Source organism: Exiguobacterium sp. s127, assembly GCF_018618695.1.
GTDB classification, from domain to species: Bacteria; Bacillota; Bacilli; order Exiguobacteriales; family Exiguobacteriaceae; genus Exiguobacterium_A; species Exiguobacterium_A oxidotolerans.
Genome location: NZ_JACSMO010000012.1, coordinates 1 through 56676 on the forward strand (window position 1 = coordinate 1; position 56676 = coordinate 56676).

Below are 56676 nucleotides of genomic sequence, written 5' to 3' on the forward strand. Positions count from 1 at the left end.
TTGAATAGATACAGTATATCGATATCTCTGAACACAAAAAACCCCGAATGGGGTCTTTTATCAAGTGTCCACCATTTAGGGTTCAGTTCTATTCTTATAGAACCGGTGTTTTTTTATAAGGGTGATAACGAAAATTGCGATTAACTGTTGTGAGGTAGCTTTATATTTCTAATGCTTACGACGAAGGGTACGAAGCATACGAAGCGTGATAAAATCAGAAAAAGTCTAATACTTCTAATCTAAAATCTATAAAAAAATCGGGAGGGCTTTATGAAATTTAAGTCATAAAAGATGGATTCATTTTGAAAACTTTAAAAATTCAATAAGCTCCCAAGACTAACTGAATTTTGACGTTACTCTTATTTGCTTTACTCTTTATCAAAACGTTGGCTTTTAATGGATGTAACAATCAGATAGCATACTTTCTCGAGATAGTTTAATTAGGTAAAGACTCAATGTACTAGAGTTGACGGTAATAAAGTACTTACGATAAATAAAAGATTCTTTGTTTAATAGCAAACTAACTTATTCTGAAAAGAGGAGCTATCTAATGAATTTAGAGTATCAAATGACTTTCGAAGACTTTATGGCCTTACAAAAGGACTCTCTAAAGCGAATTCATTATCACCAAGCAAGATACAATATTACTTTTGTAGCGCTCTCCATGATTGTATTTTTACTAGGTATGATTGTTTTCACTTTACTGGTGCGGATTTTTCTCGACTTTCTCTCAGAAAATGTAAGGGACATTCTTAAAATCTGCTTGTCTTTTATTCCAGTTATATTATTAAGACCAATTTTAACAAAATACTATGAATTCGTTACAATTCGACAGTTAAGGTCTTCACTTAAAAATGATAAGCGATGGCCGAGAAATGTTTCATTAAACTTTCATACAGCTGGTATTCAAGTAAATTCATCTTATAACGGTATAAATAAAAATACAGACATAGCATGGAAAGAAATTAAAAATGTTGGTGAAGATGATGACCGTTTCTTTTTATACTATGAAAATACGGAAGCGATTATATTACCAAAAAAGAATTCAACATTAACTGAGTCTGAAAGAACGAAACTTGGTGAATTGATGAAGCAGCACTTGAATTATGAATTTAAACTGGAATAAAAATATTAATTTATTTCTGCTTCTCATTAAGTCATAAGAACTCACATATAGTTCTTGTATAGAAAGATGTATATAAATCTATAAAATAAAATAAAATAAAGCCACCAAGTGCGAAGGAACTTCGCTCGGTGGCCATTTTTTGTACAAATGTAATTTATACTCTGTATTTAATACATGTCATTTCGATTGTATTTTGCAATAGGTTTGTGGTTCTTACGCAATGTTAGTGAGGTGATGTTTTCAATACTATGGGAATAGAGTTGAAAAGGACTGATTCCTATGTACGAAATTGAAAAACTGGGTCTGCGTATTCGCATAATAACGATGGAGAAGAACGATCATGAGACTCACCTGATGGTGCATCTTGTTTCGTATTCTCGAACGTAACAGTTTCAAACTTCTTTTCGTGTGCTGCCATTAAAATACGGTAGCGTGTCAAATTGTTTTCATTCTCGATACGATTAAGAATTAAATCACGCATGAGGTGAGAAATTGTGATGTTCTTTGCTTCTGTGTATGTTTGGACCATATGTAGATCCTCTCATTGTGTGCAGAACATAATTGCATAAAGTGTGAACTGTGAGGAGGATATCTGATGACACGTTTCTTTGCTCGAGCTACTCCCAATTGATTTGTTGTTCGTAAGGGCTGACTGATTGTGTAAAAGCAAGGCAAGGTTCGTCTCCGTATAAAATCGAGACGAGCTGTTTGGTATGAAGGAAGTAGAAACTTTTATATGTCTTGAGACAACCGAATCATGTCTGTGCACCGGATACCGTTTTCTACAATCTCCTCTTCGTAGTGCCTCAAGAAGAAATTCAAGTCGACTCCGACGATCCGAAATCCACATTTTTGATAAAGCGCCAACTGACCGATGCTTGAATTTCCTGTTCCGATTTCGATGGTTGTATAGTCCATCGCTTGTGCAGTTTGGATGGCATGTCTTAAAAGACGTTTTCCTATGCCGTTACCTTGATGTCTCGCCTCTACTGCAAGATTTACAATTTCAATCGTTTGCGGTCTTGTCGGGAGAAGCACATACACGCCAATCCGTTGATTCCTAGATTCAGCTATGAAACATCGACCTCTCTTCAAGTATTCATCAACTATTTTCTGAGAAGGGTCTGCTGATAACAAAAGTTCCATCGGAGGGTTCTCATGAACGGACAGTTGACGGATGTTCATATTCATAGACGGATACTCCTCGCGGACTAATTTTGACGTGCTTCCTTTTTTAATTCCTTTAAATTCACTGAGCTGACATGAATCGGTTCGGTTTTTTCTGCCGGATTGAATCTTTCGGCAAGTGTATAGATTCTGCATCGCAGTTCGTCTTCTCCTTCTACTTGGACGGAAGTCAGGTCGAGTCGCCTCTTGCAATCAGCGAGAGGTCTATTTTAACGAAACGGACTAGGATTAGCCTGCTGTTTACAGTAAAATGGAAATAGTAGAAGGGGGAGGTATCGATGGCACAACGCGCGACCGTATTACTCGTCGGGACCGTTCATTTGGACTGTCCTGATAACGGAGACTTGTTTCGTCCGCGCATCTTCGATGTGTTTTCAGACGAACGGCAGCGGGAAATTCAACAGGTCGCCGAAGTCCTGCAAACATTTCGTCCGACAGAAGTCGCGCTAGAGACTTTGCCTGAGCAGGCGAGTGCACTGAATGCCGACTATTCCGCTTACCTCAAGCAAAGCTTTACGCTGACGGCGAATGAACGCCATCAACTCGGGTTTCGAGTAGCGCGCTTGGCAGGTCTGGCCGGTCTGCAGGCTGTGGACTGGAATCAGACGGTAGAAGGTGTCCCGAATCTTGCGGAACTTGAACAGCTCGACTCGGTCGCGTTTGACCGCTTGATGCGTGCCGAACAACAAAAATCCGAGTCACTCGAAGCGGGATTACTTGGGCAGACCTACCTCTCGTTCCTTGAACAACTAAATGACAAACAGGCGGTCGAAGCAAGTCACCGGACGTACCGGCAACTCGCCCGGCTAGATCCGGCGACGCACGTCGGGGCGAGGTGGGTCATCCAGTACTGGTACTACCGCAATCTGTTAATCGCGAACCGGATTCTTGATTTGGCGGAGCCGGGGGAACGGATTCTCGTCCTCTATGGTGCCGCTCATTTACCGTTAATACAACAATTTTTAGACGACAGTGGGGGCGTCGATGTGATGACGTTCCCTGAACTAATTGCGAAGGGGAGTAACGCCGATGTTGTTTCATTATCATCTTTGGACGCCGAACGTTGAGGCGACGGAGCAGTTTTATGAAAAATTAGGGTTTGCGGTCACGCAACGGATTGGAAAAACCGACGGCGCGTTTACCGCGTTTGATCCGCCATTGATATGGGATGACTTTCGGGACGACGGGATTCGCTTTCGAATCATCGAGATGAAACGCGGCGCCATCAACGTCACGTTCGGTCACAGGAAAGCCGTTCGCTTCGACCATCTCGGTTTTCTCGTGACACCCGAACAACGGACACTGCTTCTCGAACGTGCACAACAGATGGGCTGGACCATCCAAGCGAATGACCGGCGGACGTTCATCCAGACCCCGTACGCCTGTCGGATTGAACTGCAGACGCATCACGATGCGATTTTATCGAACGGTCCTCATCTGAAACGGCTTGAACTGGCGACGAAACAAGTCGGCTTTGAACAGGAGTTGAAGCGGTTGTTCGGCCATGCAATCGATGAAGTGACGACGGTGCCTGGTGATCATACCGTCTTACAGCAAGTCGTCTTTACGGGGGAAAACATCGAAGCCGTCGATCCGAACGGCGTGTCTGTCAGACAAACACGGTCACCAGTCGTAGCTGACAAACACTTTTAACGGTTTTGCACCTGCCTGTAAAGCCTCGAAACATGGAATCAAGTCCGACCAATCGACCGACTGCTCAAACAGCTTGAACAAGGCAGGCGTCTTTCGGGCGACCGGCAAAAACCAGTCCGCATGGGCGCGGTAATCGAGCCCGTCACTCGATCCGACGATCCGTAACTCTTTTGCATAGAAGCTTGGGCAGAGCGACAAGACGTCGTAATTGCCGTCAGAGAGAATGCAGAGCTGACCATGGGGGACGAGTGCCTCCTGAAGATGCGCAAACGCGGTTTGCCGTCCCGAACATTCGAGGGCAGCGGCATAGGTATTCAGCTCGAGGTCGTTTCCGGACGTAACCGTGCGGGTTGCCCCGAGCTGTTTTGCGAGTGCATGTCGCATTTCGTCCGGGTCGACGGCGTCAATGCGCGAGAGACCGAAGTAGTGACGTAGGTAAAAGACGGTCAATAACCCGATCGTCCCGAGCCCGGTCACGGCGACGGCATCCGACGGACGGGGATTAAGTTTATGGACGCCTTTTGCGGCGTCACACGATAAAATCGTCAACAAGGCGAGTTGCGGCGGCAGGTCGCGCGGGACGGGAATGACTTTTGCTGCGCGGACGGTGGCGATGTCGTGATGACCGTAAAAAGCGACGACGCGGTCACCGACACGGATGTCTGAGACATCCTCTCCGATTGCCAGCACTTCCCCGTAACTCTCGTATCCCGTTTCCTTCGGATAGGTCGGGGCGAGGTCTGACCGGTCAGTCGCCATGACTTGCGGCAATTCCGCGCCGATGCTGATTGCTCCATGTAATGTCTGGATGAGTAGTTCATCTGCTTGCAAGGGCGCTAGGGGTTGCTCGACCCACTGGAGCGTCCGGGGGGCCGTCAATTGCAGTCTGTGTGGCATGCGTTCAGTTCCTCCGTTTTCTTAACATGAATATCCTGATAATGGAATTATAACATGAAGGTAAATCAGTATATGACAATTTTGTAAGGTTGAAAGAAACATCGATTGCCCGATTTTCAAAGTGTTTTCTGCTATGCTGAAAAGGTAGAGCGGAGCTCACGAGTATCTAAAAAGGAAGTGGCGAACATCGAGCAGATTGAGATGTCGATCCATCGTGGATTAGTGGAATTAAAAATGTTAGATAAACGGATTAAAAAAGGTCAGCTTGGTCACTTTATCGGATTGCATACGGGAGACAAACCGCCTGTCGGTTTTCCGAACGTCGAACAGTTCGCGACGGAAGCGGCGGCAAATCTCCAGTCGATTCGCGCATTGATTGAGCGTCGAAATCAAATCAAAGCAGCGATTACCGCATCGAATGCCGTGACGCGTGTCCGAATCGCCGGGACCGAGATGACGGTCGCGGAAGCGATTGATCGTCGCGATACGGGTCTTGACTACGATCGCCAATTGTTACAAACGCTCAAAACACAACTGCATGAAGTGGAGCAGACGATTGAACAGGAACGTATCGAGATCGAGCGGCGTGCAGAAAATCATATCGAAGCGACATACGGTGCGCGTGAAAAAGGGGACGCGGAAGAAATTGAAAAAACGCGTCGTCTGTTCATCCAACGATTAGAACCGAAATTGATTGACCCCTCCGGTCTTCGGCAAGTCATTCAACAGTTAGACGAGTCAATCGACGCATTTGATGCCGAAGTCGATTTCAGTCTATCTGAAAGTAATACACTTACGAAAATATTAATCTAAACCTACCGTCCTGTTTGTCTGATGATTTCATAACCGAACACGCGTCGTCCGTGCGATAACGGACATCTTCTAATCGGTTGACCGATTAGCATCCAAGATGGTCCTTGCGACCGTCCGGTCAAAGCTGAATGTTCAACGATCAATGGACAACGCTGACGCTTCAACACTCAGACAGATTACTGTTCAAACATCAACGGTCACCGTTCGATTAAATCCATGAGAAAACGGGAAAAGAGAGGGGATGTTCGTTGCCTCTGAAGTCACCGCATGGCTGGGCAGACAGGACGTTTCATCGTTTTGCATGACGCCCCTTCTTTCTTCAGAAAAAGAAGGGGCATTTTTTTAAATCAAATCGAGAAAGGATGATTTAAATGGAATCCCTCACAAAACGAAGAATCGGAGCGGCTGTCGTTAACTTGATGGTGAACGCTGTCATTGTAAATGTCCTTGAAGAAACAGTTCTCAAACGGGTCAAACGTCCCGTCATCCGTGGCATCGTCACCCAGTCCGTCGTCGATGTCGTCATGGAAACGGTTCAATTACGCTTGACGGATGGCCGAACGGTCGGCAGTCGTGTTATGGGACTTCGTGTCGTCAGTCAAGACGACCAACCGTTGAAAACGACACAAATCCTTAAACGGATTGCTTACCGTGAAGTATTCACAGCAGGGAAATTCTTTAAGGACCGTCAGCGTTATCTAGAGGATGCCTCCGTTTTACCGGAAGATGAGTTTGCGAAAACACGTGTCATTCGTGAAGGACGGTAAAATCGCTTGTTTCATTGATCCATGTACGCTATAACCCGTATCGCGCTTAGTCTGTTGAAGCGATGCGGGATTTGTTCGTGTCTTGAGCAGACTGTAGAGATCACAAGAACGCAGAGGAGGTGAATGGCCAATGAATCCTTTCATGACGATCGAAGACATTAATGACGCGAATCTGGCCGCGGTTCTCGGATTAAAAGTCGCAGCCGCGCAGCGCGCATATATCGAAACGAACGCGCAGTCGCTTCAGGAAGCGATGAACGATCACGACCACGGTTGGCGTTGTTATGCCTTATGCGAAAACAGGCAGCCGGTCGGGTTCATGATGATTGGTGCGGAAAACCGGACGGACAAGTACATCTGGCTTGACCGGTTCATGATCGGTCAGCAGTATCAAGGACAAGGGCTAGGAACGCAGTTTTTAAAACGAGCAATCGGTTTCATCGAAGACCATTTCGAAGTCGATGAAATCGTGTTGAGCTTACACACAGAAAATACGCATGCCAAGTATTTTTACGGGCAAGCGGGCTTTACTGATATCAAACGGATCGATGAAACGAACGGCGAAGAAATTTGGGTCTATCGTCTGACGTGATATCCGCGATTCGTTCATCTGTATGGTGTAAGCCTTGGGCATCTGTCGAACCTTCTCGCTGTCCGCGCGGCAACCGTCCCTGCTACACTAGAAAAAACGACCAAAAAGGTGAGGTGGAGTGGTGTGGCAGTCATTGAATTTAAGGATGTCCAGTACAAATCGATACTCAAAGGGATCTCCGGGACGTTTCGGGAAGGAAAAATCACGACGCTCGTCGGACCGAGCGGTGCCGGGAAAACGACGTGTCTGAAACAAATCAACGGATTACTTTCCCCGGACGCCGGGACGATTTATTTTAAGGGGACCGATTTAAAAGACATCGATATGATGGAGCTTCGAAAAAAGATTGGCATGGCCTTTCAAAGTGCCCCGATGATTGCGGGGACCGTGTACGACAATTTGAATCTTCCGAAAGCGATCTTCAATCAGACATTGGAACAGGAAGAGGCAAAACGTCTGTTGGAGCGGGTCGACTTGAAAGAGGTCCCGTTGACACAAAACGTCAAGGAACTGTCGGGTGGCGAAAAAAGCCGCATCGCGATCGCGCGGACACTCGTCAACCGACCGGATATCCTGCTGCTCGACGAGATCACGGCCAGTCTCGATTACCGGATGGTCAAGGAAATCGAGGCGCTCGTCCAAAAGGTTCAACGGGAATTCAACGTGACGGTGATCTGGATTACGCATGATCTCGAACAGGCGCGCCGTGTCAGTGATGACATGTGGTTCTTAAAAGACGGGCAATTGATTGAACAGGGAACGATTGAATTGATTGAGGGCTCGGATAATCCCGCCATCGAAGCGTTCGTCAAGGGGGTCGACCAATGAGTTACGTGCAACTCGCTTCCGCCTTAGTCTTTATCTTGATTCCGTTAGTGCTGACATATACGTTAAAGCTTGGACTTGGCAACGATATTTTGATAGCGACGGTCCGGTCGATCGTCCAGTTGTTGGTTGTCGGCTACATCTTGACGTTCGTTTTCGAAAGTGACAGTAAAATTTACATCGGGTTGATGATTCTGTTGATGATTGTCGCGGCAACGCTCAACATCATCAAAAAAGGTGACGGAATTCCCGGGATTACGGGCATTATTTTACTGACGTTAGTCAGTGTCGAAGTCTTGACGATGGGCATCATGCTCGGTCTTCAAATCATTCCGTTCGAAGCGCAGGAAGTCATTCCGATCAGCGGGATGGTGATCGGCAACTGTATGATTTTGTCGCTCCTGTTCCTGAATAAGTTCAAGGATGAGGTCGAGCGGGGCGATGAAGTCATCGAGCTGATTTTAGCGCTCGGGGGTACTCCGAAAACAGCGATCGACCGAAGTTTGAAAAGCGCCATCAAGACGAGTATGATTCCGACGATCGAGGCGCAGAAAACGATGGGACTCGTCCAGCTTCCCGGCATGATGAGCGGTTTGATCATCGGTGGGGCCGATCCGATGAAAGCTGTCATGTACCAGTTATTAATCCTGTTCCTGATTTTGACGAATGCTGCCGTGTCTTCCGTCATGGTCGGCTACCTGTCCTACCGGAAACTGTTTAATCAAAAAGCCCAGTTCCTTGGGTTGACCAATCGAAACGACTGAGCTACCCTAGAAAAATACGTCATGACGCTAACAGATTTCGGGAGTTTCCGAAGTCTGTTTTTGTTTACTAACATAAAGAAGCATCAAACTGAAAATGAAACAGCGACGTGCTCCTAAAAGGGATGTGAAGAAGAAGTGATGACGATTGAACAAGTAATGGCGATGTTACCGGTTGAGGAAGAAGAAATACGATTGACAGATGTCGATGGATTGCCACGTTATGCATGTGTTCATCCGGTTGATCTGTTTGAGGAATCACAAGCGATTTTTCGGAGTATCATTGAAGTCGAACACCATCAAGCGGATCGATTAAAATCATGGTACATTATCGGATACGAAGACATGGATGGGGACCTGTTATGTGTGGATCTCGTAACGAGCGAAGTGATGGTCGTCGGTCATGAAACACTGGAACGCGAAGAAGTCGTCGCTCCGTCCTTGACTCAATTTTTGCAAGGATGACGTCTGATTCGTATGCAACATAAGAAAACGAAAAAGGTCACCGGACGTCATCGTCCAGTGACCTTTTCGTTCGCCGACTAACGGATTATGCCATTATTGACGGATAAAGCCACCTTCCGAATGCAGAACTTGCCCGGTGATCCAGGCACCTTCGTCACTAACGAGAAATGAAATCAAGCGGGCGACGTCGTTTGGTGCCCCGATGCGGCCAAAGGGAAATTTCGGTAGCAGGGCGGAGCGGATCTCATCCGTCATCCAAGTCGAGTCGGTCGGACCGGGGTTGATGGCGTTGACCGTCACGCCGAACGGGGCAACTTCCTGCGCGAGCGTCTGCGTAAAAGCAGAAATCGCACCTTTCGTCGCGACATAAGCAAGTTCACCCGGCATCGGTCCGCGTTCCTGGCCGGATGTCATGTTGATGATCCGTCCTGAGGATAACGGTGACGCTTGCAGGTGGCGGGCGAACTCGACCGATAACAGTAACGTCGACCGGATATTGACCGCATAGTGGGCGTCGAGCGCTACGGCGTCAAGTGACAAGTAGTCAGTTTGCGTCGAGTGAGCGGCGTTGTTGATTAAAATCGACGGTTGGCCGAGCGTCCCAACGACGGTTTGATGGACAGTTGCCGCCGCCGCCGGATTGGCTAAGTCAATCCGGAATCCTCTTGCCCGGACACCGAATGTTGCTAACTCCGCTTCAAATGATGGGATCCAGTCGGCTTCCGCTTGCCAGGCGGTGAAAAAAATCTCGATGCCTCGTGCGGCAAGCGTCCGACAGATCGCTGCCCCGATATCCCGTTCGTGACTGGCACCGGTCACGAGTGCGATTTGTCGTTGTTCAGTCATGCTGCATCTCCTCCTTGAATTCCATCCATTAACATATTTTAACTCATTTAGATAATCCTTACTATCGTAATCGTGCTAGTGTACACTAAAACCAGGATTAACGAGCGGGTATTAAAAGGAGGCAAGAATGACGATGGGTGAAATGTTGTTATTGTATGGATTATTGACGATTGGAATGGTCATCCGCTTCCTCTTAACCGGCATGTTCAGTTGGCTGGAATTTGGTCTGATTTCGCTGCTTCTGCTCGCAGCACTTGGTGGCGCGCTTCTCGATTACTGGCAAATCAGACGCGACATGCGGTACGTGGGACGCGCGAAGACGATAGCGACACGTTGCGTCGAACGGACGACACGGCGACCGAAATACGTGCTGGAAGGTGCACAGCAGATTGGATCCTATCGACGGAGCTATCCAAAAGGATGGCAATTTTTGTTTGTTCAGCTCTCGGCAAAGCTGCGGGGGTGGTTCTTGAATCTGAACTTCAGTTTTTCCGACCGTACGTTTTCTTACGTCGAACAACGGAGTTCTCTTCTAGCGCGGAATCAAAAGTGGCTCGTCTACGAAAACGGTGAAGTCGTAGGCACGGTCCGGACCGACGCGTCACTGAAACGGATGAGTACGTTTAAAGAAGTCATGCTCCTGTCCTATCAAGACGTCGAGTACGAAGTCACGTCCTCGACGTTATCCTCGAAGATTAAAGTCTGGCGAGGGACTGAGGTGATTGCGACGAGTAAAGCGAACTTGCGGTCCGACGTAACGTTTAAAGTCAAGGAGCAGCAAAATCAGTCCCTGATCTTGTCGGTGCTCGTATTGTTCCATTATCATTTTCAATCGTAAGTCGAAAGAAATGAGTGTTCATGAAGCGCGTAATCATTCATTGGTGTATGATTTAGGAACACTTCAGTGAAAGACGGGAGGCATCGAGATGGATAAAACAGATGGCTGGATCATCGTCAGCGTATTGGTCGGATTGTATTTCGGGTTATTCGCTAAACCGAAACGCGTGACTGGAAAAAAAGCAAAGTGACAAAAAACCATGGAGGTCGTCCTCCATGGTTTTTTGTCAGGTGCACATCAGGGCTCACGTTGCTACGTTCTTTTTATATAGCAGAGGTCCATTATCGTGCTTTTTTTGAAACACTGCCGTCCACAGTCCAGTACGACCGAAAGTCGTCGCGGACGCCGGCATCATCGGCATCGGTCTGATTTCAATCACGTCGAAGTCAGCAAAAATCAACCGTAACTTCTCTTCCGTGAATCCTAATCCACCGTTTAAGCTGCGTGTCCGGTACACTTCCCAGTCGGAGATGTCGGATCCGCCGAGCTCACCGCCTTCGATAAAACAAGTCAGGGCGAAATGTCCGCCATGCTTTAAGGAATCGGTGACGAGCGTAAGATAATCGCGTCGGCGGTGCGGAGCGATATGGTGGAAGCAACCGGAATCGTAAACGATGTCATACGCCTCTTTAGCAAGGGGGAAATCAAAGATGTTCCGTTCGATGAAGTCGACGTCGAGCTGCTCCTCCTGCGCCCGTTCGCGCGCCCAGGCAAGCGACTGACGTGATAAATCGACAGCGGTCACGGTACATCCCTGTCTTGCAAAATACAGCGCGTTACGCCCCGGGCCGCAACCGAGCTCCAAAACGTGACCCGGTGCGATGATACCGCGTTCAAAATAACGGACGAGATTTTCGTCCGGCTTGTTGACGAAAAAAGGAATCCGTTTGTCACGGTCGGCGTAAAAATCATTCCAAAATGCGGTCGGTTCACGCAGTAAATCGTCAAGCATGTCAAGTAAATCATCGTGCGTTTGAATCATTTCTTTCATCTGTCGACCTACTTTCAAACAGGGTATGAATTGCTTTTCATCTATCCTGATTATACCAAAAAATGTATGACGAAAACGGATGAATTCTCCTGTTTCAGTAGTCGAGTTATGAAGTGAATCAGGAAAAACGTTACCGTATTTCATCGTTCATAAGATACGTTACCGCTTCATCTATCTGCGTCACCCGGTATTACGGTGTGACTCGAACATCCGGCGTTTATAAATATCGGCGACTGTGTTCAGAAAAGCCTCCGGCAGCTTTTTCGGAAAATACGATTTGCAATAAAAGTAATCATACCCGCGCTTTAAGTCGTCCCACTGTGAGCACGGTTCTGTCTGACGGAACCGTGCGACGTCGATGATCCGTGTCCCGTCTTTCGTCAGCATGATGTTGCGCAAGTGGATGTCGGACGGGTTTAAGCCGACGGAGCGTGCGTCCGCTAAAGCTTGATCGACAGAGCGGATGACGTCCCGGGGAATCAACGTCCCGTTGACGAGACAGTCGAACAACGTCTGTCCCTCGATGTATTCGATGACGAGGTAATCCGCCCCGTAGGCGTATTGTTTGGCGTACGTCGAAAACGACGACAATTGCTCATAAATCGCTCCTTCAAGGACGGCAAGATGACGATGGCTAGGGAAAAATTTTTTGATGACGCGGTCCGTTCCTTGAATCCGAAAGACGAAGGCACTTCGTCCCGTACCAATCCAGTCTAACTCAGGTGGTTGACCGGTAATCAGTTGCGTTTGTCCGTTTGACTCGATGGTGATGGCTGTCGCCAGTTCTTGATCTGTTTTCACGTGTGGTCCATCCTTTCTCCGTTACATTGATTATATAATTTATACGTTCAAATGACCACAAAGGTTTCAGGAGATGTTCCTGTATGAATGTTTTGAACATTTTGTGATATGCTAAAAAACGTAGACCATTACATATTTTAAGGGGGATTTTAGAATGAATACGTTACAACAGTGGCGCGACCATTTCGACGCACTTGGTGCCTATGAGGAAGCAGTCGCTTTACTCTACTGGGACATGCGGACATACATGCCGGAACAATCAGCGCCGAACCGCTCGAAATCACTCGGTTTCTTATCGACGGAAAGTTTCCGTCGCCGGACAGGGGAACAGTACCAGTCCTTGTTAGGCGCGATGGGGCAAGAATCGTTGACGGGACTCGATGCGATCTCGTATGAGAAAGCGAAACAGGCATTTGATCGGGACTCAAAAATTCCGGAAGCGGAATATCAAGCCTTTGTGACATTGATTTCGGAAGCGGAAAGTGTTTGGGAAAAAGCGAAGGATGCGAATGACTGGGCGATGTTCGAACCATTCTTAGAAAAAATCGTCGCGACAGAACGTAAATTCGTCGAGTACTGGGGATACGAAAATCACCCATACGACGCATTGCTCCATGACTATGAGCCAGGAATGACGGTCGCTCAGCTCGATCCATTGTTCGCGGAGCTCCGTCAAGCAATCATCACGTTGCTCACCGATCTTGATGGGAAAACATTCCCGAAACTCGATTGGTCAGCAGACCGGGAGACACAAATTAAGCTCAATCACGAGTGGTTGAACGATATCGGTTATGATTTTACAGCCGGTCGCTTGGACGAGACGGTTCATCCGTTCCAAACGACAATCAATCGCAAAGATGCCCGTGTCACGACGAAATATGATGAAGCGGATTACCGGAACTCTGTTTTCGGGACGATGCACGAAGCCGGTCACGCGACGTACGAACAAGGCATCGATCCGGAACTCGACTCCCTTGGTCTCGGTGAAGGGGCATCGATGGGGATTCATGAATCACAATCATTGTTTTTTGAGAACTTCATCGGACGCAACCGTGGTTTCCTCGAAGCACGTTATACAGGGTTGCAAGCTGCGATTCCTTCATTGACGGACGTTCCATTCGAAACATTTTATGCTGCCGTTAACGAAGTCAAACCATCGTTGATCCGGATTGAGGCGGATGAACTGACATACGCGATGCATATCATTATCCGCTACGAACTTGAAAAACGTCTCATCACGGGTGAACTCGAAGTCAAGGCACTGCCAAAGGAATGGAACCGCCTTTATAAAGAATACCTTGGAGTCGATGTCCCATCGAACGCACAAGGTGTCTTACAAGACGTTCACTGGTCAGGTGGTTCGTTCGGTTACTTCCCGAGCTATGCGCTCGGACTCGTCTACAGTGCCCAGTTGAACGAAGCGATGCGTCGGGATGTTAAAGACATCGACGAACTGATTGCAAGCGGTTCGTTTACACCGATCAAAAATTGGTTAAAGGAAAATATCCACCAACACGGAAAAGCGAAGACGCCGGCCGAATTGATTGAAGCAGCGACCGGGCAATCGATTACGGTCCAACCGTTGATTGATTACTTGACGAAGAAATATACACGCGTCGTCGAAACGCTGTGATGCAATGGTTTGCCCACCGCGGCGCAAGTGACGCGTTTCCGGAAAATACGCTCGAGGCGTTCAAAGCAGCCTTACCGGACGTCGATGGCATCGAATTCGATGTCCATTTCTCAAAAGACGGCGTCGGAATCGTCATTCATGACGAAACGGTCGACCGGACGACGGACGGAACAGGGCGTGTCGTTGATCTTACGCTTGCAGAACTCAAACAATTGAATGCGGGAGCGCGCTTTAAAGGTACGGGACCGCAGCGTGCGATGATTCCGACACTTGACGAAGTCTTAGAGCTCGTGGCGCCAACGCAAATCGTCCTCAACATCGAACTGAAGACGGATACAATCCGTTATGAAGGTCTCGAGGCCTACGTCGTCGAACGGTGCCGTGCCCATCAGCTTGCACCAAATCGATTAATCTTCAGTTCCTTCAATCATTACTCGATTGATACGATTCGTCAGCTTGATCCGTCGCTCGAGACAGCACTGCTCTATCCGTATCCCTTGTTTCACCCGGAGCAACAAGCGAAGCAGCTCGGGGCGAAGGGCATTCATCCGGATTATCGTCGCGTGACGGCAGAAGACGTCGCACTGGCTCACGCAGCAGGAATCTCCGTCCGCGTCTATACTCCGAAATCGGCAGAGGATGTCGAACAGATGGAGGCAATCGGCATTGATGCCGTCATCGTCAATGATCCAAAAGGATTCAAAGCGCGCCTGTCGATCGACTAAGGAGGAAGCGTCATGCGGAAGGGGTATGTGTTGACTATCATAGCTTCACTGATTGCGCTTGGCATCGGTCTCGAGATTGGTTTTCAAAAAATACCACAACCGCAACCGAAACAAGTTGCACAGTCAGCGACACGACCGGATGACTTCCAAGCAGGACTTCAAGACGCAAAAACCGAATTAGAGACCGTACAACGTTTTTCTTTAAAAAGTACGATTGAACATGACCTGAAAAGCGAGACGTGGATTTATGCGACACCGACACCGGAACGTATTGCCGTCGACTGGTACTACGTCGCAAGCTATCCGGAACAACGTGTCCAGATGACCCGAAATGATGTCGCGCGCATCATTGAATACGATCGGTATCTCGTCGTCATCCGTTCGATTTACGGGATCGTCGACGATAGCGAACTCGAACAATTCGCGCTGCGTGTTTCGGGGTATTTCATGACTAGGCAACAACAAAAGGAGGATGACGATGTCAGGTAAAATCATTCTATTGATTGGTGGATCGGGCAGCGGGAAGTCGTCCTTAATCAAACGATTACGACACGAGTATGAACATGTCCGGTTCATTCCCTCCGTGACGACACGACCGAAACGCCCGACCGAACAAGATGGGGAAAGTTATCATTTCGTCGACGTAAAAACGTTCCAACAATTGATTCAAGAGACGGGGTTCATCGAGTACGCCCATGTCCACCGGGCGTGGTACGGAACACCCCGACAAGCGTATGAGGACGTCCTGACGACGAACGGCATCGTCATCAAAGACATCGATCCGAAAGGTGCGGCAGCATTCAAGGAATTGTTCGAAGACCGTGTCATCACGATTTTCGTGTCCGTTCCACCTGATCTGATGAAAGAACGTCTGTTGATGCGCGGGGATACACCGGAGTTCGAAGCACGGCTCATCGATTACTCGGAAGCTTGGAAAGACCGGGACCACTATGATTATATGATTGAAAACATTGATTTTGAACAGGCCTACGCGGAGTTACTCGGGATCATCTCGGAGTATATCCCAGGACAGCCATCATCGTAAAAAAGCAGGGAGGCACGGGCTTCCCTGCTTTTGTTTTGAGGTAAAGATAAAAGTGTCAACACCAAAATTAATAGACGAGCGATGGATTGGATTAACCATCTACATCGATCGTCTTTTTTGTGTCACTATTTTACAGTTGGTGGAAATTAGTGATTCCCGTGAAAAGCGAAGGGGAGCACGTAAGATGAATCGAGAAGCGCTTGAATCAGTTGACGCGATGCGCTAGCCGGAACAGATGCTGTTGAAGAAACCCGTCGAACGGAAACCGTCCCTCGGTCACGTGTTTAATCAAGTCCGTCAAGGCAGCTTCCGCTTGTTCAATCAGTCGGGCAGGATAGGCGAACGTCCGTTGATTGACGAGGAACTCGTCTCGGTCGACGACCTGCCAGGTACCTGCTTGATTGCGGACATAATCGAGGTCGAGGTCGACGAAGGAAAGGGTATCCCCGTCGAGCCGTGGGGGCAGGCAGACGTTGCAGTGATAGGAGGCACCGTGTGCATCGAAGTCGATATTGACCGTAAACGGCGCATTCAGGGGATAAAACTCAAGCGACTGTGTCGCGTAGGTAAAGGTCTGTCCCCGTGTGTGATGGACCAGTCTTCTGCCTGCTTGTCCATGGACGAGCACGTAGTCGTCTGTTTTTATCAGCATGTTGCCAGTCCACTCGTAATGGGGGCGGTCGGGATACTTATAGGCAATGATCGTCAGGACTGACGGTTGTGCCTCTGCTGGTCGTTTCATGAACAAGCTCCTTTCGCGCTAAAAGAGGAAGAGAAGGAATCATTGAACGGTTAAGTGGGCAGTCGGTTACGTCTTTGAGACGTCATGTAAATGGTCGCGGTAATAACGGAGGGCTTGTCTGTAAGTATGGACGTCGGAGTCCGGCGTCATCGTCGTGATGACGTCAAGTAACTGTTGCATCGCTTCCTCATGCTGCTTGAGATTAAACAGCGTCAAGGCTAAAAACGTTTTCAGTCCCGTGCTGTCGGGGAAACGAGCTAAGCCTTCCGTAAAGGTGTCATGCGCAGCAGCGTATTGTCCGAGCGCCCGGTATGTACTGCCGAGCCCGATGAAGGCGTCCGTCAAAAACCGTGTGTCGAGGCCGTTTGCGATCGCAAACTCATAATGCGGAACGGCAGCCTGCTCCTCGCCGAGGTTATCGAAGCACCAGGCCATCTGGAAATGGTAGTAAGGGTTCGTACGATCGGTCTCTAACAGCTCGCGCATCATCTGTTTTGCTTGCTCGTACTGTTTCGACTGACGGAGCGTCGTCACCTGCTCTAAAGTAGCATGCGTCATCTCATCATCCTCCAATTCGGTTGCTAGTACAAAAACCCCTCCAGCTCGGTCAGCTAGAGGGGGAAATGTTAATCCTGTTGCTCGAGTTTCGTCAAGAGTGTCCGGAACGTATCAAGTTCTGCATCTGAAAACGCGGAGAAAACGTCCGACAGGTACTCCATCTTCATTGCTTCAAGTTTCCCGTACAGTTCAATTCCGTCCGGTGTTGCCCGGAGCTCGACGACACGGCGGTCGAGTTCACTGCGTTCGCGTGAAATCAAGCCTTTTTTTGTCAATTCGTCAGCAAGTGCAGTAATCATACTTGCAGAGAACTGGAATTCATTCGACAGGGCGGATGCGATTTGTGGACTTTGCCCGCAAAGCGACTTCAAAATGAAGAATTCATTCCGTGTCAAATAGGTCGTGAACATGCTGCGAACATCTTTTTTGATGGCGCGGTAGTTCATGCGGAGTCCTTTTTCTGTATCGACGATCAATTGATCGCGTTGTGCTACTTCGATTGTCGTTGCCATGTTTAGCTTCACTCTTTCCATACGATAGTTTCGTTACCCGCCATTTAGTATAGTGAAAAATTTTAGTTTAATCAATATTTTTCTCTTGAATCATCTCATCATGCGACGGCTGAACTTTTGTAATGATTTCCGTGACGTTCCGAAGTTCCGGATAGAAACGACGGAAAAAGTAATCGATCCGGTGCGTGTCGTTCCCGGCGATCGTCACGGCCATACAGATGTAGGCGATACCGATGCCTTGGCGCGGCAAAAAAGGATTCGGCATGACTTGAGCGCATTTTAAGGCGAGTGTGCTATGACTCGAGACGGCATCGATTAGTTCACCGTAATTGCGGATGTCGACGTAATGGAACATCCGGATCAACTCATTAATCAGTTGCTGGTCGGAATCGAGCATCATTTGTGACGTGACAAGTCGCTTGTCGAGCTCGCTGATGACAGGGGAGTGGTCAATGAAATAGTTTAAGTTATCGGACGTGATCCGGACTTTATACGGGTCCGATAAGATCTGTTGGACGGTCTCACCCTCGAATTGTTTGAGTTGCTTTTTGATGTTGACGAATTCTTGATCGGCGATCTCAAGCAGTCCGGCGACGCGGCTGAAACTGCGCCGGACTTCTGCCGGGACGCTGTTCGGATTTTTATACCCTAAGTCATGTTCAATCTCTGCCCAGGCGTGTTGCAAAATCGAACGGATTTGAATTTCTGCCGTATGTGACTTGAAGCGACCGTATTCACTTAAGGCCAGGCGTTGTTCACTCAGGGCGGCGACAAAGTGGACAGACAAGTAGCCGAACTCCGTCGTATCGAGCAACGTCGATTTATCGACCGATTGATCGCGGTCGATCGAAAATTCATTTTCAATGATACGGGCAGCTTCCCGGACGTCGTCGTGGAAATAGGTGACGATCCGGATTCCCGTCAAATCGTGGACGTCCTTGAGCGATCGGTATTTGTTCGGTTGCCGTAAGACTTTTTGGTAGAGGCTTTCCGAATCCTTCGTCCGTGAGACGATCGAATGGTATTTGATTCCGGCCGCGTCGAGCAGCTCGGATAATAAAATTTTTAGTTTATCTGCGAACGCGTCATAATCTTCCTTATCATTGACGTATTCGAGCATCATCGTATTCAAGTCTTGTGCGTGCAAGCGAATCACCTTCCCCATCGTGGTATTATCTAGCTGTATTGTATCATTCGTATTCCGTAGACGCACGAAATGACCTTGTTTCAAGCGGGACCAATCGTGGGAAAAGAACAGTAGAACATGCTTAGGAGGGGTGCACAAGATGGAAATACTAGACGCGCGTGCGTTACCAGCGGATCACTCGGACATACTTCATGTCACGCCATCTTCGATTTACTTCAGACGAAAAGTCAATGCCGAACAGTACCATATCAGCCGGTTCGACCTCGAGGATCAAGAACAAGTTGATTTGTCGCAAGACGTTTTGACGGATCACGGACCGACCCGTCCGTTCGTCAAACACCAGAAAGTCTATTGCTTGAACGAACACGACCGGGCGAACGGGGGAGCGACGGAGTTATTGACGATTGATCTCTTATCCGGGAAGACGGAACAGGTCGCGACGTTCAACGTCCCGGGTGATTTGTCACTGTACTGGGTCCTCAATGAACGCTACATGGTACTGCTCCACGTCGACCGTGTGACGTCTGCCTTTTTATATGACACGAAGACGAAGCAACAACACTTGATCCATGACAAGCGGCTGTACGGGATGACGGAAAATTACCGGGAACTGTACTTTTTCCTCGTCACACTCCAAGACGTCGATTATATCGTCTGCAACACGCGCCTCGACGAATTTTCCTTTTATGATGCCCTCGAAAGCGGCTTGATTTCTCCGGAAGATCCAATTGATCACTCGGAAGGGTTATTAATCGCTTCACTTGAGACGATCGTTTCGGAAATCGAACTAGGGACAGAAGTCCTGTCCTTCAAGACACTCTTACGCCTTGACGGGGAAGGGGATACGGTGCAGTACCTCGGGGAACAAGCCGGATTTTTGATTTTCAGTGCCTATACGGACCGTTTGAACGAAGAAGTGTTTTATCAAATCCGTGACGAAACGGACGTGACGGAGCTTGAACGGATCCGCTGGAGTGATTATGAAGCATTTGATTTTACGTATGATGACGTCGAATCGACGATCTTTATCGTCAACGACCGGTCGGAGCAACACCATGAAGTGATTAATTTACGAACGGGAGCCCGTTTTTTAGACCGGGATCCGTTCGAACGCGTCTTGCGTGATCGCTTTTATGTACATGAAACGATCGGAGAAGATGCCGAGCCGATGGTGACGATTTTTGACGCCGAGCGGTATGTCCGGCACCGGTTCGATGATGCCTATTACATGATCGTCTCCGGCGAGTTGGTCATTTTATCCGTCAACCAACTGTAAAGCGAACAAACGAAGAAAACACACTGTTAATAGAAGTGTGTTTTCTAAAATAACGGACTATTTATTTCATTTACCGCAATTAATTATTAAATTTTTAACGCAAAAGACACACGGTACCTCAAAATACATCGCATTGACAATAAAAAAATACCCCTTTCTAGTAGATATCACTAGAAAAGGGCAGACAATGTTATGCTTATGCTGCGTCAGTCGTACGTGTGAAAACATCGACTTGGATGTTTCCAGCTGTCGCGCGTGAGTAAGGGCAAACTGTGTGTGCGATTTTTGCAAGTTCGGCAGCTTGTTCTTCCGATACACCACGGACGAGAACATCAAGTTCAACAGATAAAGCGAATCCGTCTGCTGCTTCGTTCAACGTAACGTGTGCCGTTACTTCGCTTCCATCATGTTTGATGCCTTGTTTACGTGCAACAAGATTTAATGCAGAATCAAAGCAAGCAGAGTATCCAGCAGCAAACAATTGCTCCGGATTCGTCGCTGATTTTTTAGATCCTGGGACTGGCATGGCGAGAGCGACGTCTAAAACGCCATCTTCTGAAACGACGCGTCCGTCGCGTCCTCCGACTGCTGTAGCTGATGATGTGAACATTGGTTTCATAATCAATAACTCCCTTTCGTTGATTCCTTATTATTAAGTAGCTTACAATTAGATTGTATACAATTTAAAAAAGAAAGCAAGTACTTTGCTCCCGAGGAGGACTATCATGTCAAACCCATTATCGTTAGATGAACAACTTTGTTTTCCCTTTTATTCGATTTCGCGGGAAATCACGAGACGTTATCGTCCGTTGCTCGAACCACTTGGACTGACGTATCCGCAATATTTAGTCATGCTCGTTTTATGGGAAGAAGATCAACAATCCTTGAAAGCCGTCGGTGAACGATTGCATTTGGATTCAGGGACGCTAACCCCGTTATTGAAAAAGCTCGAAGCGTCAGAGTTAATTCGACGCGTCCGCAATAAGAAAGATGAACGACATATCCAAATCACGTTGACAGACAAAGGGCATATGTTGCGCGAGCAAGCGGAACAAGTTCCGCTCGCCTTAAAAGAGACACTCGGCGTGTCGGAGGAGGATTTAGAACGTGTCAAACAAACGTTAAATCAATTGGTTATAAAAATGAACGGAACTGAATGATTCAGTTCCGTTCATGTTCGTTATTTACGGCGGAAACCTTCTTCTTCAAGATAGTTTGCCGCTTCTTTGTATGAATTGAAGGCACCATCGAGCAGGTCGCCTGCATAGACGAGCCATGTATCGAGGTCTTCATTCAAAAGTGTGAGTTCGAACTGGTTATCGTTGACCCACGTTTCTTCGAGCGTCTCGACCGTCTCGACCGTCGATAACGATTTGATTGCATCTTCAAGCAAAAGAATCAAGGCAGGAGCAGAAAACTCACGGATGTTGACGAGTCCTTTGTTATCGACTTCGTAGCCCGGTAATCCGGCGGCATAGACGAATCCGTTCCCGTTCGGATGAAGGTGATAGACGACGATTTTTTTCTCAAACTGACTTTCAGGAAAGTGGAAATTGACACGGTTCAGTGAAACATCTTTTCGGACGAGTTGTGGAAACGACTCAATGATGTTTAATTTTTCTTCAAATGTTAGCATGGTACCTCCTAGAATTACATTTCTACTCTTCTATATATGCGATGATTTCGGGTCAAATGTCAATGTTCGATTTAAGCCGAGTGAAACTTATTGACGATGGACTCCGTAGTTTTAAGAGAAAGGAAGTGGGAACAGATGCAATCTTCAACCTTAGAAAGTGGCTGGCAACGGTTATCACTCGACTCCGTCAAAGTCGAACGGCAATATGTGGCGATACGGTTTAGTTTGTATGCGCTTTTGATTGCCGTCATGACAACCGTCCAAATTGTGTGGCTCGACTTATCTCCGTGGTGGATGTGGATCGTGACAGGACTCGTGGCCGCGTTATTCATCTTAAAGTTTTATTACATACCGCGTCTGCGTTACAACTATTTCCGTTATCAGGTCGATGAAGAATTTTTAGGCGTCAAATCAGGCGTCATCTTCCGTAAAATCGAAATCATACCACTCGTCAAAGTTCAGTTCATCGATACATCGACCGGTCCCTTGTTACGTCGCGCCGGCTTGATGAACATCAAAGTCAATACGGCATCCGGATTTGCGGAAATCCAGCGTCTCGAGGAACGACGCACACTCGAATTAAGACGCCATATCGAACGCTTCGCGAAACTCGAGGAGCAAGAGGAGGAATCCTTATGACACGTCGCGTCCACCCGTTATTCATCTTGATGTCGACGCTGACGCATCTCCGGTCGACGGTCATCCCGCTCGCTTTTTTATTGTTCAATGATTTAAAGAACGATGGATTCGGTTGGTATACAATCATCGGCTTTAGTGTTTTTTGTCTCGTTCTTCTCATTTCTGGAATAACTTCTTGGTATTTTTATACGTTTACGATTGATGACCAAGCGATTCGTGTCAACAAAGGCGTCTTCCGTAAAAGTGAACGGACGACACAACGGCGGCGGATTGAATCCGTCGGCATCAACCAAAACCTGCTCGAGCGTCTGCTCGGTTTAGCGACGCTGTCCGTCGAAACGTCTTCTGAAGGCGGTGAACCGGAAGTCGAATTAAAAGGTGTCCGGCTCGCGTTCGCTACTTCCTTGAAGTCGACGATTAAAGAAGAGGACGAACAGATAGAACAAATAGAAACGACGGACTCGTTTCGTGTCAGCTTGTCCGACCTGTTTTTTGCCGGCGCCTTGTCCGGTCGTCTCGGACTGGCGCTAGTCGGTTTCTTTGCAGGGTATCAACTGATTGATCAATATATCGAAAAGTATGTTGATCGTGTCTTTAATGAATTGGCGCATTTATCACTCATCCTCCTGATTGGAATCGGGTTGCTTGTCTTGCTCCTCGCCTACATCGGATCGATTGTCGTCTACGTCGTTCGTTACGGTTCGTTCGAAGCGACACTTAAAGATGAACGGCTGACCATCCGTTACGGATTACTGAACCGGACGGAAGTCATCTTTCACCAGGATAAGGTCCAAGCCTTATTCATCGAGGAAAACTGGATCAAACGACGGTTCAAGCGTGCCCACCTGTCACTCAACGTCATATCGGCGAACGGGAAGGAAGAGCAGATGTTGTTCCACCCCTTCATCCGGGAATCGGAAATCGACGCCTTCCTCGACCGGTTTCTGCCGCGCTTCAAACGTGTAAAACCGATGCATCATGCGACCGACCGCGGATTCTTCTATGTCATCCGTTGGCCGCTCGTCCGGTGTATTGTCTTGTTTTCAGCAGTCAATGCCGGACTCGTCTATTTTTTGACGAGCCCGCTTAAATGGATCGGCATGCTGGTGTACCTGGTTTTACCGCTCTATTACGTTGTTGCCCGGACGGGGTACCGCAATACGTGTTACGGGTTCGAACAGGAGTTGTTCGTCTTACGTCGCCAACTCGTCAACCGGGAAACGATTTATGCACCGCGTTTAAAAATCGAGGCTTTGTCGGGACACGTCTCCCGTTTTCTCGAACAAAAGGACTTGCTGAAGTTTGAAATCAATCTGCGTGGTAAAGGACATTTGAACGCAGGTTATTTTACACATAAGCAATTTGAGGACGTCCGGACCTGGTACCAACGCTCTTTTCTGAAAACAGACCGTGCAGAAGCAGGGGACATACGGTATGATAACGAATAACGCGTTATATAGGAAAAGAGAGGAGTTCATGTTGTGCGAAAAGGACTAGCAATCGTACTCGCGATACTACTCGTATTCATCGGATTAATCAGTTTTGATGGATACCGCATTCAAAAAACATTAGTCGGCGAGTCGGAAGCGTCACCGATTCTTGCGGGTAAACCGGCTGATGAATCAAGTGACGCCGTGACCAAGGCAACTGAATGGTCTGCTGCCCAACCGTTCGAACAGAAGACGTTCGAGACGGATGGACGCGTTCATCATGCAGACTATCTACCTGCAACAGAATCAACAAACAAATCGGTCATTCTCGTCCCGGACGAGGAACAAGCGACGCCGGACGGAGTTGCACCACTCGTGCAGCTGTATCATGAACAATTCGGCTACAATGTCTTAGTCGTCGAACGACGGGGGCAGCCTGAAAACGGTGGGAAAAAGAATTACGGCTGGCTCGATCGGCTTGATTTGATTGAATGGACGAAACGACTTCTCGAAGAAACAGGGGACGAGAGTCACATCGCCTATCACGGGCTTGGTGTCGGCGGGTCGACCGCATTACTCGCAGCTGGAGAAGAAATGTTACCGACACAAGTCAAAGTCGTCATCTCTGAAGGTGCCTACGCCCGATTTGATGACTGGCTCAATCATTTAGCGGATCAACAGATCAGTTATCCCGCAGGACCGTCACTCGCGATGGCGAGCACGTTCAATAAATTCGAACAGGATTTCTTTTACGGTGACGTGTCGGTGACACGACAAACGAGCAAAATCATGATTCCGACACTGTTCATCCATGGGACGGACGATCAACTCATGCCATCGCGGATGGTTTATGAACTGTATCAAGCAAAACCTGGATTGAAGCAGTTGTATCCGGTCCGAGGAGCGGGTCATGGTCAAACGTATCTCGAAGATCAAGTCAACTATCAAAAACGCTTAAAATTATTCATCCAGCCATTCATGACAACGAATTAAGCCGCATCCCTCACGTCACTACAGCCGTAGTCGAAGTGAGGGGCTTTTTTTTGGATTAACGAAAGGGAAAATGTTCCAAATGACAGCAGGTGTGGTATTCTCGATAGAACAGACAGAATAGGGGGAGTCAGGCATGTTTAGCTGGGTCGGAAGTGAAGAAGCGTATGTCGATCAAATCGACATACGGCAGGTGGGTCCGGTCGTTCTCGGACGGTTCGGTGGCTGCTCGACGGCGGGTCAAACAAAAAACGAAGATGGTTGTCTCGTCATGACGGGGACGGACTGGGAGTTGACCGTCTTACTCGATGCCCATAATTCGGCAGAAAGTGCCGAACTCGTGGCGGAGCAATTTTTGACGTATCAAGAGCGGTTGCATCAGCAACTCGAACAAGCAGCCGAGTCAGTCCTTCCGACGTTCGAACACATCATCCTCGAACTGTTGACGGAAGACACATTTCGCGCACGATGCGAGACGTGTCGGGGGGAGACGGCTTGTTTAGTCGTCGTCCGGAAAGGAAACTATGTTTTTTGGTTGTCGGTTGGAGATTGCATCGCGCATCTGTTCCATCCGGAGCTTGCCGGGTTAGGTCAACACAGTCTCAATCAACGGCAATTCTTTGAATGGATCGGACAAGTCAATACGTTTGCGTTACCTGTCCCGTGTTATACCCGCGGCATCCGTGAACTGCGTCAGGGACACAACCGGCTCTTTTTGACGACGGACGGACTCGTCGAATGTCCCGGTGAACCGTTCAGCGATGCGACGGACATCGGTCGCGCGTTTCGTGGTACGGAGGCGCAGGATGCCGTTTTGACCTTGTTGACGACAATCAAGCACCATGCTGTCCGGGACAGTACGACGATCTTGACGTGGTCGATTGATGTTACAGATGACGTGACACAACCGAGTAATGCTTAGGCATGAACAATTACGTTCGAAAGGAATGAATACAAATGGGTTTTTACATCATGTTGCTGTCATTCATACTAGGAATCTACTTGACAATTTTCAGCATTTCGCGCAGGAAACGGAAGCGTTCCTACATATTGTTTCTCGTCCCGGGGATCCTCCTGGTCATCTTTGCCGTGTATCTCGCAAGACCGCATTAAAAAAAGGGAGATGGATTTCCGGGGCGAACACCGGAGAACCGTCTTCCTTGTTTTTTGTTAATCGAGAGACGTGCTCCCGTTTGAGTCAACACCGCTTAGGGGGTTTGCTCATCAAGCGGTTCGATTTGTTCCGTTTCGACAGGTGGATCCAGTTCATCTGCTTCGTTCGTCAAAGGAAACGCGATCCCGGCACTGGTCAATAGCGTGATGAGTGCGGCATTCGTTAGTGTTTGGCGCATCGTTGCTCACTCCTTCTTTTGTTATCCTACGAAATTGAAAAAAGAAAAGTTACACTTTTTGATTATTCTGAACATTTAAGTGGGATTCGTCAAGTAATCGTCATCTTCACCTAAGTATTTTTCCCGATAAACCGTTATACTTAAACATGGAAAAGAGGGATGTCGCTTGAAATTAACGAAAGCTAACACACGCATTTTTGAATCATTGTTACCCCGTTTGAACGTTAACGCGGAAGAACCGGAGCGAACGGACATCGAACGTCAACTGCAGGCTGATTTGTATGAAGCGCAGCGGCAACAACGACCGTTCGAAGAAGTCCATGGGCAAACACCGGAAGCGCGACTCGACACGATGATCGCAGCGATTCCGGAACAGCGTCGTGCTGAGACACAAAAACGCTGGACACGGAACTATGTCTCAAGCATCTTGATGTATATTTTCATCGAGGGAATCGATGGCGTCTTTCAGTTCGCACTCGCCGACTATTTGTTGTTCTCGATCATCGCCTTGTTCTTGATTGACGCGATGTCGATCTTAATCACGTCACCGAAAATACGTGACGTCAAAGGACGTATCTGGGGACAGTTCATCATCAGTTTCGTTTTATTTGCAACGTATAAAGCGGTCTTGATTACATTCGTCCCGAATCCCGATGTCATCTTCCAAGTCAGCGGGACACCCTCTTACATCATCGGAGTCGGTGGTCTGATTGCGTTATACCTCTACTGGTCGAAGAACCCGCTACGAAAACGCGCCTAAACGAATCGAGAGAGGAGTGGACGGATCATGGAATTTACGCACTGGAAAAGACGCTTACAGGATCACTTCGAACGAATGGGCTTTAACTTACGGATTGAACGCCTGGCCATGCAAGACATCATTAAGCTCGAGGCGACTCACGGAGCCTTTTTGTTCTTCCCCGTGACGATCAACTTATATGAACGGATGGGCTGGAAAATGATTGCGATTGAATCGCACCATCCGGATACGGTCGAGGATGCGTTCGCCGAAGCACAAATCGAATCGTTGTTCCAACTGACGATGGTGACATTCGAAGAAGAAGAGCGTGAGTTTTTACTCGGCTTCTATAGCAATACCGGTCGTTATTTGACAGACCGTCAATCTCCGACGGGGCAGTTGCTCGCGGCAATCGAACGGGAGTGGTATGACGGAGAAACGATCCGGATTGAAACGTTCGAGGAATTTCCTGGACTGTTCGTGGCACCACCGTTCGCACACCAAGCGTACGCATTCGCCGCAGCGGAAGGCAAATGGCACATGTTCGTCGGGCGGACGGGACGCCCGGCGAACGATTACCGGTTCGATGGAGCAGTCCTGATGCCGCACCGGATTGCCGATAATGAACTGTTCACGATGACGCCGCTTGCGGTTGCGATTGATGATACGGCAGGATTGCGCGACCAATTGCATGAGGAACGGTCAGAAATCAAACGATTCCACACACAAGCGATGGAGACGATTCGTGACTACGATCCGTCGTTCGGCTTCGCTTGGCGCGGGACGGTCACATTCTTTCATGGCATTCCCGTCGACCCTTTTGCACAGCGGTTATGGCTGGAAGACGGACAAAAACGGTTCCGGATCATGCAAAAAGCATCCCAACGGATTTTAGCACTCGGCGACACGTGTACCGAAGCGATTCATGCGCTTGACGAGGCCGTCAGCGCCGGTGAAACGGACGGGACACCCGTCAGTGCTGTCGGACAACTCATCCTCGGGATTTGGCAACAGTTTGAGTCCGATGAACGGACCTACTTGACAGAGGTCGTCTGTACCGGGATTTCACGGACACAGGCGGAGAACCGGATCCGGCATGGCTTAGCGCGCCAAGAGGCAGTCAATTGGATTGAACGTGCACAAAACGGACGTGACCACTTCCAGTTCGCAGGACTATCCATTACATTACCGCACCGCCCACCCGGAACGATCGAGATTAGACGAGAAGAGGAACAACGATGAACGTCAGCTACACTCGCGAAACTGTCTGATACGACTTCACGCATCAGACAGTTGACGGACCACTTCGATGTCTGGTGTATTCGTCAGCAGGAACAAACGTTGGTAGAAAACAAGTAAATTCTATTGAATGAGGATCGAACCCCCGATGTCTTCGCCCTGCGAAAAAACGTCGGGGGTTTTTTCGCATAAGTTAACAGTTCAATCGATTCTGGCGCCTGTCAAGGCGAAAAAGTTCGTAAAAAATAACGGAGATAACAGGAGAAACAAATGGAGTCATACCGATTTGATCAGATTTGTGTATTGTTTGATTTAGGCGAACGGACAGAAGACCCACGCCCCCTTTCCGGCGGTTTCATCCATGACATGTATGGACTGAGGACGACAAAAGGACATTATGCTGTAAAATGCTTGAATCCGCAGATTATGAGACGACCTGACGCGTTTGCGAACTTCAAAAACGCGGAAGATTTTGCATTGCTTGTAGGTCGGCACCTTTCCGCTCTTCCGGCAAAACGGATACGGGGGGAAGCGGTGCAACAGATAGCTGACGAGTACTTTCTTATTTTTGACTGGGTCGACGGCAACCTGCTTTCCTTGAAGGAGATCCAGCCATCCCATTGTAATACCATCGGGACCTATCTCGCAGGCTTACACCAACTTGATGCTGGCATGGTCCCCGCAGTGGTTGGAACGATTAGCCACGAATGGACAACTCATCTCATAAGAGGCCAAGCAATCGACGCCGAGTGGAGTGTTGCCCTAAGCGAAATCACCGAGGCGTTAAAAGTGTGGAACGAGCGAGCAGTGCGAGCAGAAGCGTTCCTATCCAACGCTTGGGTCATGAGTCACCGCGACTTGGATCCTAAAAATGTCTTATGGACGAAAAACGACCTGGTCGTCATTGACTGGGAATCGGCGGGTCCGATTCATCCTGTCCTTGATGTCCTTGAGACGGCGCTTTACTGGTCAGAGGATGAGACGGGGCATCTGAACAAGCAGAAGTTTCAAGCATTTTTTAGTGGTTACACAACGAAAAATAACCTAGGGGATGCGAAATGGTCGGCTGTAATCGCCTGTAGCTATTCGAGCAAACTTGATTGGCTCGCTTATAATATCAGCCGGACATTCAGTGCGGATAAAACGGAGCGACGAATCGGTACAGAACAGGTGAAACAGACGATTCTCGACTTAAAACGCCACACGGACCGGATGGAGACGCTGAAAGGCTGGCTGACTTAAACGTCGCAACAACATCCATCTGGGATAGGACTCTTACGTCTGAACAAAGTACCGGACATCCCGTCCAACATCCATCACAGGACCGATGATCCCGCTTTTTTCACGGAATCATCGGTCCTTTTTAACTTTAAAGACCAAGCGAGGCAATCAGCTTTCGAATCCGTTCTTCCGATTGTTTCGGCGTCAGAATCAGGAGTTGATCGCCACCAATCAATCGTGTCTGACCGCGGGGGGTAATGATGGCATCGTCACGAATGACGGCGACGACGAGCAGATCCTGCGGCATCTCAATCTCTTGCAATGTTTTCCCGTCAATCCGACAGAACGACGGGACACTGACCTCGACGATTTCAGCATTCGGATTTGCGACTGTCATGAATTGAATCAACGGCTCAATCCCGATCGTTGGTTTCACTTCGAGCTTCATGACACGGACAATCCACGGTAAGGCCGTTCCCTGCAGTAAAGCCGATGTCATGACAGTGAAGAAGACGATGTTGAACAAGAGATAGGAGTTCGCAAGTCCGCTCGAAAGCGGATAGGTCGCAAGGATGATTGGTACGGCGCCGCGTAGTCCGGCAGCCGTGATGACACTTTGCTCCCGGTAATTGTAGTGAAAGGGAAGAAGTGAGATGAAAACAGCGAGTGGTCGTGCGACGAGAATCAGCGTCACGACGATGATGCCTGAAATGAGCAGCATCTGCGGATCGAGCAGTTGGCGCGGGAAGACGAGCAGTCCGAGCATGATGAACATCCCGACTTCTGCCAGATGCGACAAGCTGCCGCTGAAACGAATCAAGATGTCGCGGTAAATCATGTCGTGGTTACTGATCCAAATGCCTGTCACGTAGACGGCGAGGAAGCCACTCGCATGGATACTCGTCGCGATCCCGTAAGACAGTAAGGCGCCGCTGATCAAGAGTGTCGGATACAGGGCCGATGCTTGAAGCTGAATCCGGTTCATCAATTGTGTCAAGAACCAGCCGATACAGAGACCGACGAGTAAACCGATTCCCATTTCGTAGAATAAAGACAGGACGCCACTGATAATCGAGAAACTTTCCGGATCGAGCGCAAGTTCTGTAAAGAGAATCGTCAAAAAGACAGCCATCGGATCATTTGTTCCGGACTCCGCTTCCAGTGTATGTTTGACCTTCTCATCGACAGGACGTCCGCTCAGTAAGGAAAAGACAGCCGCTGCATCGGTCGAGCCGACGAGGGCGCCGACGAGTAACGCCATCGGCCAGCTGAAATCAAGAATGAAGTGGGCGACGAGTGCAATCAAGCCAGTCGTGATGACGACGCCGACCGTCGCAAGCGAAAGGGCAGCAGGGAGGACTTGCCTGAAATCGCCCCATTTCGTGTTGAGACCGCCATCGAACAAAATGATGACGAGGGCGATTGTTCCGAATAGACGCGCTTGTTCAAAGTCAGAAAAAGCAATCCATCCTGCGACATCCGTTCCTGCAAGAATGCCGACGAACACGAATAAAATCAAGGTCGGGACGTTGAGACGAAAGGAGAACTTGGTCGTGATGATTGCGAGTAGTAACAAAATACCGGCAAGTAGTAAGACGGTTCCTTCATGCACATGCATACCTCCTCGAATCGGGGCAGGGTTCTCTTCTGTTACGTTTAGTATACGCTATTCACCTCTTTTGCAGGCGGAGAAGTCTTTTTTTGAAATGATGTGTATAAATCGACGGAAAAAGGAAAACACTCAATATATATGCATGTAAACGAAGAAAGCGTAATTAGAGGAGGAAAATGGAAATGAACATATGTATCGTGACAGGCGCAAACTCGGGGATGGGAATGGTGACAATCCAAGCGTTGCTTGAACGGGGGGACCGCGTCATTGCGACCGTCCGCTCAGAGAAGAAAGCAACACTGCTCGTCCAAATGTTACGTGAACATGGGGTGTCGCATACGAATCTTGAAATCGAAATCGTTCAACTTGACCGACTGGAATCCGTCCGCCGGTTTGCAGACCACTTGTTTGAGCAGATTGGTCGCATCGATCGCCTGATTTTAAATGCCGGGGTCATGGTCCCGCCGTATCATTTGACGAAAGACGGCTTCGAATCCCAGTTCCAAGTCAACTACCTGAGTCACTTCTATTTGATTGAACGCTTGCTGCCGCTCCTTCAACACGGAAACGATCCACGGGTCATCTCGATTTCATCGCTCGCCGGGGAAGGTGGACTCGTCCGAACAGATATCGAACTGGAATCGATTGCCCATGTTAAAAAAGAACAATACAACCCGATGCGGTCGTACCGCGAATCGAAATTGCTACAGATGGTCCACATGCGTGAACTCGCGGACAAGTATGGGGACGATGTGACATTCGTCAGCGTCCATCCCGGCATCGTCAATACCGACTTGTTCTATCGTGGCAAGTACGGCAAAGCGATGAAGGTGCTTTTAAAGCCGATCGCTCAAATCGGTTACTGGACCGGGAAACTGTATACGCCGGAGTACGGGGCGAAAACCGCACTGTACCTCGCGACGACGAATGACCGGCTCGACAATGGCGGCTATTACGCCGATTCCGCACCACGTCTCAGTAACCCGGTCGTCGAGGATACGCGCTACCGTGAAGATGCGCGCCGTCTATCGAAAAAATGGGTCGGACTCGACTGAAGACAAAAAAAGGCCTACCGGCTCGTGGGAAGCCGGTAGATCCACGTTGTGAAGACTGGGGGTCTGATCACACTTTTAGAATACGATATTTAAAAATAAAATTGTAGAATATGAAAAAAATCACAAAATGATGCGTTTTTATGATTTTTTTTTAGCGATGCGAGCAAAACGGTTTTCTTCTGGTGCAGTTTTCGTTAGGATAAAGAAGAATTTTTGCTTACAGGAGGTACAACATGATACGACTAGCTACATCACAAGACGTTCGAAACATCGCAACACTACTCGAGCACAAGGCGCTCGCACTCCAAGCGACGGGCAGCACACAGTGGTCTGCTTACCTTGAACAAGACATCGAAACACTCGTCCAAGAGGATCTTGATGCCGGAAGACTGTTTGTTTTTGAAGAAAACGACCAGTTGCTCGGTTCCGTTGCCCTGCTTCCTTCGATGGAATGGGATCGCTCGTTATGGGCAGATACAGAAGGTCTTTATATCCACCGGATTGTCGTCAGTGATTTGGCGAAAGGACGCCGCGTCGGAAAACAACTTCTTGATTATGTAATCGAGTTGACGGATTACGAAGGGGAAACACTTCGCCTCGACTGCGTGGCGTCAAATGCATTTTTAAACGACTATTATACGTCGGTCGGTTTTACGTACCAAGGAACATATGACGGATTTTCGACATATGAGTACGAACGAATCGAAGCGACGGCATAATCGGTCATTTGTTCAAGACAAGTCGTAGCCGCTTTGTTAAGGTAAAAGAAAAGTAATTGCGAGGAGTGATAGGATGCGACTTCAGATTGGCTTCATCGGCTTCGGTAAGAGCACGACCCGTTATCATCTGCCTTATGTCATGATTGATCCCCATTTCGAGGTGACGTGGATTTATAATCGGACGGCAAAACCGGAGTTAGAGGAAAAATATATGGACAAGCTTCCCGCAGTCCAGTTCACGACGGACCTCGACAAGATGTTGTCGGACGAGAAGCTTCAAGTCGTCGTCATCAACACACCGCCTGCGACGCATTTTGCCTATGCCTTGAAGGCGTTGCAACAGCAGAAGCACGTCCTCGTCGAAAAACCTTTTACCGTCACAGAACAAGAAGCGGTGCAACTGTTTGAGGAAGCACGTAAGCAAGGCGTCAAGCTACTCGCCTATCAAAATCGGCGTTTCGATAGCGACTTTCAAGCCGTCGCCCAAGTCATTGCGTCCGGAAAGCTCGGTCGCATCGTCGAAGTCGTCTCGCATTTCGACTTGTATCGCCCGGATGCGAAGCCGGCGAATACGGCGAATGAGAACGGTGCGCTCTATAGTCTCGGCGTCCATACGATTGATCAAATCATTGCCTTGTTCGGAAGACCGAACCAAGTCGCTTATGACATCCGAACCGTCCGGGGTACTGCGATTCCGGACGATACGTTTGCGCTTGATTTTTATTATGACGATTTCAAGGCGAGTGTCCGAACGAGTCATGTCGCACTGGCACCCGCTCCGCGCTGGATGATTCATGGGACGAACGGGACGTTCATCAAACAGCATGTCGATCGGCAAGAGCTTGACTTAAAAGCAGACTACTTCCCAGGGGAAGAAGGATTCGGGGAAGATTCGGAAGATGATTTCGGTCGGTTACTCTATCATGATAACCACAATCATCTTCAAAATGTCCGGATTCCGAGTCCGATTGGTGACTACGGTAAATTATATCGGGCATTTTACCGGAGTATCGTTGAAGATGCCCCTCTTCCAGTGACGGAAGAAGAGACGACGTTCGTCGCCCATGTGCTCGAGCAGGCGTTCACTCAACCGTCACCGTTTATCGTCAATATTAAAAATTGAATTTCATTTAAAAAGCTACAGGGTCGCGACCGATTACTTTTCGTGCTTTAAAAGCGATTCAAGACGGATTGCGCTTTAAAACGTCTCCATGCCCGGCTTTTTGGTCACGGTATTAGCTAAAAAGCGTCATATTTCGTTGACTCCTACGGGAAAAAGTGCGTTTTTAACGCACGTTCAGAGGCAGGCAAGACCCTGCTCGTTGTCCGTAAGGACCAAGGAGCAACGGCTTGCGCCTCGCCCGAGGAACGCAACGAACAAAGACGCTTGATCTCCCGATAGAACTTTGTCTACAGTCTGAATCTTCTTGTTGTGCATATACAACAGGAGGATTTTTTTTGTTACAAAGAATGAAGATATTTCTATTTTTTCAGAATTTTCTTTTGAAATCATGATTATTATTTCAATAACTTGGGAAAAATGGTGTATATCATCGTATTGTCATTCTGTTAAGGGGGTCTATCATGAAGAAGTTTTTTTCAAGTGTCATCGTCGCTGGTGTTCTGTTTGGCGTATTCAGTCCGTCGCTCGTCGCACATGCCGCCACGAAGCTGACCATCACGACCGCAGTCTTACGTGTCCGTGAAAAGCCGACGACCTCAAGCAAGATTCTCGGGAATGTCGTCAAAGGAAACGTCTATACGTTAAAAGGAACATCGGGAAGTTGGTACAAAATCACCTATAAATCACGGACGGGGTACATACACAAAGATTATGTGAAGACATCGACGACGTCCTCGAAATACACATCGACCGGCACGAAGTATACGACGGTCGGGACGTTAAACGTCAGAACGGGCCCGAGCACAAAATACAAATCCGTCACCCAGCTCGGTAAAGGGGTCAAAGTCGCAACGTATGGCACGTCAGGGAGCTTTACACGTATTTTGTATAGCGGGAGCTACCGCTATGTCTCGACACAGTACTTAACGAAAACGAAGCCAACGAGCAGTACGACTAAAAAATTAAATGTCCCGTACTACAATCAATACACGTTAGGCTACCCGTCAGGTTGCGAGTTCGTCTCGTTGAAGATGGCGCTCGCCTACAAGAAAAAGTCTGTTTCGGCTGCGTCGCTCTATAAACAACTACCGAAAAGCATCAGCAATGCGACCTACAAAAATGGGAAATACTACTGGGCCGATCCAGAAAAAATGTTTACGGGTGATCCGGCCGGGACGCTCTCTTACTACAAAAACTGGGGCGTCTATCCAAAAGGCATTCTCCCGCTCGCTAAAAAATACCGGAGTGGCGCCGTCGATATCTCCAAACAAGGTGTCAGTAAGATTGAACGTGAAATCCGGAGCGGGAATCCCGTCATCGTCTGGGCGACCGTTGATTTCAAAAATCCATATGGCTACTTCTCTTGGATCAAGCCGGACGGCAAAACGTTCACCGGGTACCGGAACTATCACGTCATGCTCGTGACGGGTGTTTCAAGCAGTTCGTTCTACGTGTCTGATCCGTACCGTGGGAAATACGCCGTCAGTCGCGCACAGTTCACATCTGTTTATAACACGACGGGACAATATGCGTTATCCGTTCGTTAACCGGTCTCCTGACAAACGACTTTCACCTTTTCCAAAAGGGCGGAAGTCGTTTTTTTTCGTTGAATCGTCACCTAACGTTTCCTTATTTTTGAAAAAATAAGAAAAAGGCAGAAGAAACAGGTACACTAGTACCATCTAAAATAAAGAAAGGGTGGAATGATGGAAGAACAACGAATCACCCAACTGGAACAGGAACTCGAGGCGTTGAAGTTACGTGTCGCGCAACTCGAACAGCTGCATCCTGTTCCGCATCCAACGTCGACTCCGGAGCAAAGTACGGTCGCGACACCGAAAAAAAGACCCGCCTTCGTCAAAAAAGACGACACGTTTTCACCAAAAATCAAACAAATCCGGACGCGCGATGAGTGGGAACACATGATTGCGACCATCTGGTTACCGCGCATCGCCGCAATTTTTGCCGCGATTGGGGCAATTTTCTTATTTTCTTACGCCTCGATCTCCGGCTGGGTCAATCCAGCGGTCCGAGTCGGCAGCGGAGTGCTCATCGGATTGCTCTTAATCGGAGTAGGCGAGTATCAGTATGAGAAAAAGCGACGAGAACTCGGCGTCGGGCTCGTCGCGACGGGGACCATCGTTTCTTTAGCCGCCTTGTTCGCTGGCATGGCGTTGTATCAATTCTATTCGCCGGGTCTTGCCTTCTCGCTCGAACTCGTCATTTTATTCATTACGTTCGGATTAATGTTATGGATGGCGTCACGTGTCCTCCTGATTCTCGTCTCAATCACCGGATTTTTACTCCCGTTTCTGCAACTGGCGGACGAAGCGAACGTTTCGTTGTTTTTACTGTATGAAGTGATATTGTTCGCCGCCTTGTTCTATGCCGCGGTTCGCTTAAAAACGATTCTCGGTTTCGTCGTCAGCTGGGGATTCCTGACGATCGCTCTTGTTACAGCGATGAGCATGGTCGGCTTTTCACCACCGTCCACGTCTGACGAAATCTCACTGCTTGCTGCGTCGCTCGTCAGCTACATCGGGACCGCCTTCACTGGGCAACGTCTCCGGATGAAGTGGAATTATCCGAGTTACGGGGCCGGTCTTATTGTGATTGCGAGTCTAGCCGTCATCGATTGGCAGTGGGGGACACTGATTGCCCTCGCGCTGGCAGGGCTTGCCTATAGCATCGCTAACTACTCAAAAGATGCCTGGCACAATGCAGTCGGTCACGCGACGGTGTTCTACGCGATCACGCAAATTCCCTATGACATACTCCGACTGAGCGAGCAGTTCGAAACCCTGTTGTTCGCCTGCATCCTGATCGGCCTTTGGTTCGTCAAACGCCAGCACATGCCGTACCAACGGATGATCGCTCTCGCTTTGTATGTCTACTTCATCTTCGACCAGATTACGCAGTCGGGTATGTACGCGGCAATGAACGACTCGTTTCGTCTTTCGGTCGTCGCCTTAGTACTTGCGACGAGTGGTTTAATTTATTTACTCGTGCAACAACACCGCGCGATGGTCGAGGACGGGACGTTCCAGATCAGTCTAGTTGTCGCAGCCGTCGGCGTCCTGACGACGTATACGTTACTCGTCATGGAACTGCCGTTTTATGACGGACTCGACGAAACGAATCGCAGTACGACATTATCGGTTGCCTACATTTTACTTGCCTTGCTTCTCGTCACGATTGGTCGGATCCGTAATTTGTCCGTCTGGCGATTATCCGGTCTGCTGCTACTTAGCGTCAGTGCGATTAAGCTGTTAGTGTTTGATTTATCGTTCTTGACGCTCGTCCAAAAAGCGTTTGTCTTTATCGGGTTTGCAATCGTAGCGTTCATCATTTCACGGACGTATTTTAAAAAGCGAAAAAACAACTAAATGAGCAAAAACCCGTCCTGATGACGCTCGTCAGGACGGGTTTTTCATGTTAGCTCTAAATTTATATTGATAACGATTATCATTATCGTCTATACTAACAACTGAACTTACTTAACGATTTGGGGGAAATGAATCATGTCACATAAGAAAATCCTTACGGCGAGCGTCTTGTCACTCGCGACCTTGTTAGCTGCTTGCGGGGAACAAGAAACAACGACAAAAGCGACACCGAAAACAGCGGACGGCCAATTCGATCAGGTCGTCGCCGATTACCGCGATTATGCGATCAATGAACTCGATGCCTTCACGAATAAAACAGAAGCCTTCACGACGGCCGTCAAGGAAGGGGACCTTGAAAAAGCGAAAGCGCTCTATGCACCGGCGCGGATGCACTATGAACGGGCGGAACCGATCGCGGAAGTTTTCGGTGACCTCGATCCGAAAATCGATGCCCGTGCAGGTGACGTCAAGGAATCCGAGTGGGGCGGTTATCACCGGATCGAACAAGGCTTGTTCGAAAAGGGAACAACAAAAGGGTATGAGCAATACGCGGAGCAATTGATGCAGGACGTCCACCTCTTGCGTGCAAAAGTCGAAACAGTCGACGTGACACCGGAGCTTCTCGTGACGGGGGCAACGGATTTATTGAATGAAGTCTCGACTTCGAAAGTGACAGGCGAAGAAGACCGCTATTCACATACCGATCTTTATGATTTTGCAGCGAACGTCCAAGGGGCGGAAAAAATTTATCAGTTATTGAACCCGAGCCTGATGAAACAAGACGACGCATTGTCAAAAGAGATCGCAGCGCGCTTTGAAGACGTCAATGCCTTGTTAGAAGCGAAGAAAACGGAAAAGGGGTACGTCCTCTATACGGACTTATCAAAAACCGACGTTAAACAGTTGAGTCAAGCCATTAACGAACTGGCAGAACCGCTGTCGAAGATGGGCATCGTACTGGAGGGATAATCATGACACGACCAACATTAGAGGCTGGCATGACGCGGCGTGATGTCTTAAAAGTCGCCGGCCTGACCGGTCTCGGTGCAGCTTTTTATGCAAGTGGTGTCGAACGCTTCTTACCGCGCGCCTTGACGGCTAAGGCGTCCGATCAAGTCCCGTTTTACGGCACCTATCAAGCGGGCATCATGACGCCGGCCCAAAATCATGTCCAACTCGTCGCTTTTGACGTCAAGACGGATCGCCGCGACGAGCTGATTGATTTATTGAAGCGCTGGACGCGGGCTTGCGCGCGCTTATCAGCAGGACTATCGCTCGGCGAAACAGATAGTGCCTACATCCCACCGGACGACACCGGTGAAGCAGAGGGGTTATCTGCAAGTCACTTGACGTTCACGTTCGGTTGCGGAATTAGTTTATTTGAAGGGGATCGTTTCGGCATCGGCCATAAACGCCCGGCACTCTTACGAGATTTACCGACATTTGATTTGGACCAGCTCGATGAGAAATGGTCCGGCGGGGACTTGATTGTCCAAATTTGTGCGGACGACCAGCAAGTCGTCTTCCACGCGTTACGCAACTTGACCCGAATCGGACGGGGTGTCGTCAAGATTCGTTGGACGCAAGCCGGTTTCCAGCGGTCGAAAGTGGCAGATGCGACAGGCGGGACACCGCGGAACTTGTTCGGATTCAAAGATGGGACAGGCAATCCTGACGTGACGAAAGCAGCGACGCGGGAGAATACGCTGTTTTATCAATGGCGTGATGGTTCACCTTGGCTGACGAACGGGACGTTTCTCGTCGTTCGCCGGATTCAGATGCACCTTGAAGTCTGGGACCGGACGATTTTGAAGGAGCAGGAGCGGACATTCGGGCGTGAACGGGCGTCCGGGGCACCACTCGGTTCAAAAGATGAGTTCGCGTCCGTTACACCGACGAAACGGATCGCACGGGGGGAAGCAGAACTACCGGCAGACTCGCATACAGCAGTCGCGCATGGTGAAGGAAAGGTGCAACTGCTCCGACGCTCCTACTCCTACCAGGATGGCGTTGATGAGACGACAGGCGCATTAGACGCCGGTCTGTTGTTCCTCTCGTATCAGCGATCGCCGGAGCAGTTCATCACGATCCAAGAACGGCTCGCAACTTCTGACCGGATGAATGAATACATTACTCATCGTGGAAGCGCGCTGTTCGCGTGTTTCGGCGGCATTCAAAAAGGAGGTTACATCGGTGATGCGCTCTTTGCTTAAAGCTGCCTTACTCGTGTTCCTTATATGTAGCACGCTCATCCCCCATGCGGGTGCAGAGGCGAAAACCGATGCACTTTACGTGTCGATTGGTCAAGCCATCTCAGCCGTGAAGGCGGAAGATCGCGATGCACTTTCAAAACGAATCGCGACGTTAGCTAAACAATCAAAGGAACTGGCTGACTCAGATGAAAAAGCCGTCATCTTAAAGCGTTTATCGACGCTGAAACAACATCAGGATGCGTCGTTCGCGACGATCAGTGCGGACTTGACGGCACTGTCGACGGCCGTCCGGACGCTCGAAGACACAATGCGTCCCGCGCAGGATGCGACGGCCCGGACCCGTCTGCTTGATTTGCATGAAGTGACCAAGCAAATGCGGCAAGCGGATGCGGGTGAGCGAAAGAAACTCGAACAGACCTTGTTAAAGGAATGGACGGCCCGTGAGAGCGTCGTCCGGGAAGAAAGCATCGGTCACTACGGAAAAGTCGAGATGGCGTTATCTGCGATTCGCATCGCACAAGCGCGCCAGACATTCGACCAGACGGAATGGAACGAGGCCCTCGACCAGTTTGATACAAGCATCGACTCATTCGTCGAAGGGGACATCGTCAAGACGGCATCAGTCGAATTGACCGATTTGATCCGTTTACTCGATCAGGCGTCGGATGCGCTCGTTGCAAAAGACCTCGACGGGGCGCGGTCGACTTTGACGACGTTCATCGCCCAGTGGCCGAGCGGAGAAGGGGCGGTCCGGACACGAGACAGTGCTTTATATACGCAAGTCGAGACGGACGTCCCCTTATTGCTCGCCCGCTTAAACGGGGAGACGCGGAACGCGACAATCACTTCGTTACAGGAATTAAGCGCATCGCTCGGACAACTGACCGACCAGACGAGCTATACGTTCGTCGACGCGATGCTCGTCATGGTCCGGGAAGGACTTGAAGCGTTGCTGATTATCAGTGCGCTCGTCGCCTTAACACGTAAAGCGAATTTACGGGGGGAACGGCACATCTGGTTCGGAGCCGTCCTCGGGCTTTTAGCGAGTGGTCTGCTTGCGCTAATCATTCAATTTTTCTTCTCGACCGCGCTCGCAAGTGTCGGACGAGAGCAAATTGAAGGATGGACCGGCTTGTTCGCCGTTCTCGTGATGTTACTGGTCGGAAATTGGTTACATTCGAAAACGGCCATTACTTCCCGTCAGACGCAACTCGTGTCCGACCTATCGCGGACTTCACTCTTCATCGTCAGTTTCTTGACGATTTTCCGGGAAGGTGCGGAGACATTACTCTTTTACGTCGGGATGGCACCGGCGATGACGCCACTCGCCTTAGGTGGAGGCATTTTGGCAGCTGTTCTCTTGATCGGACTCGTGTCAATTGCAGTCATCTATTTCGGTGTCCGTTTGCCGATTCGCCGTCTATTCTTAGGCGCGACCATCTTAATCTATATGATGGCCTTTAAGATACTCGGTGTAAGTCTACATGCGCTCCAACTGACAGGTGTATTGCCTGTCCATCCACTTGCGCTGCCGCCCGTCGCCTGGATCGGATTTTATCCGACGATTGAAACCGTGGTGCCGCAAGTGCTGGTAGGTCTCATCATCATCCTGACCGTACTTCGTAAACAACGACGCGGCACGTCACTAAAGAAAGTTTCATAAGCAGTTTTTGAAATCCATGTTTTATTCATTATGTTTCGGGAATAACTTTATATTGAGACAGCCAACTGAGGCTTAGTATGAAGGAGATGAACGAACATGATTGAAACACGTATTGTCCGTGACATGACTGGCGTCGATGCAGAAATAACGAGTTTAAAGTCAGGCGGGTATTCAAATAAACAAATTTATATTTTTGCAAAAGACGAGGAACTGGCAGAACGGATTGCGAACGATACACAGACGCTTGCTTACCGCGTTACGAAAAAATCTTTTTTTGAAACATTGATGGCGACCGTCCGTAGTAATCGAAAAGATCGTATCGCCCAACTATCTGAACTTGGCATGACGAAAGATGTTGCAGAAAGTTTGGAAGATGAAGTCCGCCATGGCCATATCGTCATTGTCGGATCAAAGTCAGACTTAATCAACCCGGCCTATGCCGCATCTTACGTCGCAGATGAATCGAAAGATTATGGAGCGGGTGTCCCGAAGCTTGAAGAAGAGGAAACGACGACAACCTTGCCTGCCGACCAAAATGTGAAGCTCAAAAACGACTAAACAGTCAAAAGACGCATTTGCGATTGCAAATGCGTCTTTTTTTGTCCTATACGACTTAACGAGAAGGCTCGATCGGATTTAAGGGAGTGGAGTGAGAATCAAGTCGTGGTCGCACGACCCGTATTTCTTCATCCGTTTGAAATAGCTGTTCTAGTAAAACGATATGGTTGCGTGTCTTAAGTCGTTTCCACTTGCGTTCATTGCGTTTTTTCGACTGTAACATCTATCGCCACCTCCGATTAGTCTGACTACAGAATGGAACTAATCAAAAGATTCCCTTACATAACTTTCCTTAAACGTACGCTTTTGACATTTTTTCTCGGAACGCATCAATCTCTGCAAGGGCGACCGTATCGCGTTCGACGTCCCCCGGTGCATTCCCTTCCGCGAGGATCGCCGTTTCAAGATGGGCTCCTAAAAAGGTCGCGATATGCTCGAACTGTGTCACAAGGGCGCGTCCTTTTTCTTTCGGATCATCGCCGCCGACAGCAATCAGGTGGAATCGCTTGCCTTGCATCCGCTCACGGAAACGTAAGTCTTCATCACGCAACGATTCACTGAAGCGGTCGATGAAGAGCTTCATCTTCGTGGACATCGAATACCAGTAGATCGGCGTAATGAACACGATGTCGTCATGCTCGAGCATTTCTTCCACGATCCGCCGGTAATCATCGCCAATCGGTAAGAACCCACCATGATGCCGCCGGTCTTCCACAGGTTGAATCATCGTGTTGGCTAAATCGACCGACACATGAGGAATGCCCTCGAATGCGCGGACACCGAGCCATTCACTGTTCCCTTTTCTAGAACTGCCGTAAATCGTATACATCTTCGTTTCATCTCCTTTATTAATCGCTATTTGTCCATTGTAAGACAAAGGAAACGTTGAAATAAACTGATTTGCTTCTAAGAATGGTTTTGAAAACCGGGATTGCGGAAAAAGACTATCAGCACACCAGGAAAAGAGGAGGATACGTCTGATGGAAAGAAGTATTTTGATTGCTTTAGAAAAACACCTTTATGTGATGCACCATGATTTAGACGGTCTCGCTCGTCTCATCACGAAAAAGTTCGTTCATCTCAGTCAAGTCGCAGCGTCCGTCGAACATTTTCGTCGGATGAGCTTTGATATCTATAAATCACGGGAATCGTTGGCTCAAATTTCGCCGCAAGTCCTCTATGAGACGGCACTTGATTATGAGGACTGGCTTGAAGAGGAGTTTGATCAAATCCCACCGAGCTGGATGCTCAGCCGTGATGAGGAACTAGCACTTGATCAACTTTGGTGGTTTGAATTTTTCCGGATTCAAGCTGAACTCGAGGAATGGCTCAGCCTGTACTTAATTCGTCGAATCCGTGAAGACATTCGGTATGTACCCCCTGTCATTGAAAAGAACGCCTATGCATTATCGGACGACGCCCGTCATGTCTTTTGGCGTTTGTTGCAACGGTCCGTTGCCAAACCTTCGTCGAAAATCAAAGCGAATCAACTGTCCTGTCGAATGGGCATCGCAGAAATCGCCCGCTGTGCCCGCTTGAACGAAGAACGGACGGAGCAGGCGATCGACGAATTGACGGCCCGGGGAATCATCTCGATTGTCGAGGAAAATGAAAAAATGAAGCTACATGTTCGTTTACAGGTGATTTAATGTGATGAAGCGTTCAATCATTCGTTCATCTCGTCGTGCTGAAGGACCAATCCAAATCAAATGACCCGGACTTTTCGATTCGATGAACTGGGCATGGGGGATCAGACACTGCGTATAGCGGGCATGCTCGAACGGGACAGCGCGATCGGCTTGTGAATGGACGATTAGGACTGGGCAGCTGACCGTTTCGAGTGTCTGTCGCTCAAGCTGCTGAGTGATGTCGAACAAGACGCCGCGCCCGGGACCGTTCTGTAGTCCGACGGCATACAATAAGCGTTCATCCTCATGCGTCAAGAGTGACCGAATGTCACTACGTTGCAACAGGCTCGTCATTTCGACCATCCGGACGGACGCCTCTTCAGGAAATTTTTTTAACTTATCTTTAACATATGTCCATAATACCCACTGAATGAAGTGGAGTGGACGTTGCAAGAGCGGTTGAATCAATACGTTCTGGTATGGAAGTGAAATTTGATGAGACATCGCACACGCTAAAACGAGTGAGCAAGCAGCATCGTTTTGGCTCGCTAGGGCGATTGCTGTCGGACCGCCTGCTGAGATACCGTAGATGGTATAGCGCGTAAAACCGCGTGCTTGCATCCAACCTTTATAAAACGCAGCTAGCTCGACAGGAGACTCCGCTAACCGCAGCGGGGTTTTTCCGTATCCGGGACGTGACGGGACAATCACGCGGTACCCGGCTTGAATTAATTTTTCGACATGATAGATTTCCCGGTAATCGGACTGTGTACCGTGGATTAACAGAATGATGGGACCTGTTCCGCTATCCCGGTAATCAAATTGTTGTTCCTTCCATTCACCAATCAAATGCATCCAAATTCTCCTAACGATATAAATTTTACCAATTTATTGTTAATATTATTATTTATTTACGGTATACTCGAAGTATAATCAAATACCGTAACGATAGGAAATGAGGATGTACCGTGCCTACTGAAAAATTATCAAACCGTGATCGCTTACTGGCTGTTCGGGATATTTTTGAAAAATACTCGGACGAAGAGGAGACCTTGACGTTAGAAGACTTGAGTATCGCTTTATCAAAACGAGGATTGATTGAAAAATTATCAAGAAAATCGCTGAAGGACGATATTGAGGCCCTCGCGAAAGCAGGGTTTGATGTCGTCAAAGAAGAGACGAAAAATGGACTGGCGACGCCATATCATCTCGTCAGCCGGCGGTTTGAGCATCACCAGTTGCGTTTACTCGTCGACGCGATTGCAAGTGCGAAATTCATTTCGGAAAGTGAGACGAAGGCGCTTGTTCGAACGATTCAATCATTGACGAGCGAGCGGTTGGCGAAGACGTTGAACCCCGTCATCCATACGGTAAAAAAACCAAAAGGAATGATTCCGTTCTCGATCGATACGATTCAAAAGGCGATTACGGAACAAGAAATCATCAGCTTTCAGTACCAAGGGAAGTTTAATGAACGGACGCGGAAGTTCGAGCTCCGCCGAGATGGTGATTTTTATCTCGTCACACCAGCGCACCTAATTGTCGATAACGGGAACTATTACTTAATCGGTCGTGATGAACGTGTCCAGCAGATTCGGACATATCGTGTCGACCGGATCGTCCAGTGCAGTGTATTCGAACCTGCAGAGACTCCGGTCGAGGTGGATCCTTCCTACTTGAGTAACATGTTCAACATGTACGGAGGGGAAGATGAGCAACTGACGTTAAAATTTCACGAAAGCGTCATGCCGACGGTCGTCGATCGATTCGGGACGGATATCCGCTGTCGACGAATCGACGAGGAATGGTTCGAGGTTAAAGTCAGTGCCCTCTTCTCGGAAGGCTTCATGATATGGTTGATTCAATTTGCTAACCAAGCTGAAATCATCGAACCGAGCATCCGTCGTGAAACCTTTAAAGAGAAGGTCCTTCAGTTGGCGCGAATCTATCAGGAAAGTTCTGTTGTAAACTAATGCTGCGAAAAGTGTCCTTGCAAGTGAAAGGACACTTTTTGTCGTTTTTTGTCGTATATTCATATTTGAATATTTTCGCGTATCTTTTCCGTCTACTATTAAGGGTATCTGATACTTATGTAGGAGGAACGTCATGCAACAGATGGAAAATCGCCGTACACGGGGCTGGATGGATGGACTATTGTATCTATTCTTCGTCTGTCTATCCTATACTTCCTGGTACCTATTGTTTATTTTCGCTTTTAACTTACTTTTTGCGGAAGAACTATTAGAAACGATGGATATCGTCATTTTTGGTTTTAGTCCACTCTTTGCACTAGCCATTACAGTCTTTTCGATTCGTCTCTTTAAACGTCGTGGTCAACTCAAACATATCCCGGTAATTCTTGTCGTCTATTCGCTTGCAACGAGTATTTTACTGTATTATTCAATCGCTTATTCGGTCTTACCACGGCTGTAACGAGACTTGCATCATCCCGTTATTTGGAATATGCTACGCTTATAGCTCATGCCAATAAGGGGGGATACCATGAACACACAGTATATCCTCGACTGGATGCCGTTAGTGCTTCCTGTCGGTGCAATCGTCTTTATCGTCGTCATCGCACGTAAAGCATCGAAAATTGATTCAACTAAATGAAAAATCTCCATTCTCTGTTACAGAGATGGAGATTTTTTTTATTGTTCAATACGTTCCCGAACCTGACGACGGAAAACTTGTAAATCATAGGCGGGTTCACTTTGACTAAACTCGATTCCGTCGATCAAGCGGGCATTGCGTTCGACTTCCGGGAAGGTGATTCGCTCAAGCCATTCGTATGTCGTCTCATCGCGTTTGCGTGGAAAGGCTTGCTCCAATTGCGAGGCGAGTTGGAGCAACGGATGCTGACTGTGCTTTTTCGCGACCTTCGTCCGCTTTTTGGCGGTTGGTCGGACGATCTCGTCCTGCTCCACCGTGACGACGCGTCGTTTACGGAGGAAATAGAACATCAGTCCGACGACGAGGAGAGCCAGTCCGAGGGCGGCATAATTAAACACCTGGACCGTCGCGACGTTCATTGCCCCTTGTTTGATGGGTTCGACCGCTTCCATATTGCCGAGGCTTGCACCAGTCTGCATTTTTTCATCGACCTTTTCCGAAAGCGGAATCGTCCACGTAAAGAGTGAACCGAATATCTCGAAGGCGGGGCGCATTAAATTTGCGACGGATCCGAACAATGCTTCCTTCATCAGGCGAAGAAGGAAAACGAGCAAAAAGCTAAGTCCGAAGGCGAGCGTGACGCTCGTCAAAATCCGGCGCCACTCGACGAAATGTCGCTTTAAGAATGGCGTCAGGACGAGTAGACCAAGCAAGACATAGGCGAGGAGCGGTGGTGTCAGTCCGGGGTACAAGAAACAAATCCCGACGAAGACAGCACCTGTCAAAGCAAAGCGGTACTCGAGTTCGATCGTCTCGAGGAAGGCACCGATCGCAGTCGCTAACAATAAGAAGATGCTGATCAATGGTGATACATAAAACAGGGCGAGCGCAGCAATCACTTGCAGAAGAATCCGGACTTTCCGAACGGGTAGGACGGCAAGCAGCGCAAAGGCAAGCAACGGGAGTGCCATCGTCTGTAAGAGACTGATGATGAGTAACCACCAGAGCAACATCATGCGCTCACCTCCTTTTGCCGATGACCGAGGTGGATCGCGGCAGTCGTCGACGGGACGGCCCGTTGGAGACGTTTCATGAAGTAGCGGCGCTCAAGCGGTAAGTCGTACTCTGACAGGCGCGCCAAACACTCCATCGTCCGTAAAAACTGTTCCTTTCCTTTTCCGGACGGAACATGATACCACTGACCATCCCGATTGACCATCGAAATCCAAAGACTGTAAGAGGCACCTTGTTTTTCAAGTTCCCGGATGATTGTCGCACCACGGGACAGCAGTTTTTCAAAGTCACTCCGTAAGGACAATCCGTCACCGGACAGACCGTCGATGATGACGGCATAATCATGATTCCGGACACGGTCGTATTGATAGGAATAGAGTTCGCTCGTCTTCGCATATGCTGACCAGTAAATTGTCTTGGCGTCTCCCGCATAAGGGACGACGGAATGAAAGCTCGATCGGTCCGTGAACGGGCTCGACCGATCAACCGTCTCACCGGGGATTTGCCGTTCGTTCCATTCGACGGAAGCAGGGGCGAAGTCCGGGAAGACATGCCCGAGTTGTTGAATCGGTAATGTCAAGTAGACCGTCATCGTATGGAACGGATCTGAAATCATCACATCGAACGACTGAATCCGAATCGTTCCGCGATGTGCGGCGATGACGTCAATTTCGAACGGAACGATTTGATTTTTACCGACGAACAGATGATGCCGCCAAAATTGACTGCCTGCACCATCGATTCGGACCTGATCCCCGAGCAAGCCGGATACAGTGACTTTACCGAGCGGAAACCTTGCCCGGTTTTCTAAAGCAAACGGGATGGCGAGTTCATCGTCACGAAAGGCACGTGTCGTTTCGACCAGTCGGACGTCGATCTGATTAGCTAAGTATTCGAGACACTTCGGCATATACCAGCCGTAGAGGACATAGGCGACGAATAGACTGGCGAGGACGAGTGAACCATATAGGGCGCAAAAGACACCACTTACCCCGACTAGAAATAAGAAGATGGGATGGAATGCTTTAGGTGTAATCAATTGCATGGTTACACCTCAGTCGGTACAGTCAAAGATTCAAGGGTTTGTTTGACGAGTCGTTCATTCGTCATCTTTAACGTCGCTTCAAGGGTCAAGACGAGACGGTGGGCGAGCAAGGGGGTGGCCAAGCTCTTGATATCTTCCGGCGTCACGTAATTCCGCTCATGCATCCAGGCGCGTGCTTTTGCCGCTTTCAGCAAGGCGAGCGTCGCCCGCGGACTTGGACCGATTTCGATGTCACGGTGCGCTCGTAGGGCGTCACATACATCAAGGAGGTAGTCCTCGACCGTATCTTCGATGGTTACGGCTGCGACTTCCTGTTTCCAGGCGTTCAATTGCTCGAGTGGGAGATGAAGATCCATCGCCTCGAGATGCGCGCCCCGCAAAAGTGCTTTTTCAGCAGTCCGGTCGAGCGGCGTGAACGAAAGTTTGAATAGAAAACGATCGAGCTGAGCTTGAGGCAACGGGAACGTTCCTTGTCCATCGAACGGGTTTTGTGTCGCGATGACAAAAAAGTGTTGCGGTAACGTATAGGACGTGTCACCGATTGTGACTTGTGCTTCCGCCATCGCTTCAAGGAGCGCTGACTGGGTGCGCGGGGTCGTCCGGTTGATTTCATCGACGAGGACGATGTTGGCGAACAGAGGACCGAATCGTTGTTCGAATGAGCCGGTCAACGGATTGAACAACTCCATTCCGAGTAAATCGGTCGGTAGCGTGTCGGCTGTACACTGGACACGGGAAAACTTCGCATCGAGCGACTGCGCCAATGCCTTAGCGAGTGTCGTCTTGCCGGTACCCGGTCGATCTTCCAGTAAGACATGTCCTTCGGCGAGCATGCCGATCAACAGATGATCGATGACATGGTCCTGCCCGAGGACGGATTGTTTTAAGGATGTACGTAGTTGTTGAAACATAAAATAATTCCCCCTTGTTTTCTTCTTCTCACTAAAGTGTACGAAAATTCAGATAAAACCGCCAGTAATTCTCGATATTCCTTCTAAATAATTCCATTAATCCGTAAAAAAGCAGACACGCTGTGTCTGCTTCCTGCGTCAATCCTCAAACAGTTCATCCATCAACTGGTCGATTTCCTGGCGACGCGCCACCGTCTCGGTACGTAAAATCCGGATCGAGCGCCCTTGCCATTCCAGCCGATCGCCGACTTCTGCTGCGACCGGCAGTCGTTCTCGCGGGAGTTGAATCGTTTCCCGTGCTTCCGTCTCACACAAGGCGAATGCCTCCTCAAAAGCTGTGACCGTCATCTTCATCGTCATGCCTCCTTAGTTCGGACGGAAGTCTTTGCGACTTGTGACGGTAATCGCCGTCCCATCCGATGTGTATTCAATCGTCCCCATCCGGTCCGTCCGGTCGATTGTGATGCTCTCTGCTGCTAAGGCATTCATGACTATCGGCCGGGGATGGTTGTAGGCATTTCCTTCTCCCGCTGAAATTAAGGCACGTTCAGGGTGGACCGCTTGCAGAAATGGAATCGACGACGATGTATCGGCACCGTGATGACCAATCTTTAAGACATCTGCCTTGACGTCAATTCCGGCTGTTAGTAATTGTTGCTCCGTCCGAGTCGGCGCGTCCCCCATGAAGAGGAACGTATTCTCCTCGTGCGTCATCTTCAGGACGGCACTCCAACTGTTTAAATCACGGGTCCCGTCCGTCAAAGGAGCGATGATCTCAAAATCGGCTGATTCACTCGGAATGACGACGCCGGCTTTCGCCGTTTTGATTGTCACCCCTTCATTTTTAACAGCAAGCAAAAAGTCACGATAGGTATCGGTCGTGTGATTGACACGCGGGGCGTAGACTTGGTCGACATCAAATGCTTCAAGGACGGTGTCGAGTCCGCCGATGTGATCGGCGTCAGGGTAGGTCGCGATGACGGCTGTTATGCGTCTCACCCCAAGCGCTTTTAAGTAGCGGACAACGTCATCTCCTTTCCCATTGTTGCCGCCATCAATCAAAATCGCGTCCGTCTTCGTCCTGATGAAGGTGCTGTCACCTTGTCCGACATCAAATCCGTATACCGAGACCGTCGTTTCGGCACGGTCGGTGCGTAGCGCTTCGTCTTCCCGCGTCATATAGAAAATGATGATGAGACCGAGGGCGAGCAGAATCGTCGAAGCCCATTTCATCGTCTAACCTCACTCTTTTCAAATTGATAGAGCATCCCGTTGCGCGGGTGACGGAAGCGGGGGCCGGTGTAACCACGTTTTTTCAGTGCCGTGCGCATCAATAACATCATTCCGCCGTGACCGACGAGGAGAACGCGTTCATTATTCTCGAACGCCAATTGATTCAACAACACTTCAATGCGTTGGTTGGCATCTTTAATCTGCGCCTGAATCCGTTTGCTGAACGGAGCGACGAGCCGACCGATGATCGCCCAGGCGAGGAAGGGGAGGCGAATCCGGGAATTGATTGTCGGGAACGGCACTTCCCGTAAAAGGTCGGTCACGATGATCTCATCCTCATAGACACTCTCCGCTGTCTGGATCGCCCGCGGCATACTGCTCGCATAACAGATCGTCCAGTCCGTCTGTCCGAGTTCGACCGGTTTGACATCGATCGCCGAGCTATCGTACCGTTCAATCCAAGCTTCGATATCGGAAGCGCTAATCCAACCTTTCGTCGGATATCCTTCTGTGACCCGGTGGTGTCTGACTAATCCAATCGTTTTCATTTTTGTTCGACGGTCTTTCTGGTAAAGCCAGGAAGCCGTCTCACCTCACTTTCTTTCTCGTTCTATAATACGAAGCGAATGGCGATTCCGCAGAGGAGTGCGCTCAAAATACTAAGTAAACTGCCGATGATATAATATTCCGCAAAACGGCGGTCTTCAAACTGCTTGAACCGCGCCAATGCTTTGAGAGCGATGATGAAGCCGATTGCACCAACCGCATTGACGGCGACGAGAATAACGATGATTGCCCGCTCGACGAGACCGATATAGCGACCAACGCCATTAATCTCTGTCGTGTAACTGCGGGCCGAATCCTCAACCTCGTGGGTGACGGAACGGCTGATCCCGTTCAATTGTTCCTTACGAGTCACTTTCCGCTCGAAATGGGATTCAATCAATCGGGGAGCGAACGGTAGCAGCAAGGGGGCGATGCCCCGTCCGACCAGTTCCGTCGCAACCAGGCTCCACATGATGATCCAAAGCACTTGGAAGGAGAGGGTGATAGCACTTGGCCAACTGATTGGGAACATCACCGCAATCAGACCAATGATGATGCCGATATGTAACAGTTGATCAATCCAAAAAGCCGGTGCCGGTTTGATGATCCGCTTAAGTTGCGAGCGGTCAATGACGGCGTGTGATCCGATAATCGCACTGAAGAGATACAGGGCACTTACGAGCTCGATTTGTCCGGTCAGGTAAAAATAACTTAAGACAGCCGCTGTACAGAGGCTATGTATCCCGAGGTGGACGAGCAGGGGGCGAAGCTTCCGGTGCTTGTGCTCCGCGATCCGTTTACCTTGCAGCGGGAAATCGGCAATGAGATGGGCAATCAGAAGGCTCAACAGTAAATTCATCCAATCGCCTCCCAGACTTGGAGTTGCTCGAGCGCTTGTATAAAAGCCGTTTCGAGTTGCTTCCGTTGTTTACGTTGCGAGCGGGCAACAAGTTTCGCGACGTTAATTCGGGCATCTTTTTCTTGAAAACCCATTTTTAGTCCGATTTCTTCATACGTTGCGTCCGGGAATCGGTCCATCAGTGTATGGAGCTCGACTTGACGATCTGTTTTCCCAAAATAAGCGGGATACAGCATATCGACATAGCCTGTTAGTAAAGCAGCCGGGAAATAAGGGGGGCCGGCGAAAACGATTTGATTGTCTGATTTTTTGGCCGCCTCTTGCGCTTCGAAGGCAAAAATGATGGCGCTACCGTTCGCTTCGTCGGCTTCTGTCGTCGAAAGCGTTTCATATTGACCAAATCCGACGCCGACATAACCGTCGAGCGGACTATTAACGAGTTCGAGTAAAACAGGATAACAGATTGGGTAGCTTTGGAAAACACCGAGTAAGCTGTCTCCAGACTTGATTTGAAATGGGACGAGTGCGTCTTTAAACTGATCATTTAATTGCTCCGCTAACGTCCGGAGTGTCTGCAATAATTCTTCTTTGTGCGGAAAAGTGCGTGAGTTTTTGACGTCAAATGAAATGGCGACGGCTTGCATCAAATTCCTCCTTTGTTACTGATAATCCGGTTACAACCGTAATGTTACCGACATAAAGGTAACAAGTGATTTGTTACTGTATTTAGAGTAACAGGGGTGGATGTAAAAAACAAAGGGGCAAACTGACTATTTTTTATGGGGGACATGCAAAAAAAATTATTTTTCTTTACTAGTTAACATAACATATATTATCAATAGTTAAATAATTATGTCTCATAAGTAAGGTAAACTCAATATAGTGAGACAAAACAAAAAACACGACATTAGCCGTGTTTGCGACAATCATATGGTTGATTACGTTCCAACCGATGAATGAGCCGATCAAGAAAAATATGATGCCGGCGTTCGAGCTGTGTGATGCGATCAAGCGGCAACCAGGCGAAATGGAAAAAATCACCGCAATCTTGACCGTCACCCGCAACACAATGCGTCCATCTGTTTTCTTGGCATTCGATATGGGCATGATAGAAATATGTGTAATGGACCCGCATCCGCTCCGGGTAACGCATCTCTTCTTCGCCAACGTATTGAACGGTCGCAAGTGATAGACCACTTTCTTCCAACGTCTCGCGGACGGCTGCTTCCTTGGCGATTTCTGCGTCTTCAATCGTCCCGGCAGGAATCTGCCAGTCACTATCTGGAGCTGATTGTGGATGAAAAACAAGTAGTTCCCATCCCTCTGGTTGTTCCCGTGTGATATAGATTGCTACTTTTTCGCGTCGTCTGAATTTCATCTTCATCACCTCTCCAGTTAGGCAGATGGCACAAAAGCAGCTAAGGACGGATCCGTAGCTGCTTGAGAAATACATATAAGCTACGCTTCGAACCGCTTCGCGTCTGATGTGACATGCTTGACCTGACCATTTTCTTTTATTGTAGCGGTTATTGGTCACTCTTTCAATTTGTAAACTAAAGATTCACCGATAATTTGTGGAAATAATCTAAAAAAATGATTAAAAAGACGACATTTCCTACAAAAAGACAGAAAAAAAGACGTCCCCCACGCTTCATCGTGAGGGACGTCTGACCGTCAAACGGTATACCAGTCAACGAGTGGACCGAATTTTTCTTCATCATACGCAAACGAACCATTCGATAACCGATCGAGATAAGACAAGGAACCGATTTGAATCGATTTTGCCTGCTCTTTTCCGATTAAAAGGAGTTCTTTTTGATTCGTGACATCAAGTAACGCCGCTACCTGATGCGGTTTTGATTTTAAATCACGCAACAATTGCTGACCACGTAAGGCACGATTCGTGATTTGGAACTGATCCGAAAGGCGCATCTTCTTCAAGGCACCCCGCTGTGTCAGTAAGACGATATTCGGTGCTTGCATAAAGGCAATCGCCCCTGCGACGACATCATCATCCTTCAGGTTGATGGCTTTGACACCTGCTGCCCGAACGCCGACGACCGGCACATCGTCTTCCGTGAACCACAGACCAAAGCCGTTTTGCGTTGCGAGGAACAATTGTTTCTCGCCAGTCGAGACCGCAGCATAGAGGACCTCGTCATCTGCTTTTAAGCGGACGCCTTGCAATGGTTTCGACTTCCGCTGGGCATTGTAATCGCTCAGTTTCGATCGTTTGACCATTCCTTGGCGAGTGACGAACAGACAATGTGATGTTTCGTCGAACGTCCGGACGAGATCGATCGAGAGGACACGGTCACCCGGTTCGAGTGGTACGAGATTCGCGACGTGTTGTCCGCCATCCTTCCATTTCGTATCTGGGAGCTGATGGACCGGAATCAATAAGTAATTACCGCGTATCGTCCAGACGATGACGTGATCGGTCGTCATCGCTTGCCCTTGATAGAGCAGACGATCTTGTTCCTTCATCTCCGGGAGGTCGTTCGAGGCACCGAATGAACGGAGCGACGAGCGTTTGATGTAGCCGTTTTTCGACATGAAGACCATCGTTTCTTCGACGGCGATCATGACTTCCGTCTTCAGCTTCAGTTCTTCGACTTCGGCTTCGACGGTTGAACGGCGTTCATCCGCGACTTGATCCTTTAAGATGCTCAATTCTTTAATGATGAGGCGGTTCCGCGTCTTCTCATCGTTCAAGATTTTCTCGAGACGCGTGACTTCCTTCTCGAGTTTTTCAGCCTCTTCCTGCAATTCGACGATGTCCGTATTTGTCAGGCGATACAGTTGGAGCATGACGACAGCTTCTGCTTGGCGGTCCGAGAAGGCGAAGCGTTCAATCAGATTCTCTTTTGCTTCCGCTTTGTTCGTCGCAGCCCGAATCAGACGGAGTGTCTCATCGAGGACGGAAATCGCAGTCATTAAGGCAGAGACGACTTCCTGGCGGCGTTTCGCTTGATCGAGATCAAACGTTGTCCGGCGGATGACGACTTCCTTGACGTGGCTTAAATAAGCATCCAGTAAGGCGAGCACACCCATTTGACGCGGTGTCCGCTCATGGATGGCGACCATATTGTAGTTATAGGCGACTTGGAGGTCGGTTTGTTTGAGGTAAAAATGTAAAATCCCCTCTGCATCAGCCTCTTTTTTCAGTTCGATGACGACACGCAGTCCATCCCGGTCCGTTTCATCGCGGACTTCAGCCACTCCTTCGACTTTACGGTCGAGGCGTAATTCTTCCATCCGTTTGACGAGATTTGCTTTGTTGACTTCGTACGGCAGTTCCGTGATGACGATTTGCTGACGTCCCCCGCGGAGTGTCTCGATTGTCGCCCGCGACCGGATGATGACTTTCCCGCGTCCTGTTTCGAACGCTTTTTTGATCCCGTCGAGCCCTTGCACGACGCCACCAGTCGGGAAATCAGGTCCTTGCATGTGTGTCAGCAGGTCGTTGACGTCATTGACCGTGCCTGAGATGCGACCGATTGCCGCGTCGAGGACTTCGCCCGCGTGGTGCGGAGGAATCTCTGTCGCGTATCCGGCAGAAATCCCGGTCGAGCCGTTCATCAACAAGTTCGGTAACAACGACGGTAAAACGAGTGGTTCTTCCGTCGTATCATCGAAGTTGAGTGTATAGTCGACCGTCTGTTTATTGATGCCGTCTAGAATCAAGCTTGAGACTTTCGAGAGACGCGCTTCCGTATACCGCATCGCGGCCGCGCTATCGCCGTCGATCGATCCATTATTCCCTTGCATGTCGACGAGCGGGTACCGTAACTTCCACTCCTGACTCAAGCGGACCATCGCCTCATAGACAGACGAGTCGCCGTGCGGGTGGTAATTGCCGATGACGACCCCGACCGTCTTGGCAGACTTCCGGTACGCACGGTCATACAGATTCCCTTCCGTATGCATTGCATAGAGAATACGCCGCTGGACGGGTTTGAGCCCGTCGCGCGCATCCGGTAAAGCCCGGTCTTGAATGATGTATTTCGAATAACGTCCGAACCGGTCACCGACGACCTGTTCGAGCGATAAATTTAAGATGTTTTGTAAATTAGACATGCTTTGTCACACTCGCTTTCGTCACGTGTTCGTTTTCAATGATTGAGATGTCTTCCGCGAGTCCGAACGCGACGTTATCTTCAATCCATGACCGGCGGTGGCCAACGTTATCGCCCATCAAGACGGAAACACGTTTTTCAGCAACGGCGGCGTCGTCGATCGTGACGCGAATCAAAGTCCGGGTCTCAGGATCCATCGTCGTTTCCCAGAGTTGAGGAGCATTCATCTCACCAAGTCCTTTGTAGCGTTGGATCATATAGCCTTTACCATACTTTTTCGTTGTTTTCGCAAGTGTGTCTTCATCCCAGACATACTCGAACTTCTCCGTTTTCCCCTTACCTTTCGAGACACGATACAGCGGAGGTAAAGCGACGAAGACTTTTCCGGCGTCAATCAACGGACGCATGTAACGGAAGAAAAACGTCAGCAGGAGGACTTGAATGTGGGCCCCATCGGTATCGGCATCGGTCATGATGATGACCTTGTCGAAATTACAGTCGGACAGGTCGAAATCTGCCCCGACCCCGGCTCCAATCGCATGGATGATCATGTTGATTTCTTCATTCTTCATGATGTCCGCGAGTTTCGCTTTTTCCGTATTGAGGACTTTCCCGCGTAACGGTAAAATCGCTTGGAACGTCCGGTTCCGTCCTTGTTTCGCAGAACCGCCGGCAGAATCTCCCTCGACGAGGAACAATTCATTTTTGTCGGCGTTTTTTGAAGCGGCCGGTGTCAATTTCCCGTTTAAGATGCTGGAACGTTTCTTTTTCTTGCCGTTGCGCGCTTCTTCCCGGGCTTTGCGGGCTGCTTCGCGAGCTTGTGCCGCACGAATGGCTTTTTTAATGAGCAAAGTCGCCGTTTGCGGGTTTTCTTCGAGGTACGTCGACAGACGGCGGCTGATGACGGCGTCACAACTCGTCCGTGCTTCAGGAGAACCGAGTTTTGACTTCGTTTGTCCTTCGAACTGGAGG

At 48.9% G+C, this 56676-nt stretch carries 62 protein-coding genes (1 of these 62 only partly in view); 35 read left to right on the forward strand and 27 right to left on the reverse strand.

Features of this window, described 5'->3' with window-relative positions; translation table 11 throughout:
* Positions 1-550: 550 nt before the first annotated feature.
* Positions 551-1126: a YcxB family protein gene (locus KNP98_RS13535; protein ID WP_214811925.1), complete on the forward strand. Its 576-nt coding sequence runs from the start codon at positions 551-553 to the stop codon at positions 1124-1126.
* A 277-nt stretch (positions 1127-1403) separates the two neighbouring features.
* On the opposite strand, the gene KNP98_RS16295 is transcribed toward KNP98_RS13535, so the two are convergent.
* Both KNP98_RS16295 and KNP98_RS13540 read right to left on the reverse strand, forming a co-directional pair.
* Positions 1404-1655 carry a DUF6290 family protein gene (locus tag KNP98_RS16295; protein ID WP_353048597.1) on the reverse strand — a complete coding sequence of 84 codons (252 nt, stop codon included), beginning with the start codon at positions 1653-1655 and terminating at the stop codon, positions 1404-1406.
* 203 nt (positions 1656-1858) lie between these two features.
* Positions 1859-2311, reverse strand: a complete 453-nt coding sequence (locus KNP98_RS13540; RefSeq protein WP_214766207.1) for a GNAT family N-acetyltransferase — start codon at positions 2309-2311, stop codon at positions 1859-1861.
* Between the two features lie 281 nt (positions 2312-2592).
* On the opposite strand from KNP98_RS13540, the gene KNP98_RS13545 reads away from it, so the two are divergent.
* Together KNP98_RS13545 and KNP98_RS13550 are read left to right on the forward strand one after the other, a co-directional pair.
* Positions 2593-3381, forward strand: a complete 789-nt coding sequence (locus KNP98_RS13545) for a DUF5694 domain-containing protein (RefSeq protein ID WP_214811928.1) — start codon at positions 2593-2595, stop codon at positions 3379-3381.
* On the forward strand, positions 3344-3967 hold the full coding sequence (locus KNP98_RS13550) for a VOC family protein (protein ID WP_214811931.1): 624 nt from the start codon (positions 3344-3346) through the stop codon (positions 3965-3967). The genes KNP98_RS13545 and KNP98_RS13550 overlap by 38 nt, the downstream gene beginning before the upstream one ends.
* Here the strand turns inward: KNP98_RS13550 and KNP98_RS13555 are convergent.
* On the reverse strand, positions 3938-4864 hold the full coding sequence (locus KNP98_RS13555) for an MDR/zinc-dependent alcohol dehydrogenase-like family protein (protein WP_214811933.1): 927 nt from the start codon (positions 4862-4864) through the stop codon (positions 3938-3940). The two genes, KNP98_RS13550 and KNP98_RS13555, sit on opposite strands and share 30 nt — an antisense overlap.
* A 177-nt stretch (positions 4865-5041) precedes the next feature.
* Here KNP98_RS13555 and KNP98_RS13560 point away from each other — a divergent pair, with 177 nt between their 5' ends.
* The 6 genes from KNP98_RS13560 to KNP98_RS13585 all read left to right on the forward strand — a co-directional run bounded on the left by KNP98_RS13560 (position 5042) and on the right by KNP98_RS13585 (position 9087).
* Complete coding sequence (locus KNP98_RS13560; protein WP_353048362.1) at positions 5042-5677, forward strand: hypothetical protein; 636 nt, start codon at positions 5042-5044, stop codon at positions 5675-5677.
* Positions 5678-6048: 371 nt separating this feature from the next.
* Positions 6049-6444 (forward strand): RDD family protein, encoded by a 396-nt coding sequence (locus tag KNP98_RS13565; protein ID WP_088837214.1) that lies wholly within the window; start codon positions 6049-6051, stop codon positions 6442-6444.
* Between the two features lie 130 nt (positions 6445-6574).
* Positions 6575-7036, forward strand: a complete 462-nt coding sequence (locus tag KNP98_RS13570; RefSeq protein ID WP_214811936.1) for a GNAT family N-acetyltransferase — start codon at positions 6575-6577, stop codon at positions 7034-7036.
* A 123-nt stretch (positions 7037-7159) separates the two neighbouring features.
* A complete protein-coding gene (locus tag KNP98_RS13575) occupies positions 7160-7864 on the forward strand; it encodes an ABC transporter ATP-binding protein (protein ID WP_214811938.1) in 705 nt (234 codons plus the stop codon).
* Positions 7861-8625 (forward strand): ABC transporter permease, encoded by a 765-nt coding sequence (locus KNP98_RS13580; protein WP_214811940.1) that lies wholly within the window; start codon positions 7861-7863, stop codon positions 8623-8625. The genes KNP98_RS13575 and KNP98_RS13580 overlap by 4 nt, the downstream gene beginning before the upstream one ends.
* A gap of 135 nt (positions 8626-8760) precedes the next feature.
* Positions 8761-9087: an SMI1/KNR4 family protein gene (locus KNP98_RS13585; RefSeq protein ID WP_157898485.1), complete on the forward strand. Its 327-nt coding sequence runs from the start codon at positions 8761-8763 to the stop codon at positions 9085-9087.
* A gap of 93 nt (positions 9088-9180) precedes the next feature.
* On the opposite strand, the gene KNP98_RS13590 is transcribed toward KNP98_RS13585, so the two are convergent.
* Positions 9181-9933, reverse strand: a complete 753-nt coding sequence (locus KNP98_RS13590; RefSeq protein WP_214811942.1) for an SDR family oxidoreductase — start codon at positions 9931-9933, stop codon at positions 9181-9183.
* A 127-nt stretch (positions 9934-10060) separates the two neighbouring features.
* Here KNP98_RS13590 and KNP98_RS13595 point away from each other — a divergent pair, with 127 nt between their 5' ends.
* Complete coding sequence (locus KNP98_RS13595) at positions 10061-10771, forward strand: tubby C-terminal domain-like protein (RefSeq protein ID WP_214811944.1); 711 nt, start codon at positions 10061-10063, stop codon at positions 10769-10771.
* Between the two features lie 244 nt (positions 10772-11015).
* On the opposite strand, the gene KNP98_RS13600 is transcribed toward KNP98_RS13595, so the two are convergent.
* Together KNP98_RS13600 and KNP98_RS13605 are read right to left on the reverse strand one after the other, a co-directional pair.
* Positions 11016-11762, reverse strand: coding sequence for a class I SAM-dependent methyltransferase (locus KNP98_RS13600; protein ID WP_214766168.1), 747 nt, complete (start codon positions 11760-11762; stop codon positions 11016-11018).
* Between the two features lie 180 nt (positions 11763-11942).
* A complete protein-coding gene (locus KNP98_RS13605; RefSeq protein ID WP_088837206.1) occupies positions 11943-12563 on the reverse strand; it encodes a lipopolysaccharide core heptose(II) kinase RfaY in 621 nt (206 codons plus the stop codon).
* A gap of 154 nt (positions 12564-12717) precedes the next feature.
* On the opposite strand from KNP98_RS13605, the gene KNP98_RS13610 reads away from it, so the two are divergent.
* From KNP98_RS13610 to KNP98_RS13625, 4 genes are read left to right on the forward strand one after another with little or no spacing between them, the layout of a single operon-like run.
* A complete protein-coding gene (locus tag KNP98_RS13610; RefSeq protein WP_088837205.1) occupies positions 12718-14196 on the forward strand; it encodes a carboxypeptidase M32 in 1479 nt (492 codons plus the stop codon).
* Positions 14196-14921: a glycerophosphodiester phosphodiesterase gene (locus KNP98_RS13615; RefSeq protein ID WP_251131970.1), complete on the forward strand. Its 726-nt coding sequence runs from the start codon at positions 14196-14198 to the stop codon at positions 14919-14921. The genes KNP98_RS13610 and KNP98_RS13615 overlap by 1 nt, the downstream gene beginning before the upstream one ends.
* A 12-nt stretch (positions 14922-14933) precedes the next feature.
* Positions 14934-15410: a hypothetical protein gene (locus KNP98_RS13620; RefSeq protein WP_214766164.1), complete on the forward strand. Its 477-nt coding sequence runs from the start codon at positions 14934-14936 to the stop codon at positions 15408-15410.
* Positions 15400-15966 carry a guanylate kinase gene (locus tag KNP98_RS13625; RefSeq protein ID WP_088837202.1) on the forward strand — a complete coding sequence of 189 codons (567 nt, stop codon included), beginning with the start codon at positions 15400-15402 and terminating at the stop codon, positions 15964-15966. Before KNP98_RS13620 ends, KNP98_RS13625 begins: the two co-directional genes overlap by 11 nt.
* Before the next feature lie 205 nt (positions 15967-16171).
* Here the strand turns inward: KNP98_RS13625 and KNP98_RS13630 are convergent, their stop codons facing one another.
* The 4 genes from KNP98_RS13630 to KNP98_RS13645 all read right to left on the reverse strand — a co-directional run bounded on the left by KNP98_RS13630 (position 16172) and on the right by KNP98_RS13645 (position 18934).
* A complete protein-coding gene (locus KNP98_RS13630; RefSeq protein ID WP_214811946.1) occupies positions 16172-16708 on the reverse strand; it encodes a DUF402 domain-containing protein in 537 nt (178 codons plus the stop codon).
* A gap of 66 nt (positions 16709-16774) precedes the next feature.
* Positions 16775-17266 (reverse strand): tetratricopeptide repeat protein, encoded by a 492-nt coding sequence (locus tag KNP98_RS13635; RefSeq protein ID WP_214771096.1) that lies wholly within the window; start codon positions 17264-17266, stop codon positions 16775-16777.
* 68 nt (positions 17267-17334) lie between these two features.
* Positions 17335-17778, reverse strand: coding sequence for a MarR family winged helix-turn-helix transcriptional regulator (locus KNP98_RS13640; RefSeq protein ID WP_088837198.1), 444 nt, complete (start codon positions 17776-17778; stop codon positions 17335-17337).
* Positions 17779-17845: 67 nt separating this feature from the next.
* Positions 17846-18934, reverse strand: a complete 1089-nt coding sequence (locus tag KNP98_RS13645; RefSeq protein WP_353048598.1) for a GTP pyrophosphokinase — start codon at positions 18932-18934, stop codon at positions 17846-17848.
* 130 nt (positions 18935-19064) lie between these two features.
* Between KNP98_RS13645 and KNP98_RS13650 the strand changes: the two genes are divergently transcribed.
* On the forward strand, positions 19065-20201 hold the full coding sequence (locus KNP98_RS13650; RefSeq protein WP_214811948.1) for a Six-bladed beta-propeller, TolB-like protein: 1137 nt from the start codon (positions 19065-19067) through the stop codon (positions 20199-20201).
* 196 nt (positions 20202-20397) lie between these two features.
* Here KNP98_RS13650 and KNP98_RS13655 read toward each other — a convergent pair whose 3' ends face one another.
* Complete coding sequence (locus KNP98_RS13655; RefSeq protein ID WP_029330285.1) at positions 20398-20820, reverse strand: organic hydroperoxide resistance protein; 423 nt, start codon at positions 20818-20820, stop codon at positions 20398-20400.
* 103 nt (positions 20821-20923) lie between these two features.
* On the opposite strand from KNP98_RS13655, the gene KNP98_RS13660 reads away from it, so the two are divergent.
* On the forward strand, positions 20924-21361 hold the full coding sequence (locus tag KNP98_RS13660) for a MarR family winged helix-turn-helix transcriptional regulator (protein ID WP_353048600.1): 438 nt from the start codon (positions 20924-20926) through the stop codon (positions 21359-21361).
* 20 nt (positions 21362-21381) lie between these two features.
* Here KNP98_RS13660 and KNP98_RS13665 read toward each other — a convergent pair whose 3' ends face one another.
* On the reverse strand, positions 21382-21837 hold the full coding sequence (locus KNP98_RS13665; RefSeq protein ID WP_029330281.1) for a hypothetical protein: 456 nt from the start codon (positions 21835-21837) through the stop codon (positions 21382-21384).
* Between the two features lie 135 nt (positions 21838-21972).
* Between KNP98_RS13665 and KNP98_RS13670 the strand changes: the two genes are divergently transcribed.
* The 4 genes from KNP98_RS13670 to KNP98_RS13685 all read left to right on the forward strand — a co-directional run bounded on the left by KNP98_RS13670 (position 21973) and on the right by KNP98_RS13685 (position 25818).
* Positions 21973-22476, forward strand: a complete 504-nt coding sequence (locus KNP98_RS13670; protein WP_214811954.1) for a PH domain-containing protein — start codon at positions 21973-21975, stop codon at positions 22474-22476.
* Entirely contained in the window at positions 22473-23924 is a 1452-nt protein-coding gene (locus KNP98_RS13675) for a PH domain-containing protein (RefSeq protein ID WP_214811957.1), read from the forward strand. Before KNP98_RS13670 ends, KNP98_RS13675 begins: the two co-directional genes overlap by 4 nt.
* 33 nt (positions 23925-23957) lie before the next feature.
* Positions 23958-24899: an alpha/beta hydrolase gene (locus tag KNP98_RS16300; protein ID WP_214811960.1), complete on the forward strand. Its 942-nt coding sequence runs from the start codon at positions 23958-23960 to the stop codon at positions 24897-24899.
* A 133-nt stretch (positions 24900-25032) separates the two neighbouring features.
* The gene (locus tag KNP98_RS13685; RefSeq protein ID WP_214811963.1) at positions 25033-25818 is read left to right on the forward strand and encodes a PP2C family serine/threonine-protein phosphatase; all 786 of its coding nucleotides are present in this window, start codon (positions 25033-25035) and stop codon (positions 25816-25818) included.
* A 286-nt stretch (positions 25819-26104) separates the two neighbouring features.
* On the opposite strand, the gene KNP98_RS13690 is transcribed toward KNP98_RS13685, so the two are convergent.
* Positions 26105-26248, reverse strand: coding sequence for a hypothetical protein (locus KNP98_RS13690; protein WP_214766150.1), 144 nt, complete (start codon positions 26246-26248; stop codon positions 26105-26107).
* Between the two features lie 166 nt (positions 26249-26414).
* Here KNP98_RS13690 and KNP98_RS13695 point away from each other — a divergent pair, with 166 nt between their 5' ends.
* From KNP98_RS13695 to KNP98_RS13705, 3 genes are all read left to right on the forward strand, one after another.
* The gene (locus tag KNP98_RS13695) at positions 26415-27008 is read left to right on the forward strand and encodes a hypothetical protein (protein ID WP_214804522.1); all 594 of its coding nucleotides are present in this window, start codon (positions 26415-26417) and stop codon (positions 27006-27008) included.
* Positions 27009-27035: 27 nt separating this feature from the next.
* Positions 27036-28229 carry a hypothetical protein gene (locus KNP98_RS13700; protein ID WP_214811966.1) on the forward strand — a complete coding sequence of 398 codons (1194 nt, stop codon included), beginning with the start codon at positions 27036-27038 and terminating at the stop codon, positions 28227-28229.
* 267 nt (positions 28230-28496) lie between these two features.
* Positions 28497-29468, forward strand: coding sequence for a phosphotransferase (locus KNP98_RS13705; protein ID WP_214811969.1), 972 nt, complete (start codon positions 28497-28499; stop codon positions 29466-29468).
* 127 nt (positions 29469-29595) lie between these two features.
* Here the strand turns inward: KNP98_RS13705 and KNP98_RS13710 are convergent, their stop codons facing one another.
* Positions 29596-31059, reverse strand: a complete 1464-nt coding sequence (locus tag KNP98_RS13710) for a potassium/proton antiporter (RefSeq protein WP_088837188.1) — start codon at positions 31057-31059, stop codon at positions 29596-29598.
* A gap of 182 nt (positions 31060-31241) precedes the next feature.
* On the opposite strand from KNP98_RS13710, the gene KNP98_RS13715 reads away from it, so the two are divergent.
* From KNP98_RS13715 to KNP98_RS13755, 9 genes are all read left to right on the forward strand, one after another.
* Positions 31242-32114 carry an SDR family NAD(P)-dependent oxidoreductase gene (locus KNP98_RS13715; RefSeq protein ID WP_214811973.1) on the forward strand — a complete coding sequence of 291 codons (873 nt, stop codon included), beginning with the start codon at positions 31242-31244 and terminating at the stop codon, positions 32112-32114.
* Between the two features lie 233 nt (positions 32115-32347).
* On the forward strand, positions 32348-32833 hold the full coding sequence (locus KNP98_RS13720; protein ID WP_029330260.1) for a GNAT family N-acetyltransferase: 486 nt from the start codon (positions 32348-32350) through the stop codon (positions 32831-32833).
* A gap of 73 nt (positions 32834-32906) precedes the next feature.
* The gene (locus tag KNP98_RS13725; RefSeq protein ID WP_088837186.1) at positions 32907-33956 is read left to right on the forward strand and encodes an oxidoreductase; all 1050 of its coding nucleotides are present in this window, start codon (positions 32907-32909) and stop codon (positions 33954-33956) included.
* Positions 33957-34417: 461 nt separating this feature from the next.
* The gene (locus KNP98_RS13730; protein WP_088837185.1) at positions 34418-35503 is read left to right on the forward strand and encodes an SH3 domain-containing protein; all 1086 of its coding nucleotides are present in this window, start codon (positions 34418-34420) and stop codon (positions 35501-35503) included.
* A 159-nt stretch (positions 35504-35662) separates the two neighbouring features.
* Positions 35663-37342, forward strand: coding sequence for a DUF2339 domain-containing protein (locus KNP98_RS13735; RefSeq protein WP_088837184.1), 1680 nt, complete (start codon positions 35663-35665; stop codon positions 37340-37342).
* 135 nt (positions 37343-37477) lie between these two features.
* A complete protein-coding gene (efeO, locus tag KNP98_RS13740) occupies positions 37478-38311 on the forward strand; it encodes an iron uptake system protein EfeO (protein WP_088837183.1) in 834 nt (277 codons plus the stop codon).
* 2 nt (positions 38312-38313) lie between these two features.
* On the forward strand, positions 38314-39555 hold the full coding sequence (gene efeB, locus KNP98_RS13745) for an iron uptake transporter deferrochelatase/peroxidase subunit (protein ID WP_088837182.1): 1242 nt from the start codon (positions 38314-38316) through the stop codon (positions 39553-39555).
* Positions 39539-41218, forward strand: a complete 1680-nt coding sequence (locus KNP98_RS13750; protein WP_214766203.1) for an FTR1 family iron permease — start codon at positions 39539-39541, stop codon at positions 41216-41218. The genes efeB and KNP98_RS13750 overlap by 17 nt, the downstream gene beginning before the upstream one ends.
* A gap of 96 nt (positions 41219-41314) precedes the next feature.
* Positions 41315-41776, forward strand: coding sequence for a YflT domain-containing protein (locus KNP98_RS13755; RefSeq protein WP_088837180.1), 462 nt, complete (start codon positions 41315-41317; stop codon positions 41774-41776).
* A 292-nt stretch (positions 41777-42068) separates the two neighbouring features.
* On the opposite strand, the gene KNP98_RS13760 is transcribed toward KNP98_RS13755, so the two are convergent.
* Complete coding sequence (locus KNP98_RS13760; RefSeq protein WP_214771071.1) at positions 42069-42605, reverse strand: flavodoxin family protein; 537 nt, start codon at positions 42603-42605, stop codon at positions 42069-42071.
* Positions 42606-42756: 151 nt separating this feature from the next.
* Between KNP98_RS13760 and KNP98_RS13765 the strand changes: the two genes are divergently transcribed.
* Positions 42757-43425 (forward strand): hypothetical protein, encoded by a 669-nt coding sequence (locus KNP98_RS13765; protein ID WP_088837178.1) that lies wholly within the window; start codon positions 42757-42759, stop codon positions 43423-43425.
* Here KNP98_RS13765 and KNP98_RS13770 read toward each other — a convergent pair.
* Positions 43411-44259: an alpha/beta fold hydrolase gene (locus KNP98_RS13770; protein WP_214811976.1), complete on the reverse strand. Its 849-nt coding sequence runs from the start codon at positions 44257-44259 to the stop codon at positions 43411-43413. The genes KNP98_RS13765 and KNP98_RS13770 overlap by 15 nt on opposite strands.
* Before the next feature lie 113 nt (positions 44260-44372).
* Between KNP98_RS13770 and KNP98_RS13775 the strand changes: the two genes are divergently transcribed.
* Complete coding sequence (locus tag KNP98_RS13775) at positions 44373-45377, forward strand: helix-turn-helix transcriptional regulator (protein WP_214766137.1); 1005 nt, start codon at positions 44373-44375, stop codon at positions 45375-45377.
* Between the two features lie 133 nt (positions 45378-45510).
* Positions 45511-45837, forward strand: a complete 327-nt coding sequence (locus KNP98_RS13780; RefSeq protein ID WP_088837175.1) for a hypothetical protein — start codon at positions 45511-45513, stop codon at positions 45835-45837.
* 218 nt (positions 45838-46055) lie between these two features.
* On the opposite strand, the gene KNP98_RS13785 is transcribed toward KNP98_RS13780, so the two are convergent.
* The 11 genes from KNP98_RS13785 to parE form a co-directional block, all read right to left on the reverse strand.
* On the reverse strand, positions 46056-47033 hold the full coding sequence (locus KNP98_RS13785; protein ID WP_251135197.1) for a hypothetical protein: 978 nt from the start codon (positions 47031-47033) through the stop codon (positions 46056-46058).
* Positions 47030-48076: a DUF58 domain-containing protein gene (locus KNP98_RS13790; RefSeq protein WP_088837174.1), complete on the reverse strand. Its 1047-nt coding sequence runs from the start codon at positions 48074-48076 to the stop codon at positions 47030-47032. The genes KNP98_RS13785 and KNP98_RS13790 overlap by 4 nt, the downstream gene beginning before the upstream one ends.
* Positions 48077-48078: 2 nt before the next feature.
* Positions 48079-48987, reverse strand: coding sequence for an AAA family ATPase (locus KNP98_RS13795; protein ID WP_029330224.1), 909 nt, complete (start codon positions 48985-48987; stop codon positions 48079-48081).
* Positions 48988-49125: 138 nt separating this feature from the next.
* The gene (locus tag KNP98_RS13800; RefSeq protein ID WP_157898482.1) at positions 49126-49341 is read right to left on the reverse strand and encodes a DUF3006 domain-containing protein; all 216 of its coding nucleotides are present in this window, start codon (positions 49339-49341) and stop codon (positions 49126-49128) included.
* Positions 49342-49353: 12 nt separating this feature from the next.
* Positions 49354-50220: a ComEC/Rec2 family competence protein gene (locus KNP98_RS13805; RefSeq protein ID WP_214811979.1), complete on the reverse strand. Its 867-nt coding sequence runs from the start codon at positions 50218-50220 to the stop codon at positions 49354-49356.
* The gene (locus KNP98_RS13810) at positions 50217-50768 is read right to left on the reverse strand and encodes a histidine phosphatase family protein (RefSeq protein WP_029330219.1); all 552 of its coding nucleotides are present in this window, start codon (positions 50766-50768) and stop codon (positions 50217-50219) included. The genes KNP98_RS13805 and KNP98_RS13810 overlap by 4 nt, the downstream gene beginning before the upstream one ends.
* A 62-nt stretch (positions 50769-50830) precedes the next feature.
* The gene (locus KNP98_RS13815) at positions 50831-51625 is read right to left on the reverse strand and encodes a DUF3307 domain-containing protein (RefSeq protein WP_214811982.1); all 795 of its coding nucleotides are present in this window, start codon (positions 51623-51625) and stop codon (positions 50831-50833) included.
* Positions 51622-52269, reverse strand: a complete 648-nt coding sequence (locus KNP98_RS13820; protein WP_088837169.1) for a hypothetical protein — start codon at positions 52267-52269, stop codon at positions 51622-51624. The genes KNP98_RS13815 and KNP98_RS13820 overlap by 4 nt, the downstream gene beginning before the upstream one ends.
* Before the next feature lie 263 nt (positions 52270-52532).
* A complete protein-coding gene (locus KNP98_RS13825) occupies positions 52533-53003 on the reverse strand; it encodes an NUDIX domain-containing protein (protein WP_235195152.1) in 471 nt (156 codons plus the stop codon).
* 296 nt (positions 53004-53299) lie between these two features.
* Positions 53300-55705, reverse strand: a complete 2406-nt coding sequence (parC, locus tag KNP98_RS13830) for a DNA topoisomerase IV subunit A (protein WP_088837168.1) — start codon at positions 55703-55705, stop codon at positions 53300-53302.
* Positions 55698-56676, reverse strand: the 3' end of a protein-coding gene (parE, locus tag KNP98_RS13835) for a DNA topoisomerase IV subunit B (protein WP_088837167.1). The gene runs 992 nt beyond the window's last position; the window shows 979 of its 1971 coding nt (coding positions 993-1971); its start codon lies off the right edge, out of view — the gene reads right to left on this strand; the stop codon is at positions 55698-55700. Before parE ends, parC begins: the two co-directional genes overlap by 8 nt.

What these genes read in the sequence shown, in the direction of transcription:
- KNP98_RS13535 (WP_214811925.1), top strand. Translation starts at nt 551, where the DNA reads ATGAATTTAGAGTATCAAATGACTTTCGAAGACTTTATGGCCTTACAA.
- KNP98_RS16295 (WP_353048597.1), bottom strand. Translation starts at nt 1,655, where the DNA reads ATGGTCCAAACATACACAGAAGCAAAGAACATCACAATTTCTCACCTC.
- KNP98_RS13540 (WP_214766207.1), bottom strand. Translation starts at nt 2,311, where the DNA reads ATGAACATCCGTCAACTGTCCGTTCATGAGAACCCTCCGATGGAACTT.
- KNP98_RS13545 (WP_214811928.1), top strand. Translation starts at nt 2,593, where the DNA reads ATGGCACAACGCGCGACCGTATTACTCGTCGGGACCGTTCATTTGGAC.
- KNP98_RS13550 (WP_214811931.1), top strand. Translation starts at nt 3,344, where the DNA reads ATGTTGTTTCATTATCATCTTTGGACGCCGAACGTTGAGGCGACGGAG.
- KNP98_RS13555 (WP_214811933.1), bottom strand. Translation starts at nt 4,864, where the DNA reads ATGCCACACAGACTGCAATTGACGGCCCCCCGGACGCTCCAGTGGGTC.
- KNP98_RS13565 (WP_088837214.1), top strand. Translation starts at nt 6,049, where the DNA reads ATGGAATCCCTCACAAAACGAAGAATCGGAGCGGCTGTCGTTAACTTG.
- KNP98_RS13570 (WP_214811936.1), top strand. Translation starts at nt 6,575, where the DNA reads ATGAATCCTTTCATGACGATCGAAGACATTAATGACGCGAATCTGGCC.
- KNP98_RS13580 (WP_214811940.1), top strand. Translation starts at nt 7,861, where the DNA reads ATGAGTTACGTGCAACTCGCTTCCGCCTTAGTCTTTATCTTGATTCCG.
- KNP98_RS13590 (WP_214811942.1), bottom strand. Translation starts at nt 9,933, where the DNA reads ATGACTGAACAACGACAAATCGCACTCGTGACCGGTGCCAGTCACGAA.
- KNP98_RS13595 (WP_214811944.1), top strand. Translation starts at nt 10,061, where the DNA reads ATGACGATGGGTGAAATGTTGTTATTGTATGGATTATTGACGATTGGA.
- KNP98_RS13600 (WP_214766168.1), bottom strand. Translation starts at nt 11,762, where the DNA reads ATGAAAGAAATGATTCAAACGCACGATGATTTACTTGACATGCTTGAC.
- KNP98_RS13610 (WP_088837205.1), top strand. Translation starts at nt 12,718, where the DNA reads ATGAATACGTTACAACAGTGGCGCGACCATTTCGACGCACTTGGTGCC.
- KNP98_RS13615 (WP_251131970.1), top strand. Translation starts at nt 14,196, where the DNA reads ATGCAATGGTTTGCCCACCGCGGCGCAAGTGACGCGTTTCCGGAAAAT.
- KNP98_RS13620 (WP_214766164.1), top strand. Translation starts at nt 14,934, where the DNA reads ATGCGGAAGGGGTATGTGTTGACTATCATAGCTTCACTGATTGCGCTT.
- KNP98_RS13625 (WP_088837202.1), top strand. Translation starts at nt 15,400, where the DNA reads ATGTCAGGTAAAATCATTCTATTGATTGGTGGATCGGGCAGCGGGAAG.
- KNP98_RS13630 (WP_214811946.1), bottom strand. Translation starts at nt 16,708, where the DNA reads ATGAAACGACCAGCAGAGGCACAACCGTCAGTCCTGACGATCATTGCC.
- KNP98_RS13635 (WP_214771096.1), bottom strand. Translation starts at nt 17,266, where the DNA reads ATGACGCATGCTACTTTAGAGCAGGTGACGACGCTCCGTCAGTCGAAA.
- KNP98_RS13640 (WP_088837198.1), bottom strand. Translation starts at nt 17,778, where the DNA reads ATGGCAACGACAATCGAAGTAGCACAACGCGATCAATTGATCGTCGAT.
- KNP98_RS13650 (WP_214811948.1), top strand. Translation starts at nt 19,065, where the DNA reads ATGGAAATACTAGACGCGCGTGCGTTACCAGCGGATCACTCGGACATA.
- KNP98_RS13655 (WP_029330285.1), bottom strand. Translation starts at nt 20,820, where the DNA reads ATGAAACCAATGTTCACATCATCAGCTACAGCAGTCGGAGGACGCGAC.
- KNP98_RS13665 (WP_029330281.1), bottom strand. Translation starts at nt 21,837, where the DNA reads ATGCTAACATTTGAAGAAAAATTAAACATCATTGAGTCGTTTCCACAA.
- KNP98_RS13670 (WP_214811954.1), top strand. Translation starts at nt 21,973, where the DNA reads ATGCAATCTTCAACCTTAGAAAGTGGCTGGCAACGGTTATCACTCGAC.
- KNP98_RS13675 (WP_214811957.1), top strand. Translation starts at nt 22,473, where the DNA reads ATGACACGTCGCGTCCACCCGTTATTCATCTTGATGTCGACGCTGACG.
- KNP98_RS13685 (WP_214811963.1), top strand. Translation starts at nt 25,033, where the DNA reads ATGTTTAGCTGGGTCGGAAGTGAAGAAGCGTATGTCGATCAAATCGAC.
- KNP98_RS13690 (WP_214766150.1), bottom strand. Translation starts at nt 26,248, where the DNA reads ATGCGCCAAACACTAACGAATGCCGCACTCATCACGCTATTGACCAGT.
- KNP98_RS13700 (WP_214811966.1), top strand. Translation starts at nt 27,036, where the DNA reads ATGGAATTTACGCACTGGAAAAGACGCTTACAGGATCACTTCGAACGA.
- KNP98_RS13705 (WP_214811969.1), top strand. Translation starts at nt 28,497, where the DNA reads ATGGAGTCATACCGATTTGATCAGATTTGTGTATTGTTTGATTTAGGC.
- KNP98_RS13715 (WP_214811973.1), top strand. Translation starts at nt 31,242, where the DNA reads ATGAACATATGTATCGTGACAGGCGCAAACTCGGGGATGGGAATGGTG.
- KNP98_RS13720 (WP_029330260.1), top strand. Translation starts at nt 32,348, where the DNA reads ATGATACGACTAGCTACATCACAAGACGTTCGAAACATCGCAACACTA.
- KNP98_RS13725 (WP_088837186.1), top strand. Translation starts at nt 32,907, where the DNA reads ATGCGACTTCAGATTGGCTTCATCGGCTTCGGTAAGAGCACGACCCGT.
- KNP98_RS13730 (WP_088837185.1), top strand. Translation starts at nt 34,418, where the DNA reads ATGAAGAAGTTTTTTTCAAGTGTCATCGTCGCTGGTGTTCTGTTTGGC.
- KNP98_RS13735 (WP_088837184.1), top strand. Translation starts at nt 35,663, where the DNA reads ATGGAAGAACAACGAATCACCCAACTGGAACAGGAACTCGAGGCGTTG.
- efeO (WP_088837183.1), top strand. Translation starts at nt 37,478, where the DNA reads ATGTCACATAAGAAAATCCTTACGGCGAGCGTCTTGTCACTCGCGACC.
- efeB (WP_088837182.1), top strand. Translation starts at nt 38,314, where the DNA reads ATGACACGACCAACATTAGAGGCTGGCATGACGCGGCGTGATGTCTTA.
- KNP98_RS13750 (WP_214766203.1), top strand. Translation starts at nt 39,539, where the DNA reads ATGCGCTCTTTGCTTAAAGCTGCCTTACTCGTGTTCCTTATATGTAGC.
- KNP98_RS13755 (WP_088837180.1), top strand. Translation starts at nt 41,315, where the DNA reads ATGATTGAAACACGTATTGTCCGTGACATGACTGGCGTCGATGCAGAA.
- KNP98_RS13760 (WP_214771071.1), bottom strand. Translation starts at nt 42,605, where the DNA reads ATGTATACGATTTACGGCAGTTCTAGAAAAGGGAACAGTGAATGGCTC.
- KNP98_RS13765 (WP_088837178.1), top strand. Translation starts at nt 42,757, where the DNA reads ATGGAAAGAAGTATTTTGATTGCTTTAGAAAAACACCTTTATGTGATG.
- KNP98_RS13770 (WP_214811976.1), bottom strand. Translation starts at nt 44,259, where the DNA reads ATGCATTTGATTGGTGAATGGAAGGAACAACAATTTGATTACCGGGAT.
- KNP98_RS13780 (WP_088837175.1), top strand. Translation starts at nt 45,511, where the DNA reads ATGCAACAGATGGAAAATCGCCGTACACGGGGCTGGATGGATGGACTA.
- KNP98_RS13785 (WP_251135197.1), bottom strand. Translation starts at nt 47,033, where the DNA reads ATGATGTTGCTCTGGTGGTTACTCATCATCAGTCTCTTACAGACGATG.
- KNP98_RS13790 (WP_088837174.1), bottom strand. Translation starts at nt 48,076, where the DNA reads ATGCAATTGATTACACCTAAAGCATTCCATCCCATCTTCTTATTTCTA.
- KNP98_RS13795 (WP_029330224.1), bottom strand. Translation starts at nt 48,987, where the DNA reads ATGTTTCAACAACTACGTACATCCTTAAAACAATCCGTCCTCGGGCAG.
- KNP98_RS13800 (WP_157898482.1), bottom strand. Translation starts at nt 49,341, where the DNA reads ATGAAGATGACGGTCACAGCTTTTGAGGAGGCATTCGCCTTGTGTGAG.
- KNP98_RS13805 (WP_214811979.1), bottom strand. Translation starts at nt 50,220, where the DNA reads ATGAAATGGGCTTCGACGATTCTGCTCGCCCTCGGTCTCATCATCATT.
- KNP98_RS13810 (WP_029330219.1), bottom strand. Translation starts at nt 50,768, where the DNA reads ATGAAAACGATTGGATTAGTCAGACACCACCGGGTCACAGAAGGATAT.
- KNP98_RS13815 (WP_214811982.1), bottom strand. Translation starts at nt 51,625, where the DNA reads ATGAATTTACTGTTGAGCCTTCTGATTGCCCATCTCATTGCCGATTTC.
- KNP98_RS13820 (WP_088837169.1), bottom strand. Translation starts at nt 52,269, where the DNA reads ATGCAAGCCGTCGCCATTTCATTTGACGTCAAAAACTCACGCACTTTT.
- KNP98_RS13825 (WP_235195152.1), bottom strand. Translation starts at nt 53,003, where the DNA reads ATGAAATTCAGACGACGCGAAAAAGTAGCAATCTATATCACACGGGAA.
- parC (WP_088837168.1), bottom strand. Translation starts at nt 55,705, where the DNA reads ATGTCTAATTTACAAAACATCTTAAATTTATCGCTCGAACAGGTCGTC.